General features: G+C 49.7%; 40 protein-coding genes. 12 read left to right on the plus strand and 28 right to left on the minus strand.

Translation table 11 applies throughout. The features are described from left to right. Window positions 1-102: 102 nt before the first annotated feature. The 5 genes from E0765_RS10965 to E0765_RS10985 are packed head-to-tail and all read right to left on the minus strand — an operon-like array spanning window position 103 to window position 7,912. On the minus strand, window positions 103-1,227 hold the full coding sequence (locus E0765_RS10965; RefSeq protein WP_132813273.1) for an ABC transporter permease: 1,125 nt from the start codon (window positions 1,225-1,227) through the stop codon (window positions 103-105). Further along, a complete protein-coding gene (gene rbbA, locus E0765_RS10970) occupies window positions 1,227-3,950 on the minus strand; it encodes a ribosome-associated ATPase/putative transporter RbbA (protein ID WP_132813274.1) in 2,724 nt (907 codons plus the stop codon). Before rbbA ends, E0765_RS10965 begins: the two co-directional genes overlap by 1 nt. 2 nt (window positions 3,951-3,952) lie before the next feature. Further along, window positions 3,953-4,945 (minus strand): HlyD family secretion protein, encoded by a 993-nt coding sequence (locus E0765_RS10975; RefSeq protein WP_132813275.1) that lies wholly within the window; start codon window positions 4,943-4,945, stop codon window positions 3,953-3,955. 22 nt (window positions 4,946-4,967) lie between these two features. Further along, the gene (locus tag E0765_RS10980; protein ID WP_132813276.1) at window positions 4,968-7,304 is read right to left on the minus strand and encodes an ABC transporter substrate binding protein; all 2,337 of its coding nucleotides are present in this window, start codon (window positions 7,302-7,304) and stop codon (window positions 4,968-4,970) included. Next, a complete protein-coding gene (locus E0765_RS10985) occupies window positions 7,301-7,912 on the minus strand; it encodes a TetR/AcrR family transcriptional regulator (RefSeq protein WP_255417908.1) in 612 nt (203 codons plus the stop codon). The genes E0765_RS10980 and E0765_RS10985 overlap by 4 nt, the downstream gene beginning before the upstream one ends. A gap of 183 nt (window positions 7,913-8,095) precedes the next feature. On the opposite strand from E0765_RS10985, the gene E0765_RS10990 reads away from it, so the two are divergent. Continuing rightward, a complete protein-coding gene (locus E0765_RS10990) occupies window positions 8,096-9,370 on the plus strand; it encodes an HD-GYP domain-containing protein (RefSeq protein WP_255417909.1) in 1,275 nt (424 codons plus the stop codon). Window positions 9,371-9,381: 11 nt separating this feature from the next. After that, entirely contained in the window at window positions 9,382-10,539 is a 1,158-nt protein-coding gene (locus E0765_RS10995) for a phospholipase A (protein ID WP_132813278.1), read from the plus strand. Between the two features lie 176 nt (window positions 10,540-10,715). Here E0765_RS10995 and E0765_RS11000 read toward each other — a convergent pair whose 3' ends face one another. The 5 genes from E0765_RS11000 to tig form a co-directional block, all read right to left on the minus strand. Continuing rightward, complete coding sequence (locus tag E0765_RS11000) at window positions 10,716-11,600, minus strand: magnesium chelatase domain-containing protein (protein ID WP_132813279.1); 885 nt, start codon at window positions 11,598-11,600, stop codon at window positions 10,716-10,718. A gap of 99 nt (window positions 11,601-11,699) precedes the next feature. Then, on the minus strand, window positions 11,700-12,215 hold the full coding sequence (gene def, locus E0765_RS11005; RefSeq protein WP_132813280.1) for a peptide deformylase: 516 nt from the start codon (window positions 12,213-12,215) through the stop codon (window positions 11,700-11,702). Window positions 12,216-12,222: 7 nt separating this feature from the next. Further along, complete coding sequence (locus E0765_RS11010) at window positions 12,223-13,212, minus strand: diguanylate cyclase (RefSeq protein WP_255417910.1); 990 nt, start codon at window positions 13,210-13,212, stop codon at window positions 12,223-12,225. Window positions 13,213-13,300: 88 nt separating this feature from the next. Next, on the minus strand, window positions 13,301-13,897 hold the full coding sequence (gene clpP, locus E0765_RS11015; protein ID WP_132813282.1) for an ATP-dependent Clp endopeptidase proteolytic subunit ClpP: 597 nt from the start codon (window positions 13,895-13,897) through the stop codon (window positions 13,301-13,303). Beyond that, window positions 13,897-15,198 (minus strand): trigger factor, encoded by a 1,302-nt coding sequence (gene tig / locus E0765_RS11020; protein WP_132813283.1) that lies wholly within the window; start codon window positions 15,196-15,198, stop codon window positions 13,897-13,899. Before tig ends, clpP begins: the two co-directional genes overlap by 1 nt. A 150-nt stretch (window positions 15,199-15,348) precedes the next feature. Between tig and folE the strand changes: the two genes are divergently transcribed. The 4 genes from folE (at window position 15,349) to E0765_RS11040 (ending at window position 19,582) form a co-directional block, all read left to right on the plus strand. Beyond that, a complete protein-coding gene (folE, locus tag E0765_RS11025; protein ID WP_132813284.1) occupies window positions 15,349-15,936 on the plus strand; it encodes a GTP cyclohydrolase I FolE in 588 nt (195 codons plus the stop codon). Window positions 15,937-15,939: 3 nt separating this feature from the next. Further along, window positions 15,940-17,247, plus strand: coding sequence for a flagellar protein export ATPase FliI (gene fliI / locus E0765_RS11030; protein WP_132813285.1), 1,308 nt, complete (start codon window positions 15,940-15,942; stop codon window positions 17,245-17,247). A 132-nt stretch (window positions 17,248-17,379) separates the two neighbouring features. Continuing rightward, window positions 17,380-18,594: a NifS family cysteine desulfurase gene (locus tag E0765_RS11035; protein ID WP_132813286.1), complete on the plus strand. Its 1,215-nt coding sequence runs from the start codon at window positions 17,380-17,382 to the stop codon at window positions 18,592-18,594. Window positions 18,595-18,607: 13 nt separating this feature from the next. Continuing rightward, the gene (locus E0765_RS11040) at window positions 18,608-19,582 is read left to right on the plus strand and encodes an iron-sulfur cluster assembly scaffold protein (RefSeq protein ID WP_132813287.1); all 975 of its coding nucleotides are present in this window, start codon (window positions 18,608-18,610) and stop codon (window positions 19,580-19,582) included. Between the two features lie 78 nt (window positions 19,583-19,660). Here E0765_RS11040 and E0765_RS11045 read toward each other — a convergent pair whose 3' ends face one another. The 9 genes from E0765_RS11045 to E0765_RS11085 form a co-directional block, all read right to left on the minus strand. Beyond that, entirely contained in the window at window positions 19,661-20,179 is a 519-nt protein-coding gene (locus E0765_RS11045; protein ID WP_165921748.1) for an outer membrane beta-barrel protein, read from the minus strand. Between the two features lie 94 nt (window positions 20,180-20,273). Continuing rightward, window positions 20,274-21,734 (minus strand): PhoH family protein, encoded by a 1,461-nt coding sequence (locus E0765_RS11050; RefSeq protein WP_132813289.1) that lies wholly within the window; start codon window positions 21,732-21,734, stop codon window positions 20,274-20,276. Window positions 21,735-21,783: 49 nt separating this feature from the next. Next, window positions 21,784-22,857, minus strand: a complete 1,074-nt coding sequence (aroC, locus tag E0765_RS11055) for a chorismate synthase (RefSeq protein ID WP_132813290.1) — start codon at window positions 22,855-22,857, stop codon at window positions 21,784-21,786. After that, window positions 22,854-23,534, minus strand: a complete 681-nt coding sequence (gene rnc, locus E0765_RS11060) for a ribonuclease III (protein ID WP_132813291.1) — start codon at window positions 23,532-23,534, stop codon at window positions 22,854-22,856. The genes aroC and rnc overlap by 4 nt, the downstream gene beginning before the upstream one ends. Next, complete coding sequence (rnhA, locus tag E0765_RS11065) at window positions 23,534-23,968, minus strand: ribonuclease HI (protein WP_132813292.1); 435 nt, start codon at window positions 23,966-23,968, stop codon at window positions 23,534-23,536. Before rnhA ends, rnc begins: the two co-directional genes overlap by 1 nt. Next, entirely contained in the window at window positions 23,943-24,986 is a 1,044-nt protein-coding gene (locus E0765_RS11070; protein ID WP_132813293.1) for a tetratricopeptide repeat protein, read from the minus strand. Before E0765_RS11070 ends, rnhA begins: the two co-directional genes overlap by 26 nt. A 6-nt stretch (window positions 24,987-24,992) precedes the next feature. Continuing rightward, window positions 24,993-25,460: a hypothetical protein gene (locus tag E0765_RS11075; protein ID WP_132813294.1), complete on the minus strand. Its 468-nt coding sequence runs from the start codon at window positions 25,458-25,460 to the stop codon at window positions 24,993-24,995. Beyond that, window positions 25,460-27,055: a single-stranded-DNA-specific exonuclease RecJ gene (gene recJ, locus E0765_RS11080; protein WP_132813295.1), complete on the minus strand. Its 1,596-nt coding sequence runs from the start codon at window positions 27,053-27,055 to the stop codon at window positions 25,460-25,462. The genes E0765_RS11075 and recJ overlap by 1 nt, the downstream gene beginning before the upstream one ends. Further along, a complete protein-coding gene (locus tag E0765_RS11085) occupies window positions 27,039-28,667 on the minus strand; it encodes a CTP synthase (protein WP_132813296.1) in 1,629 nt (542 codons plus the stop codon). The genes recJ and E0765_RS11085 overlap by 17 nt, the downstream gene beginning before the upstream one ends. A 128-nt stretch (window positions 28,668-28,795) precedes the next feature. Here E0765_RS11085 and E0765_RS11090 point away from each other — a divergent pair, with 128 nt between their 5' ends. Next, a complete protein-coding gene (locus E0765_RS11090; RefSeq protein WP_132813297.1) occupies window positions 28,796-30,412 on the plus strand; it encodes a cation:proton antiporter in 1,617 nt (538 codons plus the stop codon). 14 nt (window positions 30,413-30,426) lie between these two features. Here the strand turns inward: E0765_RS11090 and E0765_RS11095 are convergent, their stop codons facing one another. The 6 genes from E0765_RS11095 to E0765_RS11120 are packed head-to-tail and all read right to left on the minus strand — an operon-like array spanning window position 30,427 to window position 34,056. Next, window positions 30,427-30,744 carry a hypothetical protein gene (locus E0765_RS11095; protein ID WP_132813298.1) on the minus strand — a complete coding sequence of 106 codons (318 nt, stop codon included), beginning with the start codon at window positions 30,742-30,744 and terminating at the stop codon, window positions 30,427-30,429. Next, on the minus strand, window positions 30,744-31,352 hold the full coding sequence (pyrE, locus tag E0765_RS11100) for an orotate phosphoribosyltransferase (RefSeq protein WP_132813299.1): 609 nt from the start codon (window positions 31,350-31,352) through the stop codon (window positions 30,744-30,746). The genes E0765_RS11095 and pyrE overlap by 1 nt, the downstream gene beginning before the upstream one ends. 2 nt (window positions 31,353-31,354) lie before the next feature. Continuing rightward, window positions 31,355-31,912 carry a ribosome recycling factor gene (frr, locus tag E0765_RS11105; RefSeq protein WP_132813300.1) on the minus strand — a complete coding sequence of 186 codons (558 nt, stop codon included), beginning with the start codon at window positions 31,910-31,912 and terminating at the stop codon, window positions 31,355-31,357. Window positions 31,913-31,936: 24 nt separating this feature from the next. Further along, entirely contained in the window at window positions 31,937-32,254 is a 318-nt protein-coding gene (gene secG / locus E0765_RS11110; RefSeq protein ID WP_132813301.1) for a preprotein translocase subunit SecG, read from the minus strand. A 48-nt stretch (window positions 32,255-32,302) separates the two neighbouring features. Continuing rightward, window positions 32,303-33,700, minus strand: a complete 1,398-nt coding sequence (locus E0765_RS11115) for a DUF1007 family protein (RefSeq protein ID WP_132813302.1) — start codon at window positions 33,698-33,700, stop codon at window positions 32,303-32,305. Then, entirely contained in the window at window positions 33,685-34,056 is a 372-nt protein-coding gene (locus tag E0765_RS11120; RefSeq protein WP_132813303.1) for a Fur family transcriptional regulator, read from the minus strand. The genes E0765_RS11115 and E0765_RS11120 overlap by 16 nt, the downstream gene beginning before the upstream one ends. Before the next feature lie 86 nt (window positions 34,057-34,142). Between E0765_RS11120 and E0765_RS11125 the strand changes: the two genes are divergently transcribed. Genes E0765_RS11125 through E0765_RS11140 form a run of 4 tightly spaced genes read left to right on the plus strand, consistent with a single transcriptional unit; the run spans window position 34,143 to window position 37,382 of the window. Beyond that, entirely contained in the window at window positions 34,143-35,129 is a 987-nt protein-coding gene (locus tag E0765_RS11125) for a metal ABC transporter solute-binding protein, Zn/Mn family (RefSeq protein WP_132813304.1), read from the plus strand. Further along, complete coding sequence (locus tag E0765_RS11130) at window positions 35,120-35,881, plus strand: metal ABC transporter ATP-binding protein (protein ID WP_368666186.1); 762 nt, start codon at window positions 35,120-35,122, stop codon at window positions 35,879-35,881. Before E0765_RS11125 ends, E0765_RS11130 begins: the two co-directional genes overlap by 10 nt. Window positions 35,882-35,892: 11 nt before the next feature. Further along, window positions 35,893-36,690 carry a metal ABC transporter permease gene (locus E0765_RS11135; protein ID WP_132813306.1) on the plus strand — a complete coding sequence of 266 codons (798 nt, stop codon included), beginning with the start codon at window positions 35,893-35,895 and terminating at the stop codon, window positions 36,688-36,690. Further along, on the plus strand, window positions 36,687-37,382 hold the full coding sequence (locus tag E0765_RS11140; protein WP_132813307.1) for a methyltransferase domain-containing protein: 696 nt from the start codon (window positions 36,687-36,689) through the stop codon (window positions 37,380-37,382). Before E0765_RS11135 ends, E0765_RS11140 begins: the two co-directional genes overlap by 4 nt. On the opposite strand, the gene E0765_RS11145 is transcribed toward E0765_RS11140, so the two are convergent. Next, complete coding sequence (locus E0765_RS11145; protein ID WP_132813308.1) at window positions 37,379-38,632, minus strand: leucine-rich repeat-containing protein kinase family protein; 1,254 nt, start codon at window positions 38,630-38,632, stop codon at window positions 37,379-37,381. The two genes, E0765_RS11140 and E0765_RS11145, sit on opposite strands and share 4 nt — an antisense overlap. Window positions 38,633-38,793: 161 nt before the next feature. On the opposite strand from E0765_RS11145, the gene E0765_RS11150 reads away from it, so the two are divergent. Continuing rightward, window positions 38,794-39,168: a hypothetical protein gene (locus tag E0765_RS11150; protein ID WP_132813309.1), complete on the plus strand. Its 375-nt coding sequence runs from the start codon at window positions 38,794-38,796 to the stop codon at window positions 39,166-39,168. On the opposite strand, the gene E0765_RS11155 is transcribed toward E0765_RS11150, so the two are convergent. Continuing rightward, window positions 39,165-39,569 (minus strand): thiamine-phosphate pyrophosphorylase, encoded by a 405-nt coding sequence (locus E0765_RS11155; RefSeq protein ID WP_165921749.1) that lies wholly within the window; start codon window positions 39,567-39,569, stop codon window positions 39,165-39,167. The two genes, E0765_RS11150 and E0765_RS11155, sit on opposite strands and share 4 nt — an antisense overlap. Then, window positions 39,559-40,266, minus strand: a complete 708-nt coding sequence (locus tag E0765_RS11160; RefSeq protein WP_132813310.1) for a Bax inhibitor-1/YccA family protein — start codon at window positions 40,264-40,266, stop codon at window positions 39,559-39,561. The genes E0765_RS11155 and E0765_RS11160 overlap by 11 nt, the downstream gene beginning before the upstream one ends. Window positions 40,267-40,549: the final 283 nt, after the last annotated feature.

The following is a 40,549-nucleotide window of genomic DNA, read 5'->3' on the forward strand; positions in this document are numbered from 1 at the left end:
GACTTTAGCGAATCTAATCCGCTTCTTTAAGCTTTAGGTCGTAAAAACTACAATCCAACAGCCTTCTCAGCTGCCTATTTTAACTCCGCGCTTGACAATGCCTTACGTTGATGAAGCTATGCTTTTTTTAAATAGCATCAACGCAATTGAAAAATAGGCGGCTCCTATTGCGACTATTGAAATCATATTCGGCCAGACGATATCCAATCCTGCGCCTCGGTAGAGTATTGCCTGTGCCAGACTGACAAAATGACTTGTCGGCATTAACAACATCACATTTTGCAACCAGTGAGGCATGCTTTCAAACGGAGTAATTCCTCCCGATAAGACTTGTAACGGTAATATAGTCAGAATAAAGATCAAACCGAGCTGAGGCATTGTCCGCGCAATAGTTCCCATAAGTATCCCCATCGATGTTGTAGCAAGTAAAACAAGCATCGCACCGAACAAAAAAAGGAATTCGGAGCCGGCTACTGGGACTTGTAGCACTCCTTCAACTACAAATATCAAAGAAAATGAAGCTGAGATAAGGACAACTACGCCCATCGACCAGATTTTGGCAAGAATGATTTCAGAGGCATTGAGAGGCATAACCATTAGATGCTCCAATGTGCCGTGCTCACGTTCACGTATTAATGCTGCACCAGTGAGAATAATGGAAAGTAAGGAAATCATACTGATGATCTCCATCACACCTCCAAACCACTTACTTGTGAGATTAGGATTGTATTTCATTCGTGTGATGATGCTTATAGGCAGTGGTCGTTTAGCTTGTACACCAATGAAATAATTATTGATCTCTTGGTTGATGATTTGTTGGATATAGCCTGCTCCGATTCCTGCCTGTGTCATTCGAGTCGCATCTATATTTACCTGAATTTCGGGCTTTTTACCTGATATTAGTTTCTTTTCAAAATTGCTTGGTATTACTATGACAAATGTATACAGTGACGCATCAAGTTTAGCATCTATTTCTGAGAATGCAAATAGGTCAGGTTTTGTAAATCTTGGGGGATAGAAGGCTTTGATTATCTGGTGCGATAACTTTGAACCATCTTCATCAACAAAACCAATCGGGGCATTGTGCAGTTCAGTCGAGGTTGCAGTGGCACCAACATAAATGGCAAAAGTAAAGGAGTATACAATTAAAATCATCATCACTTTATCGTGCCATAAACTGTAAAGCTCTTTGACACCTAGTCGAAAGATGTTTAATAGATGTTCCATTATACTTCCTGCTTTTTCAATAGCATTAGGCTAAACATGGAAATCACAACCAAAATAATTGCCATAGCAATAAAATCCCGATATAAATCATTGAACTGAAGCGCTTTACTAAATATTCCGCGGCTGATATTGATAAAATAAGTTGCCGGGAAAATATATCCGATAAAAGCGCCTACCCCTTCAAGCGAAGAGATAGGGTCTTTCATACCTGAGAAATTAACAGTAGGCAACAATGTAAAAATTGCTGTGCCAGCGAGAGCGGCAATCTGTGTTTTCATGAACGACGACATCAAAAAACCTATCCCCGTTGTAATGGTCACATAGAGTAATGCGCCCAAACTCAAAGTGAGCAGACTCCCTTTTGGATATACGCCGAAAACACTAACCGCCAAAGCGAGCAAAATCAAAAATCCGATCATACTGATAAAAATATATGGAAGTTGTTTACCAATCAAAAACTCCAATCGTGTCACCGGTGTAGCATAAAAGTTGGTGATTGAGCCTAGCTCTTTTTCACGCACTACGCTCAGTGCCATGAGAATAGAAGGGATGAATATCAGAAGCATCGGTACGACTGCAGGGACCATGGCATATATACTCTTGAAATCCTGGTTATACCGATAGCGCATTTCAATATTTGCTGGGTAACTAGCCGGTACGTGACCCAATGTATCACGCGCTAGTTGGTGAATGTATTCCAGATGCATGCCTTGAACGTACCCACGTATCGTCTCGGCACGAAATGGCATTGCACCGTCAATCCATGCAGAAATTTCTGTATAGCGGCCTTTTTTCAGATTTTCTCCAAAGTCGGGCGGGATAACCAAAGCTACAGATAATTCTCCTGACTTCATCCTATTATCGAGTTCATCAAATGAATGTAACGGAAGATGTTCGACAAAATATCGCGATCCGGCCAGATTTTGAGTGTATTGTCGGCTTTGGGGTGTACCGTCTTGGTCCAATACCGCAAAACGGAGATCCTCAACGTCCATTGTAATACCGAAGCCCAAAATGAGCATTAAAATACCGGTTCCCAATAATGCGAATACGAGACGCACAGGATCACGGATAAGTTCCAGCGACTCGCGGAAAGCATATCCGAAAAGACGTAAAGGGCTGAAAAAGCGGTTTGTATATGATTCATTTTCATTTCTAGCATGAAGTGTCTCTGATTTTTCAAATGAGACACCAATATCTTGTTCATCTTCGAGATAATCGATAAACGCATCTTCCAAAGTTGCTTGGTTGCGAGAACGGATCAAAGCCTCGGGTGTATCACTGGCAAGTACTTTTCCTTGATGCATCAGAGAGATGCGGTCGCATCGTTCGCCTTCATTCATAAAATGGGTAGAAACAAAAATAGTAACCCCATCTTTTCTGGATAGGTCGATCAAAAATTCCCAAAAACTGTCGCGGGAGACAGGATCTACTCCCGATGTCGGTTCATCTAAGATAAGCATCTCCGGTTTGTGAATAACAGCGACTGCAAGAGAAAGACGCTGACGAATACCTAACGGAAGATCGGCGGCTTCAGCATCTTTATACTCATCCAGATTAAAACGTTCTATCATCTGTTGAACTCTTGATTCAATCTGCTCCGAGGGTAGATGAAAAAGCTGTGCATGAAGGAGCAAGTTCTGGTAAACACTGAGCTCAGAGTAGAGAGAAAAAGCTTGTGTCATATAGCCGACACGTTTACGCGTATCTAAATTATTGGCATTTGTTTCTTCACCGAAAAGCCAAGCCTGTCCCCCGCTCGGAGACAACAATCCCGTCAGCATCTTCATAGTCGTTGTCTTTCCGCAACCGTTAGAACCTAAAAATCCAAAAATCTCCCCTTTCTGAATCGAAAAACTGACATTGTCGACAGCTGTAAAGTCACCGAATTTCATGGTCAGATTTTTGGCAATGATCGCTGGGCATTCCTCTGCGCTAACAATGCGTGGCGGTACAACTAACAAATGATGTCCATGTTGTTTTTCATCTGGAAGGAGACGGATAAATGCTGTGTCTAAATTATCACAGTGTGTTTGGGTCATTAATTCCTGAGGAGATCCTTCAGCCAATATTTTCCCATCGTCCATCGCGATCAGCCAGTCAAAACGCTGTGCTTCCTCCATATATGCCGTTGCGACAATGACGCTCATTCCTTCTCCGCGATTTCGGAGATGGTCGATAAGTTCCCAAAATTGGCGTCGAGAAAGCGGATCGACTCCAGTAGTAGGCTCGTCCAAAATTAATAAGTCTGGATCATGGATCAAAGCACAGCATAATCCCAGTTTTTGTTTCATTCCTCCGGAAAGTTGCCCGGCTGGACGGTCTTTAAACGGTGCCAGTCCGGTACTCTCCAGTAACTCGGTTATTCTGCTATTACGTTCCTCTCTTCCTTGTCCGAATAAACGTCCGAAAAAATCGACATTTTCATACACCGATAATGACATATATAGATTTTTCCCGAGACCCTGAGGCATATAGGCAATACGTGGGCATACTTTTTCACGGTATTGCCGTTCCGCCATATTTCCTCCAAATACTTCAATCGACCCTTGTTGAATAATCCGCACTCCTGCTATGAGTCCTAAAAGAGTTGATTTCCCGACACCATCAGGTCCGATAAATCCAACCATACATCCTGCCGGAATACTAACAGTCGCATTTTCGACTGCTACCGTATTGCCGTAATAATGGGTAATCCCTTTTAAAGATACAGCCGTTTTCATAATTAGTTTAGAAGTTTGGCAGAATCAACGGCTTTAGGCCAAGAAGCATTTGAATCAAGGCGTATATAGGCAACTCCCGGTACTCCACTATTTATTTGAAGCTTTCCAGATTGCAACAACTCGGGATCTACTTTTACTTTGATCCGAAACATTAATTTTTCCCGTTCACTTTTTGTCTCAATCTCTTTAGGAGTAAATTGAGCATCAGGAGAAACAAAAGACACGTTGGCATTAATGGCAGTATTTGGCAATGCATCCAATAATATTCTCGCTTCACTCCCAACTTTTACACGCCCCGCATACGACGTTGGAATGAAAATCGTCATATAAATATCATCCATTTTGAGTACAGTTAATACTTTTCCGCCCGATCCGATTATTTCTCCTGGTTCCAGTAGTTTGTATAGGACTCGTCCTTCTATGGGAGACTTTAGAAAGCTATCATTGATATTCGTTTGTATCACCTGTTTTTGAGCTAATGCTGCATTGATAGCACTATCTGAAGCAATAACCTGTGCTTTTGCTGCCGCAATAGCCGCCACTAACGTGTCGACAGCCGCTTCATGCTGCTGAAGTTGCACCAATGATATATTATTATTTACATAAAGGTTTTGAGAGCGTGCTAGATTTTTACGCGCCAATTCGAGTTCACTCTGGTGCTGACGTACAATGGCAGATGCATATTTTTTATTTTCTTTAGCCTGTTGCACTTGAGCCTGAGCCTGTTGCAATTTCGCATTCAGTTCATCCGTATCAAGCCTTGCCACAATCTGTCCAGCTTTGACGATATCACCTTCATTCACTGATACTTCAGTCAAACGTCCAGATAGTTTGGTTGCAATATCTACTTCTGTCGCTTCAATCCTTCCGTTTCCGAAAGCGATGGATTCGGGAAGTTCTGATTGGTTTAGGTAATTGTATAAGAAAATCCCTCCTCCTATAATTCCTGCAACAACACTGATAATAATTAACCGCTTAAAGATTATTTGTTTCATTCATTTGCCCTTTTTCACCAATTTATTTATTCATAATATACGTTTCCAAACGTTTAATCAATTTTTCACGCTCCGAATCTTCTACAAAAAGATTAAAAGAGCCAATATCCTGCTGTAATTGGAGTAAATCCATCATAAAACGATATGTAGTATTTGCCGATTCCAGATCGGCGATTAAACTAGTATTTTGCGCAGAAAGAAGATCGCTCATCGTCCGTGTACCCTTGGCATAATTCTCCCTTACCATGTTGAAACTCTTTTTAGCGGTAAGAGCTGCTTCTTCGGAAAGGTCTATTGAAGAGTAACTGGCTTTCAACATATGAAGGTCACTCCGTATTTGTTGTTCCGTTCTTCGCAACTGATCCATATAATTTATTTCCAATTGCTGTAGTTTCAATTGTGTACGCGTGCTTCTTGCTTTTCGTGCACCACCCTCATAAAGAGGCAACGAAAGACGAACCCCAGCTTGCCAGTCCGTCTCGTTTTTCATGTTGATTCCCGCACCTGGATTTCTGGTCTCGTCAAAAATATGCGAAACATCTGCTCCGAATATGATATCCGGGGACCAGTAAGAACGTTCATCCGAAAGAAGCTGCCGTTTCTGCGCTCTCATTTGCGCATTTAACTGATGTAATTGGGGTATGTTATCAATCCCCTCACTAATAAAAAAAGAAGACATGGCATCAAAACTGCGCTGATCTGTAATCAATTCTGAAAGCACTTTCTTGTTATTGAGTATAACCGGGGTATCGAGAGTCGCCGGCTCAGTGATAAAACGTTCACTAATCTTACGATTTAAAATCAGATTCAAACCATCTTTTCCTTTTTCGACGTCTGCTCTGGCATTCAAAACGTTTTGCCGTGCTGTTGCAATTGCACTTTCCCAGTAATAGACATCAGACATATCTGACGAACCGGCTTGAACCCGCCCTTTTGCCAATTCAAGATTCGTTTGAGTCAGTGTAAGATTATCTTGCTGTATACGATAATGTGTCTGAGCGATCAAAACATTTAAAAAAGCAGTCATTGCCTGTTTTACCACTTCAATTTCCAGGGAACGTTGCTGCTCTTCGATAGCAACTTGTAATTCCTTTTGAATCTCCAGATTTGCCAATGCTTTTTCAGAAAACAGAATCTGCTGTAACTTAATCCTACCGCTTACACTCTTTTCGGCGTAAAATCCATTTTCAACATAAACATTGTCACTGTTTTGTTGCGAATATTCAGCTTCACCGGTTATTTGCGGGAAAAGGACGGAACGCACTTCAGCAATGTTTTCCTTATTCGCTGCAACTCCAAGTTTGGCACCGATAATACTTAGATTGGCACGAATCGCTTCTTTAGCTATTGTAGTTAAGGATAGTTTTGGTTCTTTTTCTACTGTTTCATTGAATAAAATAGCATTATCCAAAACACTAAACTTTGGGTAGACTCCGATTGCAGGCGCAGTTTGCATATTAATCATCAGCTGCTGTTTTTGCTCAATCAGCACCGGTTGTTCTTCCACTTTTTTCCCACGCATGACAGCTAGTATGTTCAACGCTGTTCTGCGTGCTCTTCGAGATAAGTCATCTTTCTCTGCAGATGAAGCTAAAGCCCCTTCATATATCATAGTTCCATCACCTAAAGCATACGTCGGCAGCTTTCGTTCATTGATCGTTTTAATCCATTGTTTTCGAACTCCGGTATCCACACTACTTAAAGAGGTTAGCATCAGTGCGTTCAAATCGGCAGGAATTTTATGTGTAATATCTTTGTCCCGCTCATTTACTGGTATAAATATTAGTTCTATTCCCTGCTTCTTCGCTTCAGTCACCGCCTTATTGGCCGCTGTGGCAAACAGTCGGTATTGAGACTCTTCGAGTACGATTCCTATCTTCTTAAATGAGACAAGTTTTTGAAATTTCCGAATCTCTTCGTTTAGTTGTGTTTCAGCCGTCACATAATTTAGATTATGAATGGAAAAACGGTTATGTTTTTGCACTCCCGACAATGAAACATTATAAACAAACGGTGCAAATGTCGGTTTTGAAAATGCGGTGCGTGTCAATGCGATCTGAGATGCCATACTACCAATTAAAAGAACAAAATCTATGTCAGGATCTTTTTGAAATTTTTCTATAGATGACCGTATCCGTTCGACCGAAAAATTTCCGTTATAGCGTTTCGATTCTGGAAACCGGACCGTAAATTCCCCTTCACTCGCTTTTTGGATTTCATCGATAAGCAATGTTTGCGCTTCGAAAAGTTTTGGATTTTCGCCATCCGATATAATTCCAACCGTATATGTATATCCAGCAAATACTTCACTAACCGTTACAGTCCATACCAATACGGCAGCAAGAATCGATAGTTTCATGAGTTGTCTTTTTTTAGAAGTTGAATAAACATCTCTACAGCTTCATCTACTCTTGACACTAAATCACCACCCGCAAATATCCAATATTTGGCCATCCCGAACGTAATGCCGTCAAATAAAAAAAATAGTTCCATTGGATTTTTAGAACAGTTCAAAGATTTTAATAATGGTTTCATAACCTTCTCGGAAACATAAAGATGCATTTGTGTTAAAGGGTTATATTCATCTGAAGATACGTGTAGGTTGAAAGTTGGATCATGCAAGATAACCTCTTTCAAGGCATTTTTATTTTTGACTATGGCAGTAAATTTGATTTTTACCATGATTTTAAGCATTTCAATAGGGTCAGTTTTATTTTCTAGTTCTTGTTCCATAAGGTCGATGTAATACTCAATTAATCCAATAATAAATTGGTTATATAAAGCTTCTTTCGATCCAAACATACTGTAGATTGCACCGACTGATACTCCTGCATTTTTAGCCAGATCAGAAATTTTCATATTCTCATACCCTTCGTTTACAAAAAGGGTTCCGGCTTCTTCCAGTATAAGGTCACGTTTCATTTCTTGAACTTTTCTTTTAAACGTCATAACTGCTTTTTCCTGCATTTTCTTAGTATTATGCAAAATGTAAACTTAAAATAACAATATGACTCTTTTTTTGAATTAAGTTCATTTTTATATATTGAATTGTTATAATGTACTTAAAAAATTTAAATGAGGCCGTTTTTTTATATGTCACGGCTGAATATCCGGAGGTCATATAAACGCACGGGCAGAATGGTGTACTACGTGAGAGAAAGTATTTTATTTAAATTTTTTGCAAGAATTTTCTTGATCCTTATTATTGTAGTTCTTTTTGCATTTGCTGCTATTTATTACTATATTGAACGACAAAACGGTGAATATATTAGTAGTCTGATTGAAAGATCCCAAAAACAATTTGCCAATACTTTATCTCTGTATCCTGACGCATCTGAGAACATAAAAGAATCTTTTACAAAATCGCATAAAAAGATTGTAGAAAATAATGTTGTCAAAATTGAGTTAAAGGACAAAAAACAAAATATTCTCATTAATTATGAAATGCAATCGGTTCCCGCACATGTCAGATCCGTTTATCAAACTATATCTTTCGCCCCTGGCAAACTATTGAATTACATTATGCTTCCAATCAATGATCAAAGTTTCGCTCTCGTTTATATTAAAAAAATTAACACCAAAAATCAGCAGTTTTATACTTTAAAAATGATTATTCTACTTCCTTCAGAGACTGTCAATATGATGCGAGAAAAAATGAGAGAGGCTTTTTATGCCATTTCTTCAATTATTTTTCTTGTCATGATCAGTATCTTTCCACTTATATATCGCCAATACCGTGAACTCGAAAACGACCGCCAAATACTACTTAAAAGTAATTTCCAGATGATTGAAGCCTTGGGAAATGCAATAGCTCTAAGAGACAGTGACACATCTGATCACAATTATAGGGTGACTTACTATGCCTTACAGTTTGCAAAATCGTTAAGTCTGGACAAAGACCTCTTCCCGTCCTTATTAAAAGGGGCTTTCCTTCATGACCTTGGTAAAATCGGTATTTCAGATACAATATTGCTGAAACCAGGAAAACTAAATTCGACGGAATATATAGCGATGCAAAAACATGTCGAATACGGACTGAATATAATTGAAACCATTGCATGGATAAAAGACGATGCTGCCTCCATCATCGCTTCTCATCATGAACATTTTGACGGTACCGGATACCCCAAAGGACTTAAAGGAAATGATATTCCGTATATAGCACGCATATTTGCCATTGTCGATGTATTTGATGCGCTCACCTCAAAACGTCCATACAAAGATCCTCTAGACTTGGAAGAGAGTCTAAAAATTCTCAAGCAAGGTTCTGGAACACATTTTGATCCTCAAATGATTGAAATATTTGTAGCAATTGCTCCAAAACTCTACGAAGACGTTCATTGGCGAGACAATGAATCATTGCAAATGCTTTTAAAACAGGTCGTTAGTCCTTATATTTATTATTTCAAACATCATTTGACGTAAAAAGGATGTGCATGTCGCTGATTCGCTTCTCATTTTCTCTAATTGTATGCTTTACAACATTGATTTACGCAAATGAATATGAAGAAGGACTGAATCAATACAGGAACGGTCACTATACGGAAGCAGCACGTTTATTCTCTATTTCTGCCGAGACAGGTAATCCATACGCACAATACGCACTTGGACAAATGTATGAAGAAGGCAACGGTGTTGAGCGTAATATATCGAAAGCGATAGGTCTATACAAGCGTTCCGCCTCCATCTATCAACTGCCATCCATTTCCTCTCAGAATGAACAGATCATTCCACAGGCACATCTATATCAAATTGACCCGCAAAGTGATGCAGAAAGACGAAAATATATTTTAGAAAATATTCCTATGCCGAAAGATATTGATGAACGCGAGACAATACTGACCAAGATCTTTGGTAATTTTGGGATGTTGCCTTATGAAAAGACATATTTAATCCCAGTTGCTTATACCACTAAAAATTACGAGAAATATGATCCGATTTCCTATCCGGGTTACCAAGAATTTAACAACAATATTGAAACAGAATTTCAGATCAGTTTGAAAAAAAATCTTACATATAATCTTCTTGGGCTAAATGAAGAGTTCGGATTTGGATATACTCAGGAAGTTTGGTGGCAATTCTATTCAAACTCATCACCTTTTCGTGAAAGTAATTATCGCCCAGAAATATGGCTTATGTTGCCCGTTCAGGATAAAAAATATGCTGATATCGGGTTAAAAGCATTTAAAATAGCTTTCTGGCATGAATCTAATGGGTTAGGCGAACCTCTATCAAGAGAATGGAATCAAGTTTACCTCGATACAATTTTCTTCTACAATAATCTAATAACTACTTTGAGAGTCTGGTATCCGGATCCTGGAGGAAACAATAAGGATATAGCTGATTATCTTGGATATGGACATGTCAAACTAAATTATATTCTGGGCAAACATCAATTTGATTTGACATGGCGCAACAACCTTCATTTTGGCGGTGATAATCGAGGTTCCATTGAGGGTGAATGGTCATATCCAATTGGATACTCAAAAAATAATTTTTGGTATATCAAAGCATTTAGTGGTTATGGGGCAAGTCTAATGGATTATGATCATTTTCAAAATCGTATAGGGTTCGGTTTTTTATTCTCACGATGAATTGACAAAATCAACAGATATAGATTTTGAACAAAGGTTAAGAGATTGGTTAGGCTATTTAAAGATATTTGCTCCGTTTGAAAAAGATAATATAACCCTACCGTTTAGATAATCTATATATTGCTATGAATAGTAAGTGCTATGTAGTAGCATATTTTATTGTAAGGTAGCAGGAATTATTGTAAATCATACCCGCCGCCAAAAATGCTGGCGCCGGTACTCGTGTGGTGGGGGGAGCGAAACGGGCGAAGCGGCGTGAAAGAGGGCTCTTTTCCCTCCAGGATTTCGAGCTTGGCGCAATCGAGCATTTCGTCGTTGTGCAGCGGGGGGAGAATATGACGCAGCCGTTTGGCGATCATCGATTTCCCGCTCCCGGGAGAACCTTCCAGCAGCAGATTGTGCATCCCCGCAGCGGCGATGAGAGCGGAGCGTTTGGCGTGTTCCTGTCCGCGAATGTCGCGAAAATCGAGGGGATATTCTTCATGATAGAAATAGGGTTCCCCTTCGTGTTCGAGGCGTTTGAAATCGAACGAGGAACATTCCGCGGGTTCGGGCGCGGCAACGCCCCGAAGAAGTTCGAGGGTTTGGGTAAGGCTCGATACACCGTAAAAAGAGATGCCGGGTATTTTGGAGAGTTTGGCAACGCTGACGTCGGGGACGACGGCGCGTCGTATCAAGCCCTGGTTGGCTAAAGAGAGGATGATCGGATAGAGGAGGGTGTTTTCGCTCACGCTGCCATCCAGCCCCAGCTCGCCGAAAACGTACCACCCCTCGGTCGACTCTTCTCCGTTCCCCAGTGCGATCAGCGCCGCGATGGCCAGATCGAAATGCGACCCCTCCTTGCGCAGGTCACTCGGAGCGAGATTGACGGTGAGGCGTTTGGGGGGGAACGTGAAACCGTTTCCCAGTAGGGCCGATTTCACCCGCTCTTTGGACTCGTTGATGGCCGTATTGGCCATACCGACGATCGTAAAAGCCGGGAGTCCTTTGGTGGCGGTAAACTGGACTTCGACGGGTTTGGCGTCGATCCCTTCGAATGTGGCGCACAACAACTGTTTCATGGCGAGTACCGTTATGGGATTTGAGAGATATTGTAACCGGAAAATGTTATTTTTGGGTAAATATTGCAAAATGCAAAGAGAAGGAGGCGGCGGAAGGGATTATTTTTTCTCTTTTTGTGCTCTTTTGTACTCTTTTTCAAATTTTTTACGACGGTTGTAGGAGAGCTTTTCGATGAAAAGTTTACCGTCGAGATGGTCGATTTCATGCTGGATCGCGATGCTGAGCAGCTCCTCGGCTTCGAGGAGGCATGGGTTGCCGAAGCGGTCCTGGTAATGGAGCGTCAGCGATTCGTAGCGCTCGACGTCCTCATAAAATCCCGGAACGCTCAGGCACCCTTCCTGGTAGAGGGTGGTACCCTTGGGATTGTGGATAACGGGATTGATGATTTCGATCAAACGGTCGCGCGACTGGTTCCCCTCTTCGTCGGGAATGCACAATATCAGGGCGCGGATAGGATTGGCGACCTGGATCGCGGCAAGGCCGATGCCGTTGGAGAGCATCATCGTATCGTACATGTCGTCGAGAAAACGGTGCAATGCTTCGTCGAACTCCGTAACGGGGGCCGAGACGGTTTTGAGAATTTTATTGGGATAAGTGACGATCGGGAGAATCATGAAGGCTTTATTCGTTGCTGGTTGCGACCATGTAGCGCAGTTTCGAATTCTCGTCGGCCATGTTCATCGCATCGAGGGTGTTGACCAGGGTCTGTTCGACTCCCTCGGCAGCCGTCATTTCGGCGATCCCGATCGCGATGCGCAGCTGAATCTCTTTTTCGGCCAGAAAGAAGTTGCTCGAAGCGACGAGGTCGTATAGACGCTCAGAAGCCCGCTTGGCACTTTCGATGTCGGTGTGTTTGAGCACCATCGCGAATACCCCTTCGCCGTAGTGGGCGACGATATCGCTGCGCCGGGAAGTTTTCAACAGTAACCGTGCCACGGTGCGGATCATCAGCTGCTGCGCTTTTTCGCTTTGGATAATCGAACTGGTCTCTTTGGAGAGGCGCACGGTGATGAGAGAGCTTTTGTGCTTGAACTCGTCGATCAGGTTGCGTTCCTGCTCAAGTTTGGTGAGGAGATAACGTTTATTGTAAACGCCGTACTGGTTGTCGAAAATCGTTTCGTTTTCGACCTGGCGTACGATTCCCGCTGTTTCGTCGTATACGCTTTTCATGTGCGTGACCTGTTTTTTGAGGATCGCACTGAGTTTGTTGACGTCGTTGCTCAACGATGAGAGCAGGTCACTGGCTCCCGCTACGGTCGGGACGCTTTTCATCTCTTCCTTGCGTTTATCGAGAATTTTCTCCATTAACGCGATGTTTTTGTAGAGGGTGGCACTGAGCTGCAGGATGTTTTTGATCGAGAGAAAACCCTGTTTGAGGTTTTTTTCGAGTTCGACGCTTTTGTCGTCGTGGTTGTCCTCTTCGAGTTCGAGGATAGAGCCGATCTGGCGGCGAAGGCTTTCGCTTTTGTCTTCGAGAATACGGTCGAAGTAGAGGGCGAAATTGTTGGGGGTCGGGGGAAGGTTGTCTGATATCAGGGCGCTCAGAACCTCTTTCGCAAAAATTTCCAGATCGCTGGTTGGGTCACTTAAAGAACCGGTACTGATACTCATAAAATTATTGCTCCCGTCAGGATTGGTTTGGGGGGCGGGCCGCTGTGAGCGCTTGAGATCACTGAGACTCGCCATGAAACATCCCTAATTATTTGTCTTCTTTTTCTTTTTGGACAAGCACTTCGTCAATGATACCATAACTTACCGCTTCTTCTGCGGACATGAAGTTGTCGCGGTCGGTATCTTTTTCAAGTTTTTTAACACTTTGTCCGCAGTTTTTCGCCAGGATCTCGTTGAGTTCGGCTTTCATCCGAAGAATCTCTTTGGCCTGAATCTCGATATCGGTAGCCTGTCCCTGCGCGCCGCCCAGGGGCTGATGGATCATGATCCGCGCGTGGGGGAGAGCGTAGCGTTTGCCTTTGGTTCCCGAACTGAGCAAAAAAGCGCCCATTGACGCCGCCTGGCCGATACAGATCGTGCAGACATCGGGACGGATGTAGTTCATCGTATCGTAGATCGCCATTCCCGAGGTGATGACGCCGCCGGGAGAGTTGATGTAGAAATAGATGTCCTTGGTCGGGTCTTCCGCTTCCAGAAACAACAGCTGAGCGACGATCGAAGAAGATACGGCATCGTTGACTTCGCCGCTGAGCATAACGATACGGTCTTTGAGCAGACGCGAATAGATGTCGTAGGAGCGCTCTCCGCGCCCCGTCTTTTCGATGACGTAAGGGATGTAGCTCATTAGGCCTCTTTGATTTTGTCGTTGAGCAGTTTGCTAAGAACGCGATCTTCGATCATCGCCATCTGGATCGCCGGAAGGTATCCCGACTCTTGGTAGTGTTTGTAGATCGCTGAAGGGTCTTGTCCCATCTGCATCGCTTCGAAATAGATCGTCTGCATCAGTTCCTGCTCGCTCACCGCAACGTTTTCGGCGCGGGCAAGGGCATCGACGATGAAGGTCGCTTTGACGGCGCGGCAGGCGTCGTCACGGAACGTTTCGCGCAGCGCTTTGACTTTTTCGGCGTCGTTGCGCAGCTCTTCGAGCTCCGCTTCGGCCATTTCCCGCGCTTTTTTGTTCAGCGCCATGTCCATCTCCTGCTCGACGATGAATTCGGGAAGGTCGATTGTAAACGCGTTGACGAAAGTTTCCATCAGTTTGGGTTTGAGTTCGTCGTTGTAGATTTTGCTCATCTCTTCGCTCTCAAGCTGCTCTTTCACTTTTTCTTTGAGCATTTCGAGGTTCGCGTCTTCGAAACCGGGAAGCATTTTTTTCGCGAGTTCGTCGTCGATGCTGACCGCTTCTTTTGCCTGGATCGCGTTGACTTTTACCTTGAACTGGGCCGGTTTGCCCGCCAGTTTGCTGCCGCCGTAGTTTTCGGGGAATGTGACGTCGATCGTTTTCTCTTCCCCTTTTTTCATCCCGATGACCTGGTCTTCAAATCCGGGGATGAACTGGCCGCTTCCGAGGCGGAGGCTGAACCCTTCGGCTTTCCCCCCTTCGAACGCTTCGCCGTCGACGAACCCTTCGAAATCGATCACCGCAGCGTCGCCGCTGATGAGCGCTCTGTCTTCTTCAACGTCGACGAACGGAGCCTGAGCGCCTGCGAGCTCTTCAATACGCTGCATAACCGCTTCGTCACTGATGGCGGGCTTGGCGACTTCGGGAACCATTGCCGCGTAATCGCCCAGTTCGATCGCGGGGCGGATCGCGAGGGTTACTTCAACGTCGATGCCGTTGTCGTTTTTATCGAATTTCGTGATCTGGGGTTCGCCGATCAGGGCGCTTGCCGCGATCTCCATCGCCTTGAGCCCTTCGTCAAGCAGGTCGCGGAGCGCCTGCGCTTCGGCGTCTTGTACCAGGCGGTCGCCGTATTGTTTTTTCACGGCGCTGACGGGGACTTTCCCTTTGCGGAAACCGGCGATTTTCGCCTCTTTGCTGAGCTGGTTGGCGATTTTCTCGATGTTGGCATCGATGGTGTTGCGGGTGATGGCCGCGTTGATTTTGGCGTTCGCAGAGTCGATTTTATTCGTAGTAATTTGCATTGAATCCCTTTGTTGTCGTTGTCTTGACAGACTAAATGGGGGCAATAATACCCAAAATGCTCTGATAAGTCTATGAAGGATCCGTTTTGCTCATCTGCTCCTCAGCAAAAACGTGATAAAGTAAGACCATCAAGATTGGACGAGAGAACGATGTCAAAAACAACCACCCAGCAAGCATTCGAAGACGCGGTCAAGACGATGATCCGCTACGTCGGCGAAGACGAAACCCGCGAAGGGCTCCTCAAAACTCCCGAGCGGGTCATGAAAGCGTACGAATTCATGTTCGGAGGCTACAATGAAGACCCGCAGGCGATTTTGAATTCGGCGATGTTTGAAACTTCCAACGACGAAATGGTGCTGATCAAAGATATCGAATTTTACTCGACGTGTGAACACCACCTCCTTCCGATTATCGGACGTGCCCATGTCGCCTATATTCCTGACGGAAAAGTGGTCGGCCTCTCCAAAATCCCGCGCGTAGTCGACGTTTTTGCCCGCCGGATGCAGATCCAGGAGCAGCTGACCGAACAGATCGCCGATGCCCTGATGCACGCGATCAGCCCCAAGGGGGTTGCGGTCGTCGTTCAGGCGCGCCACATGTGCATGGAGATGCGCGGCGTAGAGAAAATCAGTTCCACGACGACGTCGAGCGCACTGCGGGGGTTGTTCAAGCGGGACGAAAAAACGCGGATGGAGTTTTTCAACCTGATCAACTCGCCGGCCGGAACCCGATACTAAACGATGCCGCTCAAAACCATCCGAAGCCGTCTGGGAATCGAAAAGCTGACGACCCTGTTCGGGACGATCACCAAGATCAGCCCTACCGTAATCGTTGCCGAAGGGCTTCACGTCAGTATCGGCGATACGGTGCTGATCGTGTCGGAAATGAGCGGTGCCCAGGCGATGGGAATGGTCAGCGAGGTAGAGCGGAACCGGTTTTACATTACCCCGTTTCGGTTCGTGGAAGGGTTCCGGACCGGAGACAAGATTTATCCGAACCAGACGGGGATGATGATCGAGGTGGGAGACGCCCTGCTCGGACGGGTCGTCGATCCGTTCATGAACCCGATCGACGGGAAGGGACCGATCGGTTCCACCCATCTCGAACCGATCATCAAAGCTCCCATTGCGGCGATGAAACGGGGGATGATCGATGAGCCCTTCAGCGTCGGGGTCAAGACGATCGACGGGCTGCTCACCTGCGGGAAAGGGCAGAAACTGGGAATATTCGCCGGGAGCGGCGTCGGCAAATCAACCCTGATGGGGATGATCGTCCGCGGCGCCCAGGCGCCGATCAAAGTGGTCGCCCTGATCGGGGAACGGGGGCGTGAGGTTCCCGAATTCATCGAAAAAAACCTCGGCGGAAATCTCGAAAATACGGTGATTGTCGTCGCCACCAGCGACGATTCGCCGCTGATGCGCAAATACGGGGCGTTCAGTGCGATGAGCGTGGCGGAGTATTTCAAAGGCAAAGGGCTCGATGTTCTGTTCATGATGGACTCCGTGACCCGTTTTGCGATGGCACAGCGTGAGATCGGCCTTGCGCTGGGAGAACCTCCCACCTCGAAAGGGTATCCCCCCTCGTCGCTTACCCTGCTGCCGCAGCTTATGGAGCGGGCCGGCAAAGAGGAGGGAAACGGTTCGATCACCGCTTTTTTTACGGTGCTCGTCGAAGGGGATGACCTGAGCGACCCGATCGCCGATCAGTCGCGCTCGATTCTCGACGGCCACATCGTCCTTTCGCGGGAACTGACCGATTTCGGGATCTATCCTCCCATCCATATTCTCAATTCCGCGTCGCGGGTCATGAACGATATCATTTCCCCCGAACATTTCGCCGCCGCCCGGCGGTTTCGCCGCCTCTATACTTTACTTAAAGAGAACGAGATGCTGATCCGCATCGGCGCATACGTCAGGGGAACCGACCGGGAACTTGACGAAGCGATCGGGAAAAAAGAGCAAATGGAGAAATTTCTTTCGCAGGGGGAAAAATTTCAAACCGATTTTCAAGAAACGGTCGATCAGCTGATCGCAATGATGGCCAACTGATACCGAATCCTTAAACCGCGTTAAACATAAAAAACCCTTAAGGTTAGTATAACGAGCTTTGCTCTATTATCCCGAAAGTTAAACAAGAGAGAATTTGTCTTTTATTGCGTGACGATTTCTCGAGGAGAATTTATGCAAGTCTATTTGGACAACAACGCCACGACCAGAGTCGACCCTGCCGTCGTCGAGGCGATGATCCCGTTTTTCAGCGAAATCTACGGGAACCCCAATTCGCTTCACCGTTACGGCACCGCTTCGCATCCGGCCATTACCAAAGCGATCAACCAGATGTACAAAGCGATCAATGCGGGCGATGACGACGATATCATTTTTACGTCGTGTGCGACCGAATCGAACAACTGGGTACTCAAATCGGTATGGGTAGACAAGATCCTTAACGGCGACAAGAACCACATTGTGACGACCGAAGTCGAACACCCATCGGTCCTCTCGACCTGTAAATTCCTCGAAGAGCAGGGGGTTAAGGTGACGTATCTGCCGGTGAACGACCAGGGGATCGTCGAAGCGCACACCCTGCGCAGTTTCATCACCGATAAAACGGCTCTTGTTTCGGTGATGTGGGCGAACAACGAGACGGGGATGATTTTCCCGATCAAGGAGATCGGCGAAATTTGCCGTGAACGGGGAGTGCTGTTCCACACCGACGCGGTGCAGGCGGTCGGAAAAATTCCGGTCGACGTCCAGGACGTCCATGTTGATTTCCTCTCGATGTCGGCCCATAAATTTCACGGTCCAAAAGGGATCGGGGCCCTCTATATCCGCAATTCCGAAGCGTTGACCCCGCTGTTGCACGGAGGCGAACACATGGGTGGGCGCCGTTCAGGGACACTGAACGTCCCCTACATTGTCGGGATGGGTAAAGCGATCGAACTGGCCACCGAGAATATCGAAGCCAAGATGGCTTCCATCCGTGCCAAGCGTGACCGCCTCGAAGATGCCCTCCTCGCCGAACTGAGCGACGTCATGGTCGTCGGAAACCGCGACAACCGTACTCCCAACACGATCCTCATCTCGATCCGCGGGGTTGAGGGGGAAGGGATGCTGTGGGATCTCAACAACGCCCTGATCGGTGCATCCACCGGTTCGGCCTGTGCGAGCGAGGATCTCGAGGCCAATACCGTTATGCTGGCGATCGGGGCCGACCACGAACTGGCGCATACGGGGATCCGTCTGAGCCTTTCGCGTTTCACGACCGACGAAGAGATCGATTACGTGATCGACGCGTTCAAAAAAGCGGTCGTGCGGTTACGCGCGATTTCAAGTTCTTATGCAAAAGTTCAGCCGACACCGGGTGGTGAGGCTGCGGAATGCAATATCCACCACTGAGAAGGAAACAATTATGGCAAAAAATGATCTTTTGGGCGGGTCTCTTTGGGACCAGTATTCGAACAAAGTTACCACGCTGATGAATAATCCCCAGCATCAGGGGGAGATTACGCAAGAGGAGTGCGACGCTGCTGGGCATAAACTCATCGTCGCCGATTTCGGGGCAGAGAGCTGCGGTGACGCGGTGCGCCTTTACTGGGAAGTCGATCCCGCTACCGATACGATCGTCAATTCGAAGTTCAAAAGCTTCGGATGCGGTACGGCGATTGCCAGCTCGGACATGATGACGCAGCTGTGTATCGGCAAAACGGTCCAGGAAGCGGTCAAGATCACCAACATCGACGTCGAATTCGCCCTCCGCGACACCCCTGACGTTCCTGCGGTTCCCCCGCAGAAAATGCACTGTTCGGTCATGGCGTACGACGTCATCAAAAAAGCGGCGGGTCTTTACCTGGGTGTCGATGCGGCGAGCTTCGAAGACGAGATCATCGTCTGTGAGTGCGCGCGCGTCAGCCTGGGAACGCTGCGCGAAGTGATCCGCCTCAACGACCTCAAAACGGTCGAGCAGATCACCGATTACACCAAAGCGGGCGGATTCTGTAAATCCTGTATCAAGCCGGGCGGACACGAAGCGCGCGAGTATTATCTGGTTGACATCCTTGCCGACGTTCGCCGCGAAATGGACGAGGAGAAAATGCGCGCCGCTGCCGATGCGGGAACGCACGGCGATTTCGAGACGATGACCCTTGTGCAGAAGATCAAGGCGATCGACAGCGTCATCGACGAGAGCGTCCGTCAGTTCCTTGTCATGGACGGCGGAAACATGGAAGTCATCGACATCAAAGACTCACCCGATTATATCGACGTCTATATCCGCTATCTGGGTGCGTGTTCGGGATGCGCGAGTTCGACGACCGGAACGCTTTACGCCATCGAAGCGACGCTCAAGGAAAAACTCTCCCAGAAGATCCGCGTTCTGCCGATCTGATTTTCTGTTTTAGAAAAGTGGGGATTGCCCCAGCCAAACTCCGATCTCTATTATAAAGAGACCGGAGTTCATTTACCGTTAGAATTTGTAATTTACGCCGGCAAAGAAAGATTGGAAGCTGGTAATTTCTTCTTTGTAATTCCCTGATTTATAGGTTGCGTCAGAGAAAAGATAACGGTAGCCCGCATCAACCGAAAAATGCTCATTCAGACCGTAATTAATTCCGACTTGCCCTCCGTATGCTAGTCCGTCTTGTTTGTAGTTTCCATTTTTGTATACCGAGTAACCTACAATTGCCCCTAGAAAGGGTTTGAATGCATTATCGCCAAAAAGATAATCACATCCTCCACCGTATGCATTTGTCGGTTTAGCGAAATCACCCCGATTGATGTGTTGATAAAAAGCGTATCCGCGTACATTGTTATCAAAGTAATACCCGATTTTCGCACTGTAAGCTGTGCTGGTATTCGAATAATGGTTCCCGGTAGAGGTTTCGTCCTTTTCCTTGGTACGGCCGACATCACCTCCCACATACCATCCGCTTTCACTCGCCATCATGGCAACATTGAGTAATCCCAGTAATGCAAGTTTCTTCATTAATTGCTCCATACAGTAGTCCAATATCATTGGCAAGCAAATAATAACAAAAAGAAACTCAATTCATATAGTATGTTTATATTTTTTTTTGTTTTTAAAAATTCTTATCAAACCAGTCGGCTACCTGGCTGCGGATCGTATGGCGCAGCTGGATGCCGGCGATGAAATCGTTGTGCTGGGCTTTGTTGAGCAGCGTTACGAGGGCGTTGCGCCGTTTGGAGAGGAACGGATGGTCGATCTGGCCGGGGTCGCCCATGACGACGAGGCGCGTTTCGTCCCCCATCCGGGTTCCGATGAGCTTAAGGGTAGCGTTGGTCATGTTCTGCGCTTCGTCGATGATGACGAATTTGCGAGAGATGGTCGTTCCGCGCATGTGGGCGATGTCCATCGCTTCGATGTTGTATTTTTTCATGAAGATTTCGGTCGCGTTTTCCCGTTTGATCGAATTCGTATTGCCCGTATATTCGACCCGTGCGTCGATGGAGTATTTGCTCTGATGCTCGATCGTGAAATTGATCGCGGCGTAGAGCGGGTACATGAAATACCCCAGTTTCTGCTCTTCGTCCCCCTTGCGAAATCCAAGTTCGGACTGCGGGTCGTTCGAGGTGACGGTGTTCCGGGCATAAACGATCCCTTCGACGATCCCCTCTTCGACCAGTTCCAGTCCCGCCTGCAGCGCCACGAGCGTTTTTCCCGACCCTGTCGAGCCTGAGACGACCGTGACGTAGTTTTGCGGGTGGGTCATCATCGCGTAATAGAATTTTTGTTCGAGGTTGAGGGGTCGCACAAGGCTTTCGTCGAAATGTTCCCCGAAACGGCGGTCGAAATCGCACCATTCGATTTGGCCGTTGACGCTCAACGCATGGCGTTGAATTCCCGTTTCGTACATTTCCGAGGCGGCGCTGAGTGCTTTTTGGACGAAGGTGATCTGGTCGAAATTGTGATGGGTTTTGTCGGCGGGGAGGGCAGGGGCCTCCTCGTATTCGTAGGTATAGGAAAAATCGATTTTTTCGGGGGCCTCGACGCTGCTGTTGCGGATGCTCTGTGATTGGATCCCCCGGATTTCGGCGGCGATGCGAAACGACATGTCGTTGGTAAGGAGTGTGAGGTCGTAATCGTCGGCAATTTCGGCGATTTTCGCATCGTTGAGCCCTTTGGGTTCCGAAAAGTGGGCCGAAACGCGGTAGTGCTCGCGATGGACGATGTAGAGGTCGATCAGGTTCGCTTCACCCCCGTGCAAAGAGCGGTCGAAATTAAGCGACAGGCGGTAATAGCGGTCGTTTTGGCACAGGTTGTGGTCTATGCGGCTGCGGACACATTCGGGGAGCTCTACCGAACTGATCGGTTCTCCCCATGCGATGTCGGCGAGACGGAAAAATTCCCGCGCCTGAAAGCCCGCTTCGGAGCGCATGTCGTCTTTTTTGCTGTTGAGTTCGGCCAGAACGACGTTGGTGATGACGACGCCGTTGAGATTCTCTTCGCTGATTCGGAGGATGTTGGTCGGATCGTCGAGGATAACGGAAGTATCAAGGAGGTAGCAGTTTTGTGTGCCCATGCGGAAACCTTATGAAAAGATTTCCTATGGTAGGGTATTTTTTCTTAAATTAGCCGTAATACCCTTTGAGGCCCTTCATTGTCCGCCCCATGTTGAGCAATACCATGTCCGCACAAACGAGGGCCGCCATCGATTCGGCCACGACCGATCCGCGGACGGCGACACAGGGATCGTGCCGCCCTTTGAGGGAGACGTGGACGCTGTGGCCGGCGGTATCGATGCTCTCCTGGTCGATGAAAATCGAAGGGGTCGGTTTGAAATGGACGCGTACGAGGATGTCGTCGCCGTTACTCATCCCTCCCAGGATTCCCCCCGCATGGTTGGTTTTGAATCCCTCGGGGGTGATGGGATCGTTGTTTTCGCTCGCCCGGAGGCGTGCGCTGCGGACCCCTTCGCCGATTTCGACCGCTTTGACGGCGTTGATCCCCATCATCGCTTCGGCGAGTACCGCATCGAGTTTGTAATAGAGCCCTTCGCCCAGGCCGACCGGAAGGCCGCTGATTTTAACCGTGGCTACGCCGCCGACTGCGTCATGGGCATTTTTGGCACGCAGGATCGCTTCTTTCTGGGCCTCTTCGACAGAGGGATCAAGGGCGTAAATCGGGCTGTTCGCGACGCGGCTGAAATCGAGCGTATTTGCTTCGATCCCCTCGATCGCGCTGATCCCGCTGGCAAAATCGATCCCCAGTTCGCGGAGCATCAGTTTCGCAACGGCGCCGCCGGCCACCCGTGCCGCCGTTTCGCGTGCCGAAGAACGGCCGCCGCCGCGGTAATCGCGGATGCCGTATTTGTGGAAATAGGTGAAGTCGGCGTGCCCCGGACGGAAAATGTCTTTGACGTTGGAGTAATCGCCGCTTTTTTGGTCGGTATTGTAGATGACCATCATGATGGGTGTCCCGGTGCTCTTGCCTTCGAAGACGCCGCTGAGGATTTCGACCTTGTCGGCTTCCTTGCGCGCGGTGGCAAACTCGTTTTGACCCGGACGGCGGCGGTCGAGTTCGCTTTGGATGTAGGCTTCGTCGATCGCAAGACCCGCCGGTACGCCATCAAGTACGCATCCGATCGCCTTTCCGTGCGATTCTCCGAAGGTGGTAATCGTAAAACGCTCTCCGAACCGATTCATTTGAGCTCCTTGTTCAGCATTTCCAGGGCGATTTTGGCCGCCTCCTGCTGCGCTTGCTTTTTACTTTTACCGCAGGCTGAGGCATACCGTTTGCCGTCGATGCTGACGGCCACTTCGAACTCTTTTTTGTGGTCGGGCCCGTGGGCCGCGATGAGGTCGTACTCGGGGGTGATCCCGAAATGGGCCTGGGTCAGCTCCTGCAACGAGGTTTTGTAATCTTTGAAGAGCGAATCGAGGGAGATGTCGTCGTGGACGTTTTCGAGGAGATAAATGGTGATCTCACGGACTTTCTCCAGCCCCGTTTCAAGGTAGATCGCCCCCATCACCGCTTCGAAAGCGTTCGAGAGCAGCGAGCTTTTGGTCCGCCCGCTGTTATTTTCCTCGGCATTGGAGAGATAGATGTATTCCCCCAGATTCAGATGGTTGGCAAGGCGGGTAAACCCCCCCTCGTTGACGAGAGAAGCCCTCATTTTGGAGAGTTTTCCCTCGTCGAAATCGGCGAATTTTTTGTAGAGGTATTCCCCGACGATCAAGTCGAGGACGGCGTCGCCCAAAAATTCGAGGCGCTCATTATTGTAGGGCTGTTTGTAGCTTTTGTGCGTCAGCGCTTCAATAAGGAGCTCTTGATTCTCAAATCGGTACCCGAGCTGCCGCTGCAGGGCTTGCAAATCGTTCATTATGTGTTCAATCCTTCTTTGTATTTTCCCGCTTCTTCGCGGGCGATCCGGTCGCACTCTTCGTTCTCCGGGTGGCCGTCATGCCCCCGTACCCACTCCCCCCGGATGGCATGGGGAGCGGAGACGGCGAGGTACTCGCGCCACAGATCGGGGTTTTTAACCTTTGCGAAATTGCGCTTCACCCACCCCTCAAGCCATTCGTTGATCCCTTTGATCACGTAGCTCGAATCCGAAACGATCGTCACCTCACAGGGTTCTTTGAGGGCTTTGAGCCCCTCGATAACGGCGCGCAGCTCCATCCGGTTGTTCGTCGTATGGGGTTCGCCTCCGCGGACGATTTTTTCATTAGTCCCATAGCGCAATATCGCGCCGAATCCTCCCGGCCCCGGATTGCCCAGCGCCGAGCCGTCACTGAAGAGAGTTATTTTCTTCATACCGCTCCCGTGACAGGTTCATCATCACCTCTACCGTATCAATCGCATGGCAATGGGGACAGCGGTGAAACGGCAGAAACGATATCTGCTTGCACTCGCCGCACGCGTACTCGAACTGCAGGGCCGCTTTTCCCATACCGCATTTGCGCAGCGCGATCAGCACGTCGAGTTCGAACACGCCGCTCCCCTCCGCAAGGGAGACGGAGCCTTTTGCGCTGAAAAGCTCGCGCAGATACGTATTGCTTGCAATTATATCCAAATCGAGATTATCGTCTCTAAGACGCCAGAGCACGTCGCTCAGACGGGGTGCGAGGGACTGGTCGAAACGGCTCCATGCGAGTGCGGGGCGGTTGGCGAAAAGCCATTCGAATACAAGATACCCAAGTTTACGGTGGCGCTCGTAAAGCTCGATAAGGCGCTCCCCCTTCTCATCGGTTCCGACGGTATGATCCCCCAGCAGCAACCGGCATTCGAGATAGAGTTTTTCGTCCAGTGAATCGGAGGCGATCTCCTGCAGCGATTCCATCACTTCGAGTGCCTTGTCGTACTGGCGCAGCTGTTCATAGATCAAAATGAGATAATGGAGCGCCTGGGGGGAGCGGGGATGGTTTTGGAGAATCTGTAAAAAAGTCTGTCGGGAACGTTCGAGAAACCCCGCTTTGAAATAATTTTTCCCCAGAAGCAGCAGCACCTCTTTTTGAAACGTCGTTTCACGGTTTTTGGAGAGGAGTGCGTGATAGATCTCGACGCTTTTTTCGAAGTTTCCCTGCATTTCGTAGCTGTGGGCAAGCATGAGCCACGATTCGTTTGGGAGGGAGTTGGTCTGTACCTGATCGCGTAGCCGGTTCTCATCTTCGAGCGATTCGAATTTTCCCAGAAACGATTCGAGATCGCGGTGCCCTTTTGCCGTTTTGTGCCGCCCCCACCAGTAGCTCAGAAACGAGAGGACGAAAAGGAGGAAGAAAAAAACGATGACGCCGAAAAGAGGGTCTCTAAATTCGATAAAAAATGTATCCATGCCGTATTATAGCTTTTGCACGACGATTTCGCGAATGATACGGTTGGCGGGATCGATCCGGTAGCGCAGGGGCGAATCAACGAAGGCACATTCATCCCCGCTGCACCGCATTTTGGCAAGCGGCGGGAGAGGTTGTCCCGTCTTTCGCCCGGTTTCGTCGGGGATGAGGGGGGTTGTGACGGCGATTTTGGCGACGCTTTTACCGCTATCGTCGGGAAAGACATACCCCAACACGGTATCGCCGCGTTTGATGACGAGGAGGGTTTCGGCTCCCTGCGGAACGATCTGGGAGAGTTTTTCGACGTTCAGTCCGGGGAGTTTGCCCTGAATCAGGGAAGGTTCGAATGCTGTCCCCATCCGCAGCGAACCCAGCCCCTGGGAGGTAAGGGTCATGGGATAGGGGAGGGAAGGGTCTTCGGGAGAATCGCATCCGGCGATAAGAACCCCCAGCAGCACAAGGAGCGCCCCACGCATCAGAAGACCCTCTCCAGCATCAGTTGCAGCGAAACCCGTCCGTTCCACTCGTTCTTATTCACGGTGTAGCTACAGCTCATGGTGCGGCTGTCGGGACATTCGAGCACCTGACGGAAGGCAACGAGTTCGATCGTTTTGGGATGCGTTTTCGAGGGGCGCAGTTCCAGCCGGCTATGGGACTGGTCGCTTCCGAAAAGCTTGACGTTGACCACTTCGGCGTCCCGCAGCAAGAAACGGGGGCGCGGGTTTCCTTCCCCGTAGGGCTCGAACCGCTCGAGCAATTCGAGCAGCTCGAAATTGATCATATGGTGTTCAAGCTCGCCGACGATATCGGTGTGTGGAATGAAATCGTTGGGATCGACCCCTTCGGCAACTTTGTTGATATCGCGCCGGAATTGCTCGACGCGCTCACCCGGCATCGAAAGTCCCGCCGCCATTTTATGCCCGCCGAATTTGTCGAGCAGTTCCTCCTGCGATTTGATAAGTGCGTAAAGATCGACGTTTCCGATGCTGCGGCCCGATCCCTTGGCAATGCCGTTGTGGATGCTAAGAACGATCGCGGGTTTTTGGAATCGGCTTACCAGACGTGAGGCGACGATCCCGACAACCCCCTCGTTCCAGTGCTCTCCCGCAACAACGATCACCCTGTCGTCCGGGGAGACCCGCAGCATCGCTTCTTCGGTCGTCTGGGCTTCGGTCTCTTTGCGGAGAGTATTGAGTGCGCTGAGGAGTTCGAACTGTTCAAACGCTTTTTCGGTCGTTTCGGCAAGGAGAAAGTCGAGGGCGATTTTTGCGTCTTCGAGCCGACCGGCGGAATTGATCCGGGGGGCGACCTGGAACGCGATGTCTTCGGAAGTGATTGCGGAGCGGTTGAGATAGTCGCGAATCATGACAAACGGCGGGAGCGGTGAGCGTTGCATCATCTCCAGCCCGGTTTTGACGATCGAGCGGTTGAACCCGACCAGCGGCATCACGTCGGCAATCACCGCCAGGGCGAGAAACGGAAAAAACTGCCGCATGTCGACCGAGAGTTCCAGTTCCTGCTTGAGCAGGCCCATAAAAAGCCAGGCTACCTGTGCACCGCAGATCTCTTTGTAGGGGTAGGAACAGTCGCGTTGTTTGGGATTGATGATGGCGTAAGCATCGGGAAGGGTGTCCGAGGGGGTATGGTGATCGGTGATGATCAGGTCGATCCCGCGTGCGCGGCACGCGTCGGCGGCGGCAAAAGCGTTGATCCCGTTGTCGACGGTGAAGACGACGTCGGCATCGATCCTTTCGAGAATTCCCGGAGAGACCCCGTATCCGTCGGTGAAACGGTTGGGTATTGCGGTCTCAAGCGGATAACCGATGAGATTGAAAAAGCGTTTGACGATGGCGGTCGAGGTGACGCCGTCGACATCGTAGTCGCCGACAACCGCGATGCGTTCATTCGAACGGATCGCCCGGGCGAGACGTTCGGCCCCCTTTCGGGCGTCTTTGAGCTCTTGCGGATGGGGGAGATCGGAGAGTTTTTCGGACGCACCGCCGAACCGGCGTGCGAGAAATTCACTCAGTGCGGCATGGTCTAGAAGGGGAACCTCAGGCAGGGTTCGCATGCGTAAAAGTCGCTTTGACGAACGCGAGGATCGAGGCGTTCGGGCTTTGGAGGCGTGAGGTGAATTCGGGGTGGAACTGCACCCCGAGGAACCACGGATGGGACGGGATTTCGACCGCTTCGATCAGACCGTTCGATTCTCCCGTGACGATCATCCCCGCTTTTTCCAGCGCTTCACGGTAGGTCGGGTTCGCTTCGTACCGGTGGCGGTGGCGTTCATAGATCACCGCTTCGCCGTTGTAGGCTTCGCGCAGATTCGATCCGGGTTTCGTTTCGCACGGATACTCGCCAAGGCGGAGCGTTCCGCCCATCGGGGAGGTGTGGGTACGCAGCTGTTTTTGGCCCGACTGGTCGATGAAGTTGTCGATGAGGTAGATCATCGGATGGGTCGTATGGACGTTGAATTCGATCGAATTGGCGTCTTCGTAGCCCAGAACGTTGCGGGCGTATTCGACGATCGAGAGCTGCATCCCAAGGCAGATTCCCAGGTAAGGGATCTTGTTTTCACGCGCATAACGGATCGCCTCGATTTTCCCTTCGACGCCGCGGTTTCCGAATCCGCCGGCAACAAGGACCGAATCGCAGTCGCGCAGAAGCGCTTCGGCCCCCTGCGTTTCGATTTTTTCCGAATCGACCCAGTTGATCGCGACGCGGGTATCGAGATGGGCGCCCGAGTGGATCAGCGCTTCGATGAGCGATTTGTACGACTCTTTGAGCTCGAGGTATTTGCCGACGAAACCGATCGTGATGCGGTGTTTGGGGGAGACGATCTTTTTCACCAGCGAATCCCACTGTTCCATATCGGGTTTGAGTTCGCCGAGTCCCAGTTCCTTGGCGATCGGGGCGAGGATGTTTTGCTGCAGGAAGCTCAGCGGCACCGCGTAAATCGTCTGTTCGTCGGTCGCTTCGATAATGCTGTCGCTGCTCACGTCGCAGCTGAGAGCAAGTTTTTTCTTGAACGTTTTGGGGAGAGGTTCTTCGCTTCGGGCGATGATCATCTGCGGGGTGATCCCGATACGACGGAGTTCCTGGACCGAGTGCTGTGTCGGTTTGCTTTTGTGCTCTCCAGCGGCTTTGATGAACGGAATGAGGGTGACGTGGATGAAAAAGGTCCCTTCGACCTCTTCGTCGTGTTTCATCATCCGGATCGCTTCCATGTAGGGCAATCCTTCGATGTCCCCGACCGTTCCGCCCAGCTCGACAACGAGGATATCATGCCCCTCGCCCGCTTTTTTGATCCGGTCGACGATTTCGCCGACGATGTGGGGGACGACCTGGATGGTTTGACCCAGATACCCGCCGCTGCGCTCGCGCTCGATGACGCTGCTGTAGACCTGACCCGTGGTAAAGTTGCTGGTGCGCAGATAGGAGGTGTTGAGGAAACGCTCGTAGTTCCCGATATCGAGATCGGTTTCGGCGCCGTCTTTGGTGACGAAGACTTCCCCGTGTTCGAGCGGGCTCATCGTACCGGGGTCGACGTTGATGTAGGGATCGATTTTGAGCATACCGACGTTTTTGCCGGAGTGTTTGAGAAGCGCGCCGATACTGGCCGCCGTGATCCCTTTACCGAGTGAACTGAGCACACCGCCGGTTACGAAAATATACTTGGTCATGGGTTGTTCCTTCGAGTTATGGGTCTGATTTGCTGGAAAAAGGCCGGATAAGGCCATTACGGCGACGTCTTGGAGCCGAAATTTAAGTCAGCCATTATATACTTTTATCGCTTATAAAAAGGATAATTATGGAATCAGCCCTCTATTACGTCACGATAGCGCTCGGTATCTCGATCGTCGTCAACCTCATATTGAAACGGTTGGGAGTATCGCAGATCATCGGCTACATCATGACGGGGGTAACGGTTGCCTATGTATTCGATCTGCGCCACATGGCCGATTCGCATACGCTGGAGATGATCGCCGAATTCGGGGTGGTATTCCTGATGTTCACGATCGGGCTGGAAGTTTCGCTGCAGCGGCTGGCGACGATGAAAACCGACGTTTTTTTCAACGGGGCGCTGCAGGTCGTCGTATCGGCACTCATCTTTTTTGCCCTTTCGTTCTGGGTGCTCCATATCCCCTTTGCCGCCGCGCTGATAACGTCGATGGCGTTGTCGCTCTCTTCGACGGCGGTAGTATTGAGCTATCTCAAAGCGACGAAGGAGATCGTTCGCCCTTACGGTCAAAAGGCGACGGGGATACTGATTTTTCAGGACATCGCGGTAATCCCGATCCTCCTTTTGATCGGGTTCTTGAGTTCCGACGGCGGGAGCATCGGCGACGTATTGCTCCAAACCACGGTCAGTGCCGTGCTGATCGTCGGATTGCTCTTTATCGTCGGGAAACGGGTGATGACGTGGCTGCTCCATTTTGCCTCCTCCAGCGAGGTGGACGAATTTTTCATGGGGTCGGTTCTCGTGATCGTCGTCGGGGCCTCATTGCTCGCGCACGCGTTCGGGTTCACCTATTCGCTGGGGGCGTTCGTTGCGGGGATGATCATTGCCGAAACCCGCTATCACCATAAAGTCGAATCGGATATTGCCCCGTTCAAGGACCTGTTGCTGGGGACCTTTTTCGTCACCGTCGGGATGAAGATCGATCTGGCCCTCTTTGTCAGCCATTTCGGCCAGATCGTTGCGATCCTCGCCGCGATTCTGGCGATCAAGGCCATCGTCATCTTCGGGGTCGTGCGTATCTATTCGAAAGCCAAAATCGCTTTCAAAACGGCGGTTGCTCTGGCGCAGGTCGGGGAATTTTCATTCGCTATTTTCGCGTTGGCTGGGAACTACAAACTGATACCCCAGGAACTGTCCCAGATTCTTGTCCTCGCCGTCGTCATGTCGATCGTCGTTACCCCGTTTATCCTCTCCAACCTCTCACGCATCAGCGACTATTTTTTCAAAGGGGTGAGTCTGACCGAGAGTTTCAGCATGCTTCCCGGGCGCCGATACCACGTTATCGTCTGCGGATACGGGGTCGTGGGGAAATTCGTAGCCAAAGAGCTGCGTGCGGGAGGGGTCGATTACGTTGTCGTCGACAACAGCTATAAACACGTCGAAGAGGCGCTGCGCGACGGTGAAGAGGTCTATTTCGGCGATATGTCGAAAACGGCGATCCTCGACAAGCTCTTTATCAAAGACGCCTCCAGCGTGATCGTCACCCTCGATAACATGGAAAAAAAGCGTCTCATCTGCGAAGCGGTGATTGCCCATGCCCCCAACGTCAAACTGGTCGTGAAAGTGGTCAACCTCGAAGAAAAACGCTCGTTGCGGGGATTGCCGATCTCGATTACGATCGACGGGAAAAAAGAGGTGGCCGCACGGCTCGTTTCCGAAGCGATGCGGTGCGAACTGGAGAAATAAAGAATAAAGACGAATCAGCTCTCTTTGGGCTGTTCGGTGACGAGCCACTGCAGGTAGCGGATCGACCAGTCTAGGTCTTCGAGGGCCGCATCGACCGCTTCAAGAGGCTGATCGAGGTGTTGCTTGAGTTCTTTAAGGCGCTGCTTGAGATACTGCGCCATGCTGTAATAGGCGTTCAGCGACGTATCGTCCTGCGCTTTGATGATAAGCTCTTCGAGGGTGTTGACGAGTTGCTGCTCGTTGGGGAAAATGTTCCCCGCTTTGCGAATCGTACGCTGCACCTTTTGCAGATGCGCCATATCGACTTTGAAATTTTCAGGATTGGCGGACATCAATTCCCTCTCGACCCCGGTTTGATCGCCTCGCTTCCATCGGCACACAGCGGGCAGTTTTCAGGGGCGTACATTTCGAAATCGAAATCGGCCAGCGCGAAAAGGGGCTTGTTCTCGGGCAGGGAGCAGTTCGGTTTCCGCTCAAGCGGACTGCCGCTGCGTTTGCAGAAGCCGCGGTTGGCCAGAGCGGCGAATCCGACGACCTCTCCACCGAGCGCTTCGATCGCCTTGGCCGCTTCCATCGCTGAACCGCCGGTCGTGATAATGTCCTCGCAGATGAGGACTTTTTCGCCCGGAGTGATTTCGAACCCGCGTCGGATCTGCATCTCGCCGTTTACCCGCTCGGCGAAGATAGAGCGCTTGTCCAGCGCCGTGGCGAGGGCGAACCCGGCGATCAGGCCGCCGAGTGCGGGTGCGCAGACCGTATCGATCGCGATTCCGTCGTTGCGGATGACGTCGGCAAGGGCATCGGCGAGGAGCTTCGCCGTTTTTGGGTCTTCGAGTACTTTCGCCGATTGGAGGTAATACTGCGAATGGTTCCCCGAACTGAGCTTGAAGTGCCCTTCGAGCATCGCGTCGGCATCGAGATAAATCTGTTTGACGTCCATGGTCATACCGTCAGCAGTTCCTGCTCTTTGTTTTTGAGCAGTTCGTCGATTTTTGCGGTGAATTTGTCGGTGATTTTCTGAACTTTCTCCTGGGCGACTTTCGATTCGTCCTGGGTGATCAGTTTGTCTTTTTCGAGTGCTTTGATTTTGTCGTTCGCTTTTTTGCGGTCGTTACGGACGGCGACTTTGGCCTCTTCGGCCATCCCTTTCGCTTTTTTCGCCGATTCCTGACGCTGTTCGACGGTCATCGGAGGGAAGAAAAGCTTGACGTCGGTTCCGTTGTTGTTCGGGTTGACGCCGATGTCGGCTTTCTGGATCGCTTTTTCGATGACGCTGAGCATCGATTTGTCCCACGGAGAGATCGTGATTGTCGTCGCATCGGTGGCCAGCACGCTTGCGGCCTGTTCCAGCGGCACCATCGAACCGTAACTTTCGACACGGATGTTGTCGAGAATTTTGGTTGTCACTTTTCCGGTACGCAGCGTTCTGAAGTCGCTGAGCATGTGGTCGACCCCTTTTTGCATCTGCTCTTCACAAAATTGATACACTTCGTTCAGCATAAAATCTCCTTGGCTAATGGTTTGTTACTTGCTGGCGTTCGCGTCGTTGGCGATGTTGATGGCCGGTGCCGCGACATCGGTTTTTTCGACCGAAGCGTCGATGACCGACGCATTTTTCTGCTGCGCGTAGAAATAGCCCAGCGCGATGGTGTTTACGACGAAAACGAATCCGAGGAAAAACGTCACTTTCGCCAGAAAACTCCCGGGACCTTTGGCTCCGAAGACCGATTCGTTTGAGCCGCTGTACGCTCCCAGCCCGATGCTGGAGCTCTTTTGCAAAAGTACCGCGATCGTGATCATAACGACCAAAACGATCTGTACGATGAGCAGAATACCTGTCATAAATTGTCCTTGTGATGAGAAAAAGTTCGCGATTATAGCATACGCGGGCTATGAAAATATTAAGAACGTCCCTGCGAAGATCATCACGCCGACCCCTAAAATATCGACGGCTTGAAGCATTCTGGCGCCGTAGGAACTGCTTTTGCGGCGCAATGCCGTTCCCATCACGGCGGTAAGGGCAATGGTGATTCCCATCCCCAGAGACATCACCACGGCGCTCAGAACTCCTAGGAGATACGCCCCCATCGAGATGGCAAACAAGAAAACGACGACCGTCCCCGGGCAGGGGACCATCCCAGCCCCCAGTATCAGCATCAAATCGGTCGATTTCGCGCTCGTCTGACAACCGTGGCATCCGCAGCTGCTTGCATGCGGTGCCGTGGCGCTGAACGTCATTTTAGCGTTTCTGGGGCGATAGTAGTGCCATTTTTGACGGGCCAGATAGAGGGCGACGGCGAGGATCACCAATCCGCTCAGTTTCGTCATGTACAAAGAGACGTCCGAAATGGTTTGTGAAAACATCGTATGGACGAACCAATAGAGGATCGTCGTCAGAACCAACGCGCTTGCGACGTGTGTGGCGGCGATGAGCACAGCGATCCCGATCCCCCGTGCGTAGCTCCGGTCGTTGGTGCTGAAATAGCTCGCTACGAGCGTTTTGCCATGCCCCGGTCCCGCGGCATGGAGGATACCGTAAAGGAGCGAAAACAGCAAAATAATCCCGATGCTGTAAAGGTTCGGATTTTCCTTTGCTTCGACCATCGCACCGTGGATTTTTTCGGTGAGGGACCGGAGGCTTTGGGTGAATTCGCCTTCGGGCGAGTGATTTTGAACCTTCCCGCCCAAGGGCGAAGCGAGGGCGATTTCGCGGGGATACAGATAGAGGTCGAGGATCGAATCGGATCCCTTGGAAATCCTCGGTACGGTCAGTTTCTTCCTCATGAGTACCGATTGTTCGGGGTTCAGATAGACGTTTTTATCGCTGAGGTGATAGATGATTTCGTTGTTGTAGGCCGCTTCGGCATCATATGCGATACGAAGACGGAGGGATTTTTTAATCGGCGCATCGACGGGAATGTTAAAGCGGTAGATGACGAGCCCTTTGTCGTAACGGACGGCAAAATGTTTGAGTTCTTTGAGTCGGATCGGCCGGCCGTTCACGGAAGGGCGGATAAAAAAACCGGTTTCTCTCATACTCAGCATTGCTTTATAGATTTCGTATTCTTCGGACCTGTTGAATTTGCCGTTGCGGTCGGTGTCGAAATCTCCCAGCACCATTTGGGAGAACGTAGGGTCCAGAGTCCACTCGACATCGACCGAGGAGAGTTTGTTCTGAGAGACGTTCAGATAAAGATGGGTGAGAACTTTGATGTCGCCGTAACTGCATGCCAGACAGCCCCAGCTAAAAGAAAACCAGGCGGATAATACGATTAGGATACGGAGCATGAGGGGCAGACTCCTTTGTAGATGACCGCATCGATCGTATACCCCTCGGGCATGCTGACGTTTTGGGGTCTCAGACACTCAATCATATGACAGTTCTGACAGATGAAATGGGGGTGAAAGATTCCTGAGAGTTCAAAGTACCGTTTTCCTTCATCCGATTCGATTCTGTTGATAATATCGGCTTGCTCGAATGCCTGCATTGTCCGGTAAAAAGTGCTTTTATCGATGGCGGGATCGAGAGAGGCGTATTCTTCAAAACTGATCGGATGGTGCTGCTGAGCAAAGATGGCAAGAATTCTTTTGCGGGGCGAGGTGAGCCTAAAGCCCTTCAGGGCAATTTTTTCATCAAGGGTCATTTTGATAAGACTTCTTAAAATTTAAGGTTTATTGCAACTGAGTTGCATTAGAATGGTATCCAGATTTTATATAAGGAACCTGAATTATGGACATGAAACGCTTGTCGATATTTGGAAGCATCATTGTGGCGGTCGTTGCCGGAATCGCCTTTTTTGCGCCGCAGGCCGGTAATAAAGAAACGGGTTCGGAAGCGAAACCGATTGTGTCGGTGAGTACATTTTCGCTTTATGAAGCGGCACGGATGGTTGCCGGGGATGCGCTTGATGTCCGTTCTATCGTTCCGCTGGGAAGCGACGCCCATATGTTTTCGCCGAACCCCGCCCAAGTAGCCGAGATATCCGGCGCCGGACTGTTTGTTTATAACGGGGCGGGATTTGAAACATGGGCCGAGGCGTTGAAAAATACGATCCCCTCATCCACCAAAACGGTGGATATGAGCCAATACGTCGCATTGCAAAAAAACAAAGAGGAACATCATGACGAACACGCGCACGAAGAGAATGGAGACGATGCGCATGACCATGAAGAACACGATCACCACGGTGCGTATGACCCCCATTACTGGCTCGATATCGACAATATGATCAAAATGACCCAAACACTGGATGCCGAGTTCTCGAAACTTCTTCCGGCTAAGGCAGAGCAATTCCACAAAAACGCGGCTGCCTACATCGCCGAACTGCAAAAGCTCAAAACGGAATATGCGACAGGATTGGCGGAATGCAAAAATCGTACGTTGATCTCCAATCATGACGCTTTCGGTTACCTCACCCATGCGAATAACCTCGAAAACATATCGGTGATCGGACTATCATCGGATGAGCAGCCAAGCGCAAAGACGGTAGCCCATGTGGTCGAAACGGTCAAAGAGCACGGGATGAAAACGATCTTTTTTGAAGAGCTGATCAACGATAACGTCGCCCAGACGATTGCCAAAGAGACCGGTGCCAAGGCGGTAGCGCTGCAACCGCTGGAGAATATCAGTGAAGATGAGTTAAAATCACATCAGACCTATCTCTCGATAATGCGGGAGAACCTGAAAAAATTACGAGAAGCGATGGAGTGCCGTTGAAATTTTCCCCCAGCCTTTTTGAAGTGAACGATCTTAACTTTGAGCGGCAGGGGAATTTGGTCCTCAAGGAGGCCAGTTTTCAAATTTTGCCGGGAGAGTATTGCGCTATCATCGGTCCAAACGGCGGGGGGAAAACCACCCTTGTCCGTCTTTTGCTGGGGCTGGAAAAACCGACATCGGGCGAGATAAAATTGTTCGGAACCCCTCAAAAAAAATTTCGCGACTGGAACCGCATCGGGTATGTTCCCCAGCGCTCGGCTTTGGTGGATAACGCTTTTCCCGCGACGGTACGCGAAGTGGTCGGGATGGGGCGATACGCCAGACGGGGGATTTTCGGATTCGAATCACGCGAAGACAAAGAAGCGATAAGCGAGGCGATGGAGCTGATGGGGGTTTCGGATTTGTCGGATCGCCTCATCGGAAACCTCTCCGGGGGTCAGCGTCAGAGGGTGCTGATCGCCCGCGCCCTTGCTTCCAAGCCTGAAGTGCTGATCGTCGATGAACCGAATACGGGAGTCGATGTCGAATCGCAGCACCGTTTTTACGAACTTCTCCGCACCCTCAACCGTACCAAAAAAATGTCTATCCTCTTCATTACTCACGATATCGGGGTAATAGCCGAAGACATTACCCGTATTTTGTTTGTAAATCAAACGCTCCTCGTCTCTCAAAATCCCGCGGAAATGATTCGATGCGACGAGATGAGCCGACTCTATGGTACACCGGCACACGTGGTGTGTCATAATCACTAAAAGAGGTAGCAATGTTGGAAATGTTTGATTACCCCTTTATGCAGCGTGCTTTTATCGCGGGATTGATGATCGCCGTCCTTGCTTCTTTGAGCGGTTCGTTTATCGTCCTTCGCCGCTATTCGCTCCTCAGTGAAACGCTGGCGCACGTGTCGCTGGTCGGAGTTGCCGTCGGTCTGCTGTTCGGGATCGCTCCGTTATGGATGGCGGTCGCCGCATCGCTGATCGCCTCATGGTTGATAGAGTATCTGCGCAGTATTCACGGGATGTATTCGGATTCGGTGCTCGCCATTTTTCTCTCCGGCTCCCTCGCCCTTGCCATCGTGATCGTTTCTTTGGCAGGGTCGTTTAACGCCTCTTTGTTCAGCTACCTGTTCGGTTCGATTCTCTCGGTAAGCGTTAAGGATTTGTGGGTGATGGGGATTGCAGGTGGGGTGGCGATGGCGCTGCTGATTCTCTTTTTCAAAGAACTTTACTTCATCGCGTTCGATGAAGACGTTGCCCGCTCAGGGGGCATCAAAGTAACCATGCTCAACTTTATGCTCGTCAGCGTTATCGCCGTCATTATCGCCCTTTCGATTCGTGTCGTCGGTACGCTTTTAATCGGCGCATTGATGGTGATCCCTCCCGTCGCCGCGATCCGATTCGGGCTCGGTTTTTATCCCACCACGCTTCTCTCTATCGCTATCTCTCTTATTTCGGTCGTTATCGGACTGAGCGCTTCCTATCTCTTCTCGCTTCCCAGCGGTGCGGCGATCGTACTGTGCCTCCTGGCGTTTTTCATCGTCGCCTTGGTGATCAACCGCCGATGAACAACGCGTGTCATGAATTTTCCCGTTACGCGGCAGAGTACGGCAGCCGCAATGTCATCCAGCGCCATGTTGCGGATAAGCTGATCTCCTCGACGCAGGATTATCCCAAACGTATTTTGGATTTGGGATGCGGAAGCGGAACCCTCTACTGGCTGATCGACTGGGAGATCGAGCGTTTTGTCGGCATCGATTTCTCCGCTTCGATGCTGGAACATCATCCCAAAGCATCCCACGTCGAACTGATATTGGGCAACTTCAACGATCCCTCACTGTTTGAGAGATTGAGGGATGAACGCTTCGATCGCATTTACTCCGCCTCGGCGTTGCAATGGGCGGACGATCTGGACGGCGTTTTTCATTCCCTCGCTTCGCTCAATACCCCTATGTCGCTGGCGATCTTCACCGCAGGAACGTTTAAAACCCTTCATGAATGTGCGGGAGTCACTCCGCTGCTGCGTTCCAGTGATGAGGTGATGGCGATTGCCGAAAAATATATGAATGCCCGGTTCGAAGTGCTTCATACGACGTTGGAATTTGATTCGGTTCGGGAAATGCTCCGCTACATCAAGCGCAGCGGAGTGAGCGGCGGGCGACGCGTTTTGGACGTCGCCCGGACGAAGGCGCTGATGAGGGATTATCCTCTGAAGCATCTGGAATTTGAAGTGCTTTTCATCACTTCGCCGTCCTCCTAGACCCTCATTTCCGAAAATAAGGGTCTCAGGGCGGTTTCTTCGAGCATGCACTGTTGCCTGAGTGTTTCGAGTGCGTTGTAGATTGCCTCCTCCTTGATGGAACACAGCGACAGCAGGTCTTCGAGGAGGCATCCGAACGCGCGTACTTCGATTCTTTCGAACTCTTTGCGGTGCGGTTCGTAGAACGTAGCCGCACCGAAGTCCCCCAGATAGCAGTGCCCCTCGTCGTTGATAAGGATGTTGTGGGCGTACAGATCGCCGTGCATGAGTCCCCGCGCGTGCAGGTGCGCCGCTGCGGAGGCGATTGCCCGGGCGACTTCGAGGACCTCTTCGGGGGTCAGGAGGGTTCCCTCTTCGAATGTATCGCGGGTGCAGGTCTCAAAATCGGGTGGAAGCCCCAGGTTCCGGTAAGCGTTTGGGATATACTCCAGCACCAGCCCCAGACGCTCATCCCCTTGCAGTTTCGAGAGAACTTTGATGAGGTGGGGATGTTCCCCGACACTCATGTAGGCGTTCATCTCATCGTGCGCATAACCGTCGCTCGTGATCGCGCCTTTGAACAGTTTCAGCGCCACTTCTGATTCGTGGGGCGTTGAATAGGCTTTAAATATCTCCCCCGAAGCCCCTGACCCCAATTTTTCTTTAACCTCCAACGATTCGTATGCCGTCTCCCGAAGCTCGAATTGCGGGTTGGCACTGCACGGGTTGCCCGAAAATGCCAGCCAGGAGAGTTTCGGCAGATTCCACAGCCACGAGGGGATCGATTCCAGACGGTTGGCCGAGAGGCGGAGAAGTTCGAGATTGCGGCATGCAGCCATCTCGTCGGGGAGGGTTTCGAGACGGTTCCCGGCGAGGGCGCATTTTTGGAGCCGTGTGAGTTTTCCGATCGAGCGGGGGAGGTTGGTAAGGCGGTTGTCGGTCAGGATCAGCCAGCTGACCCCCTCGGGAAGAACGTCTTCGTCGAATTTTTCGATCAGGTTGCTTTTAAACCCTATCATGTAAAGATTGTCACACCCTTTGAACGAGGGAACCTCCGTAAAACGGTTATTTGAAAAAAAAGCGATTTTCAGTCGGTGGAGGCGATGTATCCCTTCGGGAAGCGAGGTGAGGGCGTTATCGCTCATATCGAGGATCTCAAGCGTATCGGCGAGATCGAAAATTTCTTCGGGAAAGGTTGTGAGATTGTCGCGGAGGTTTAACCGCCTGATCCCTTTGAGGCTCCCGGAACGCAGTTGTGCCAATGTATGCATGAAACCCTTTTCTCCCTTGTGATTTTGGAATGGTATCGAATCCGAGCTTTCAAATTTGAACTCATATTTATAATGAAAGGTTAACTTGAAAGGAGGCACTTTTTTTGATGTAAAGCGTTATACTATCGGGATAATGTCAAAGAATTCGCAAGGAGAAGACGATGAAGGGAATCGAAAAATACGACAACCTTTCCGAGGTTATCCCCAAACTTTTGCCGGTTCTCAGAGAAGCGATCCAATCGGAATTCCTGGAAATCAAAGAGATCAACCGTGAATGCGAAAAGTTCATCGCGACGTGCGAGCGGTTCCCCGATCTGAAAAACGCACGATACGTCATCTTCTCTCAGCACATCAAAAAAAACGAGCATAAAAACGAGCTTTTCGCGTTTATCGATGCGGAAGGAAACGTTCTGCGCCATATCACCGGAAGGGAAATGGAATTATACGGCTTGCTGGGGTCGTGCTCGAACCTTCACGTTTCCGAAGAGTTCGAAGAACATCGACGTCATTGCAGCGGCGACGAATGCCGCCATTAAGACAAGAGGTTTTTCTTTTCTAATGTATAGAGTTCGTAGCGGATGTGTTTGAACGTTTCGCTGCATTCGGGGTCTGCTATTTTGTAAAGCTCTTCCAAAACCCGCGACGATTCCTGCGCCCGTTTGTAATTGGCGATAATGACCGAGCGTAAATCGGTGCGGTCCATTTCACTTTTCATGGTCGGGCGAAGTACGTCGTTAATGCTGTCACGGGAAGCCAGTAGCGCTTCGAGGGGTTCGATCCGGCATCGATGGCGAAGATGTTTGAGGGCAGTGGAGAGTTCCTTGTCATTGTGAACATAGCGCGCTATGTCCTCAATCACACGGATCCCTTCTTTCAGGCGGTTCAGGTTGGCGTCCGCCACCCGAAGGAGTTCGGGGGGGAGAGTGTTATTCGTCATTGTTTCCGAAAATTCCGAACAGCTGGAGCAGCGTCACGAAGAGGTTGAAAAAATCGAGGTAGAGAGCAACGGCTCCGTCCATCGGCGTCTCATACGCTCCGCGGATCACGTTTTGGGTATCGATAAGAACCATCACACTGATCACGAGAAGGAAAATCGCCTGAATCGCCACGTAAAGAATCGGGCTTTTCAGGAAAAAGACGTTGATCAGTGAGACCGCCAATATAATAAAGAAAGCGATCATGATAGGCTTGGACCAGCTGGTGAAATCTTTCGTACTTTTAATCGCAAAGAAACTGAGTCCGCCGAACAACGCCGCCGTCATGAAAAAGGCATTACCCACGATCGTAGCCCCGCCGGCCATTCCGAGGATATGGCTGAGCAGCGGAGTGATGATGACCCCGCTGGCAAAGGTAAAGGCGAACAACCCGATCATATTGACGCCGGGTTTGTTCTTGATGAACTGAAGCCCGAACATTCCAAAGAGCATCCAGGGGATGGCGATCCACCAGTAGTTGGCCGCAACGATTCCCGCATAAGGGATTCCTACGTAGGCACCTACGCCCCCGGCCAGCATCGAAGCGGCAAAAAGTTTGTAGGTATCTTTTACAAACGAAACGATCTGCGCTTCACTGCGGTGAGCGCTCTCGTAGCCAAAAGCACCTTCACGTGCGTATTCGCGATCATATAAAGCCATTGCTTTTTCCTTTATAAGGTATTTTATAAAAGGGATTATACAGAATTTTGATTAACCGTTCGTTTGTCGAAAAATGGGGAAGGAGAAAGAGAAGGAGTAAAAATGGGTAAAATAGTTACAAAAAACAGTGTCGGAAACGGGAAATAAATTTTTTTTGCCATATTTTTCATGTTTGCGCAAAAACCTCTTGACTTCTTTGGATATTTTTCCTATAATTCCCGTCCACAAACGCTGAGAGGCCTTGAGTTAAGGCTTTGAGTTTTGGGTTTGAGATCATTGAAAA

Origin of the sequence: Sulfuricurvum sp. IAE1, from assembly GCF_004347735.1 — a bacterium.
In the GTDB taxonomy this organism is placed as follows: Bacteria; Campylobacterota; Campylobacteria; order Campylobacterales; family Sulfurimonadaceae; genus Sulfuricurvum.

What these genes read in the sequence shown, in the direction of transcription:
- E0765_RS10965 (WP_132813273.1), bottom strand. Translation starts at nt 1,227, where the DNA reads ATGGAACATCTATTAAACATCTTTCGACTAGGTGTCAAAGAGCTTTAC.
- rbbA (WP_132813274.1), bottom strand. Translation starts at nt 3,950, where the DNA reads ATGAAAACGGCTGTATCTTTAAAAGGGATTACCCATTATTACGGCAAT.
- E0765_RS10975 (WP_132813275.1), bottom strand. Translation starts at nt 4,945, where the DNA reads ATGAAACAAATAATCTTTAAGCGGTTAATTATTATCAGTGTTGTTGCA.
- E0765_RS10980 (WP_132813276.1), bottom strand. Translation starts at nt 7,304, where the DNA reads ATGAAACTATCGATTCTTGCTGCCGTATTGGTATGGACTGTAACGGTT.
- E0765_RS10985 (WP_255417908.1), bottom strand. Translation starts at nt 7,912, where the DNA reads ATGCAGGAAAAAGCAGTTATGACGTTTAAAAGAAAAGTTCAAGAAATG.
- E0765_RS10995 (WP_132813278.1), top strand. Translation starts at nt 9,382, where the DNA reads ATGTCGCTGATTCGCTTCTCATTTTCTCTAATTGTATGCTTTACAACA.
- E0765_RS11000 (WP_132813279.1), bottom strand. Translation starts at nt 11,600, where the DNA reads ATGAAACAGTTGTTGTGCGCCACATTCGAAGGGATCGACGCCAAACCC.
- def (WP_132813280.1), bottom strand. Translation starts at nt 12,215, where the DNA reads ATGATTCTCCCGATCGTCACTTATCCCAATAAAATTCTCAAAACCGTC.
- E0765_RS11010 (WP_255417910.1), bottom strand. Translation starts at nt 13,212, where the DNA reads ATGAGTATCAGTACCGGTTCTTTAAGTGACCCAACCAGCGATCTGGAA.
- clpP (WP_132813282.1), bottom strand. Translation starts at nt 13,897, where the DNA reads ATGAGCTACATCCCTTACGTCATCGAAAAGACGGGGCGCGGAGAGCGC.
- tig (WP_132813283.1), bottom strand. Translation starts at nt 15,198, where the DNA reads ATGCAAATTACTACGAATAAAATCGACTCTGCGAACGCCAAAATCAAC.
- folE (WP_132813284.1), top strand. Translation starts at nt 15,349, where the DNA reads ATGTCAAAAACAACCACCCAGCAAGCATTCGAAGACGCGGTCAAGACG.
- fliI (WP_132813285.1), top strand. Translation starts at nt 15,940, where the DNA reads ATGCCGCTCAAAACCATCCGAAGCCGTCTGGGAATCGAAAAGCTGACG.
- E0765_RS11035 (WP_132813286.1), top strand. Translation starts at nt 17,380, where the DNA reads ATGCAAGTCTATTTGGACAACAACGCCACGACCAGAGTCGACCCTGCC.
- E0765_RS11040 (WP_132813287.1), top strand. Translation starts at nt 18,608, where the DNA reads ATGGCAAAAAATGATCTTTTGGGCGGGTCTCTTTGGGACCAGTATTCG.
- E0765_RS11045 (WP_165921748.1), bottom strand. Translation starts at nt 20,179, where the DNA reads ATGAAGAAACTTGCATTACTGGGATTACTCAATGTTGCCATGATGGCG.
- E0765_RS11050 (WP_132813289.1), bottom strand. Translation starts at nt 21,734, where the DNA reads ATGGGCACACAAAACTGCTACCTCCTTGATACTTCCGTTATCCTCGAC.
- aroC (WP_132813290.1), bottom strand. Translation starts at nt 22,857, where the DNA reads ATGAATCGGTTCGGAGAGCGTTTTACGATTACCACCTTCGGAGAATCG.
- rnc (WP_132813291.1), bottom strand. Translation starts at nt 23,534, where the DNA reads ATGAACGATTTGCAAGCCCTGCAGCGGCAGCTCGGGTACCGATTTGAG.
- rnhA (WP_132813292.1), bottom strand. Translation starts at nt 23,968, where the DNA reads ATGAAGAAAATAACTCTCTTCAGTGACGGCTCGGCGCTGGGCAATCCG.
- E0765_RS11070 (WP_132813293.1), bottom strand. Translation starts at nt 24,986, where the DNA reads ATGGATACATTTTTTATCGAATTTAGAGACCCTCTTTTCGGCGTCATC.
- E0765_RS11075 (WP_132813294.1), bottom strand. Translation starts at nt 25,460, where the DNA reads ATGCGTGGGGCGCTCCTTGTGCTGCTGGGGGTTCTTATCGCCGGATGC.
- recJ (WP_132813295.1), bottom strand. Translation starts at nt 27,055, where the DNA reads ATGCGAACCCTGCCTGAGGTTCCCCTTCTAGACCATGCCGCACTGAGT.
- E0765_RS11085 (WP_132813296.1), bottom strand. Translation starts at nt 28,667, where the DNA reads ATGACCAAGTATATTTTCGTAACCGGCGGTGTGCTCAGTTCACTCGGT.
- E0765_RS11090 (WP_132813297.1), top strand. Translation starts at nt 28,796, where the DNA reads ATGGAATCAGCCCTCTATTACGTCACGATAGCGCTCGGTATCTCGATC.
- E0765_RS11095 (WP_132813298.1), bottom strand. Translation starts at nt 30,744, where the DNA reads ATGTCCGCCAATCCTGAAAATTTCAAAGTCGATATGGCGCATCTGCAA.
- pyrE (WP_132813299.1), bottom strand. Translation starts at nt 31,352, where the DNA reads ATGGACGTCAAACAGATTTATCTCGATGCCGACGCGATGCTCGAAGGG.
- frr (WP_132813300.1), bottom strand. Translation starts at nt 31,912, where the DNA reads ATGCTGAACGAAGTGTATCAATTTTGTGAAGAGCAGATGCAAAAAGGG.
- secG (WP_132813301.1), bottom strand. Translation starts at nt 32,254, where the DNA reads ATGACAGGTATTCTGCTCATCGTACAGATCGTTTTGGTCGTTATGATC.
- E0765_RS11115 (WP_132813302.1), bottom strand. Translation starts at nt 33,700, where the DNA reads ATGCTCCGTATCCTAATCGTATTATCCGCCTGGTTTTCTTTTAGCTGG.
- E0765_RS11120 (WP_132813303.1), bottom strand. Translation starts at nt 34,056, where the DNA reads ATGACCCTTGATGAAAAAATTGCCCTGAAGGGCTTTAGGCTCACCTCG.
- E0765_RS11125 (WP_132813304.1), top strand. Translation starts at nt 34,143, where the DNA reads ATGGACATGAAACGCTTGTCGATATTTGGAAGCATCATTGTGGCGGTC.
- E0765_RS11135 (WP_132813306.1), top strand. Translation starts at nt 35,893, where the DNA reads ATGTTGGAAATGTTTGATTACCCCTTTATGCAGCGTGCTTTTATCGCG.
- E0765_RS11140 (WP_132813307.1), top strand. Translation starts at nt 36,687, where the DNA reads ATGAACAACGCGTGTCATGAATTTTCCCGTTACGCGGCAGAGTACGGC.
- E0765_RS11145 (WP_132813308.1), bottom strand. Translation starts at nt 38,632, where the DNA reads ATGCATACATTGGCACAACTGCGTTCCGGGAGCCTCAAAGGGATCAGG.
- E0765_RS11150 (WP_132813309.1), top strand. Translation starts at nt 38,794, where the DNA reads ATGAAGGGAATCGAAAAATACGACAACCTTTCCGAGGTTATCCCCAAA.
- E0765_RS11155 (WP_165921749.1), bottom strand. Translation starts at nt 39,569, where the DNA reads ATGACGAATAACACTCTCCCCCCCGAACTCCTTCGGGTGGCGGACGCC.
- E0765_RS11160 (WP_132813310.1), bottom strand. Translation starts at nt 40,266, where the DNA reads ATGGCTTTATATGATCGCGAATACGCACGTGAAGGTGCTTTTGGCTAC.